The sequence below is a fragment of the Neoaquamicrobium sediminum genome (genome assembly GCF_040970315.1).
Lineage (GTDB): Bacteria > Pseudomonadota > Alphaproteobacteria > Rhizobiales > Rhizobiaceae > Aerobium > Aerobium sediminum.
The window spans coordinates 223,376-281,046 of sequence record NZ_JAZHFV010000004.1; the positions used below are offsets into that span (position 1 = coordinate 223,376).

51 protein-coding genes and 2 pseudogenes (1 of these 53 cut by a window edge) are annotated in these 57,671 nt (G+C 64.5%); 25 read left to right on the plus strand and 28 right to left on the minus strand.

Annotated elements, in window-relative coordinates; genetic code table 11:
• Positions 1-57 precede the first annotated feature (57 nt).
• The 21 genes and pseudogenes from V1479_RS14305 to V1479_RS14405 all read right to left on the minus strand — a co-directional run bounded on the left by V1479_RS14305 (position 58) and on the right by V1479_RS14405 (position 24,310).
• Positions 58-1,065, minus strand: coding sequence for a DNA cytosine methyltransferase (locus V1479_RS14305; protein ID WP_368803482.1), 1,008 nt, complete (start codon positions 1,063-1,065; stop codon positions 58-60).
• Between the two features lie 117 nt (positions 1,066-1,182).
• Positions 1,183-2,736 (minus strand): hypothetical protein, encoded by a 1,554-nt coding sequence (locus V1479_RS14310; protein WP_368803483.1) that lies wholly within the window; start codon positions 2,734-2,736, stop codon positions 1,183-1,185.
• Complete coding sequence (locus V1479_RS14315) at positions 2,733-3,185, minus strand: hypothetical protein (protein WP_368803484.1); 453 nt, start codon at positions 3,183-3,185, stop codon at positions 2,733-2,735. The genes V1479_RS14310 and V1479_RS14315 overlap by 4 nt, the downstream gene beginning before the upstream one ends.
• 400 nt (positions 3,186-3,585) lie before the next feature.
• Positions 3,586-4,611 (minus strand): IS110 family RNA-guided transposase, encoded by a 1,026-nt coding sequence (locus tag V1479_RS14320; protein WP_368803485.1) that lies wholly within the window; start codon positions 4,609-4,611, stop codon positions 3,586-3,588.
• 390 nt (positions 4,612-5,001) lie between these two features.
• Positions 5,002-6,021: an IS110 family RNA-guided transposase gene (locus V1479_RS14325; protein ID WP_368803486.1), complete on the minus strand. Its 1,020-nt coding sequence runs from the start codon at positions 6,019-6,021 to the stop codon at positions 5,002-5,004.
• 123 nt (positions 6,022-6,144) lie between these two features.
• Positions 6,145-6,851 (minus strand): annotated as a pseudogene (locus V1479_RS14330) (biotin/lipoyl-containing protein); the annotation flags it as partial.
• Between the two features lie 974 nt (positions 6,852-7,825).
• Positions 7,826-8,095, minus strand: a pseudogene (locus V1479_RS14335) (transposase); the annotation flags it as partial.
• 366 nt (positions 8,096-8,461) lie between these two features.
• Positions 8,462-9,598 carry an NADH:flavin oxidoreductase/NADH oxidase gene (locus tag V1479_RS14340; RefSeq protein WP_368803487.1) on the minus strand — a complete coding sequence of 379 codons (1,137 nt, stop codon included), beginning with the start codon at positions 9,596-9,598 and terminating at the stop codon, positions 8,462-8,464.
• 2 nt (positions 9,599-9,600) lie between these two features.
• Positions 9,601-10,992 carry an MmgE/PrpD family protein gene (locus V1479_RS14345; protein WP_368803488.1) on the minus strand — a complete coding sequence of 464 codons (1,392 nt, stop codon included), beginning with the start codon at positions 10,990-10,992 and terminating at the stop codon, positions 9,601-9,603.
• Complete coding sequence (locus tag V1479_RS14350; protein WP_368803489.1) at positions 10,989-12,218, minus strand: MFS transporter; 1,230 nt, start codon at positions 12,216-12,218, stop codon at positions 10,989-10,991. The genes V1479_RS14345 and V1479_RS14350 overlap by 4 nt, the downstream gene beginning before the upstream one ends.
• Positions 12,215-13,612, minus strand: coding sequence for an MmgE/PrpD family protein (locus V1479_RS14355; RefSeq protein WP_368803490.1), 1,398 nt, complete (start codon positions 13,610-13,612; stop codon positions 12,215-12,217). Before V1479_RS14355 ends, V1479_RS14350 begins: the two co-directional genes overlap by 4 nt.
• Positions 13,609-15,717: an acetate--CoA ligase family protein gene (locus tag V1479_RS14360; protein ID WP_368803492.1), complete on the minus strand. Its 2,109-nt coding sequence runs from the start codon at positions 15,715-15,717 to the stop codon at positions 13,609-13,611. The genes V1479_RS14355 and V1479_RS14360 overlap by 4 nt, the downstream gene beginning before the upstream one ends.
• Positions 15,714-16,883: an acyl-CoA dehydrogenase family protein gene (locus V1479_RS14365; protein WP_368803493.1), complete on the minus strand. Its 1,170-nt coding sequence runs from the start codon at positions 16,881-16,883 to the stop codon at positions 15,714-15,716. Before V1479_RS14365 ends, V1479_RS14360 begins: the two co-directional genes overlap by 4 nt.
• Positions 16,883-18,094, minus strand: a complete 1,212-nt coding sequence (locus V1479_RS14370; protein ID WP_368803494.1) for a CaiB/BaiF CoA transferase family protein — start codon at positions 18,092-18,094, stop codon at positions 16,883-16,885. Before V1479_RS14370 ends, V1479_RS14365 begins: the two co-directional genes overlap by 1 nt.
• Before the next feature lie 3 nt (positions 18,095-18,097).
• Complete coding sequence (locus V1479_RS14375) at positions 18,098-18,880, minus strand: enoyl-CoA hydratase/isomerase family protein (protein ID WP_368803496.1); 783 nt, start codon at positions 18,878-18,880, stop codon at positions 18,098-18,100.
• A complete protein-coding gene (locus V1479_RS14380; RefSeq protein ID WP_368803498.1) occupies positions 18,877-19,677 on the minus strand; it encodes an alpha/beta fold hydrolase in 801 nt (266 codons plus the stop codon). The genes V1479_RS14375 and V1479_RS14380 overlap by 4 nt, the downstream gene beginning before the upstream one ends.
• The gene (locus tag V1479_RS14385) at positions 19,667-20,407 is read right to left on the minus strand and encodes an ABC transporter ATP-binding protein (protein WP_368803499.1); all 741 of its coding nucleotides are present in this window, start codon (positions 20,405-20,407) and stop codon (positions 19,667-19,669) included. The genes V1479_RS14380 and V1479_RS14385 overlap by 11 nt, the downstream gene beginning before the upstream one ends.
• Complete coding sequence (locus V1479_RS14390) at positions 20,400-21,149, minus strand: ABC transporter ATP-binding protein (protein WP_368803501.1); 750 nt, start codon at positions 21,147-21,149, stop codon at positions 20,400-20,402. The genes V1479_RS14385 and V1479_RS14390 overlap by 8 nt, the downstream gene beginning before the upstream one ends.
• Positions 21,146-22,135 (minus strand): branched-chain amino acid ABC transporter permease, encoded by a 990-nt coding sequence (locus V1479_RS14395; RefSeq protein ID WP_368803502.1) that lies wholly within the window; start codon positions 22,133-22,135, stop codon positions 21,146-21,148. Before V1479_RS14395 ends, V1479_RS14390 begins: the two co-directional genes overlap by 4 nt.
• A 10-nt stretch (positions 22,136-22,145) precedes the next feature.
• Entirely contained in the window at positions 22,146-23,021 is an 876-nt protein-coding gene (locus tag V1479_RS14400; RefSeq protein WP_368803503.1) for a branched-chain amino acid ABC transporter permease, read from the minus strand.
• 68 nt (positions 23,022-23,089) lie between these two features.
• Positions 23,090-24,310 carry an ABC transporter substrate-binding protein gene (locus V1479_RS14405; protein WP_368803504.1) on the minus strand — a complete coding sequence of 407 codons (1,221 nt, stop codon included), beginning with the start codon at positions 24,308-24,310 and terminating at the stop codon, positions 23,090-23,092.
• 237 nt (positions 24,311-24,547) lie between these two features.
• Here V1479_RS14405 and V1479_RS14410 point away from each other — a divergent pair, with 237 nt between their 5' ends.
• The 10 genes from V1479_RS14410 (at position 24,548) to V1479_RS14455 (ending at position 34,129) form a co-directional block, all read left to right on the plus strand.
• Positions 24,548-25,336: an enoyl-CoA hydratase-related protein gene (locus tag V1479_RS14410; protein ID WP_368803506.1), complete on the plus strand. Its 789-nt coding sequence runs from the start codon at positions 24,548-24,550 to the stop codon at positions 25,334-25,336.
• Between the two features lie 21 nt (positions 25,337-25,357).
• A complete protein-coding gene (locus tag V1479_RS14415; protein ID WP_368803508.1) occupies positions 25,358-26,140 on the plus strand; it encodes an SDR family NAD(P)-dependent oxidoreductase in 783 nt (260 codons plus the stop codon).
• 14 nt (positions 26,141-26,154) lie between these two features.
• On the plus strand, positions 26,155-27,309 hold the full coding sequence (locus V1479_RS14420; protein WP_368803510.1) for an acyl-CoA dehydrogenase family protein: 1,155 nt from the start codon (positions 26,155-26,157) through the stop codon (positions 27,307-27,309).
• A gap of 145 nt (positions 27,310-27,454) precedes the next feature.
• On the plus strand, positions 27,455-28,207 hold the full coding sequence (locus tag V1479_RS14425; protein ID WP_368803512.1) for an IclR family transcriptional regulator: 753 nt from the start codon (positions 27,455-27,457) through the stop codon (positions 28,205-28,207).
• Positions 28,204-29,355: a CaiB/BaiF CoA transferase family protein gene (locus V1479_RS14430; protein WP_368803513.1), complete on the plus strand. Its 1,152-nt coding sequence runs from the start codon at positions 28,204-28,206 to the stop codon at positions 29,353-29,355. Before V1479_RS14425 ends, V1479_RS14430 begins: the two co-directional genes overlap by 4 nt.
• Complete coding sequence (locus V1479_RS14435) at positions 29,352-30,566, plus strand: CaiB/BaiF CoA transferase family protein (RefSeq protein WP_368803515.1); 1,215 nt, start codon at positions 29,352-29,354, stop codon at positions 30,564-30,566. Before V1479_RS14430 ends, V1479_RS14435 begins: the two co-directional genes overlap by 4 nt.
• Positions 30,563-31,759, plus strand: coding sequence for an acyl-CoA dehydrogenase family protein (locus V1479_RS14440; RefSeq protein ID WP_368803517.1), 1,197 nt, complete (start codon positions 30,563-30,565; stop codon positions 31,757-31,759). Before V1479_RS14435 ends, V1479_RS14440 begins: the two co-directional genes overlap by 4 nt.
• Position 31,760: 1 nt before the next feature.
• Positions 31,761-32,534, plus strand: coding sequence for an enoyl-CoA hydratase/isomerase family protein (locus tag V1479_RS14445; protein ID WP_368803519.1), 774 nt, complete (start codon positions 31,761-31,763; stop codon positions 32,532-32,534).
• Entirely contained in the window at positions 32,531-33,685 is a 1,155-nt protein-coding gene (locus V1479_RS14450; protein ID WP_368803520.1) for a thiolase family protein, read from the plus strand. The genes V1479_RS14445 and V1479_RS14450 overlap by 4 nt, the downstream gene beginning before the upstream one ends.
• A 12-nt stretch (positions 33,686-33,697) precedes the next feature.
• Positions 33,698-34,129, plus strand: a complete 432-nt coding sequence (locus tag V1479_RS14455) for a Zn-ribbon domain-containing OB-fold protein (RefSeq protein WP_368803521.1) — start codon at positions 33,698-33,700, stop codon at positions 34,127-34,129.
• Between the two features lie 35 nt (positions 34,130-34,164).
• Here the strand turns inward: V1479_RS14455 and V1479_RS14460 are convergent, their stop codons facing one another.
• From V1479_RS14460 to V1479_RS14475, 4 genes are all read right to left on the minus strand, one after another.
• Complete coding sequence (locus V1479_RS14460) at positions 34,165-34,596, minus strand: MaoC family dehydratase (RefSeq protein WP_368803522.1); 432 nt, start codon at positions 34,594-34,596, stop codon at positions 34,165-34,167.
• Positions 34,597-34,656: 60 nt separating this feature from the next.
• Positions 34,657-35,835 (minus strand): 2-methylaconitate cis-trans isomerase PrpF family protein, encoded by a 1,179-nt coding sequence (locus V1479_RS14465; RefSeq protein WP_368803523.1) that lies wholly within the window; start codon positions 35,833-35,835, stop codon positions 34,657-34,659.
• A complete protein-coding gene (locus tag V1479_RS14470; RefSeq protein ID WP_368803525.1) occupies positions 35,828-37,981 on the minus strand; it encodes a CaiB/BaiF CoA-transferase family protein in 2,154 nt (717 codons plus the stop codon). Before V1479_RS14470 ends, V1479_RS14465 begins: the two co-directional genes overlap by 8 nt.
• Before the next feature lie 569 nt (positions 37,982-38,550).
• Complete coding sequence (locus tag V1479_RS14475) at positions 38,551-38,679, minus strand: hypothetical protein (RefSeq protein ID WP_368803526.1); 129 nt, start codon at positions 38,677-38,679, stop codon at positions 38,551-38,553.
• A gap of 232 nt (positions 38,680-38,911) precedes the next feature.
• Here V1479_RS14475 and V1479_RS14480 point away from each other — a divergent pair, with 232 nt between their 5' ends.
• The 4 genes from V1479_RS14480 (at position 38,912) to V1479_RS14495 (ending at position 43,455) form a co-directional block, all read left to right on the plus strand.
• Positions 38,912-40,228 carry a tetratricopeptide repeat protein gene (locus V1479_RS14480; RefSeq protein WP_438620560.1) on the plus strand — a complete coding sequence of 439 codons (1,317 nt, stop codon included), beginning with the start codon at positions 38,912-38,914 and terminating at the stop codon, positions 40,226-40,228.
• Between the two features lie 103 nt (positions 40,229-40,331).
• The gene (xylB, locus tag V1479_RS14485) at positions 40,332-41,786 is read left to right on the plus strand and encodes a xylulokinase (RefSeq protein ID WP_368803529.1); all 1,455 of its coding nucleotides are present in this window, start codon (positions 40,332-40,334) and stop codon (positions 41,784-41,786) included.
• The gene (gene xylA, locus V1479_RS14490; RefSeq protein WP_368803531.1) at positions 41,783-43,093 is read left to right on the plus strand and encodes a xylose isomerase; all 1,311 of its coding nucleotides are present in this window, start codon (positions 41,783-41,785) and stop codon (positions 43,091-43,093) included. The genes xylB and xylA overlap by 4 nt, the downstream gene beginning before the upstream one ends.
• 122 nt (positions 43,094-43,215) lie before the next feature.
• Positions 43,216-43,455, plus strand: a complete 240-nt coding sequence (locus V1479_RS14495) for a hypothetical protein (RefSeq protein ID WP_368803533.1) — start codon at positions 43,216-43,218, stop codon at positions 43,453-43,455.
• Positions 43,456-43,475: 20 nt separating this feature from the next.
• Here the strand turns inward: V1479_RS14495 and V1479_RS14500 are convergent, their stop codons facing one another.
• Complete coding sequence (locus tag V1479_RS14500) at positions 43,476-43,928, minus strand: nuclear transport factor 2 family protein (RefSeq protein ID WP_368803534.1); 453 nt, start codon at positions 43,926-43,928, stop codon at positions 43,476-43,478.
• A gap of 102 nt (positions 43,929-44,030) precedes the next feature.
• The gene (locus V1479_RS14505) at positions 44,031-44,822 is read right to left on the minus strand and encodes an IclR family transcriptional regulator domain-containing protein (protein ID WP_368803535.1); all 792 of its coding nucleotides are present in this window, start codon (positions 44,820-44,822) and stop codon (positions 44,031-44,033) included.
• A 135-nt stretch (positions 44,823-44,957) separates the two neighbouring features.
• Here V1479_RS14505 and V1479_RS14510 point away from each other — a divergent pair, with 135 nt between their 5' ends.
• From V1479_RS14510 to V1479_RS14540, 7 genes are all read left to right on the plus strand, one after another.
• Positions 44,958-45,674: a 3-oxoacid CoA-transferase subunit A gene (locus V1479_RS14510; RefSeq protein ID WP_173194586.1), complete on the plus strand. Its 717-nt coding sequence runs from the start codon at positions 44,958-44,960 to the stop codon at positions 45,672-45,674.
• Positions 45,674-46,345, plus strand: a complete 672-nt coding sequence (locus V1479_RS14515) for a 3-oxoacid CoA-transferase subunit B (RefSeq protein WP_368803536.1) — start codon at positions 45,674-45,676, stop codon at positions 46,343-46,345. The genes V1479_RS14510 and V1479_RS14515 overlap by 1 nt, the downstream gene beginning before the upstream one ends.
• A gap of 1 nt (position 46,346) precedes the next feature.
• Positions 46,347-47,555, plus strand: coding sequence for a 3-oxoadipyl-CoA thiolase (gene pcaF / locus V1479_RS14520; RefSeq protein WP_368803537.1), 1,209 nt, complete (start codon positions 46,347-46,349; stop codon positions 47,553-47,555).
• A gap of 302 nt (positions 47,556-47,857) precedes the next feature.
• Entirely contained in the window at positions 47,858-49,444 is a 1,587-nt protein-coding gene (locus tag V1479_RS14525) for an ABC transporter substrate-binding protein (RefSeq protein WP_173194584.1), read from the plus strand.
• Between the two features lie 14 nt (positions 49,445-49,458).
• Complete coding sequence (locus tag V1479_RS14530; RefSeq protein ID WP_173194583.1) at positions 49,459-50,418, plus strand: ABC transporter permease; 960 nt, start codon at positions 49,459-49,461, stop codon at positions 50,416-50,418.
• A 12-nt stretch (positions 50,419-50,430) separates the two neighbouring features.
• Positions 50,431-51,255 (plus strand): ABC transporter permease, encoded by an 825-nt coding sequence (locus V1479_RS14535; RefSeq protein WP_368803538.1) that lies wholly within the window; start codon positions 50,431-50,433, stop codon positions 51,253-51,255.
• Entirely contained in the window at positions 51,255-52,916 is a 1,662-nt protein-coding gene (locus V1479_RS14540) for an ABC transporter ATP-binding protein (protein ID WP_368803539.1), read from the plus strand. Before V1479_RS14535 ends, V1479_RS14540 begins: the two co-directional genes overlap by 1 nt.
• Here V1479_RS14540 and V1479_RS14545 read toward each other — a convergent pair.
• A complete protein-coding gene (locus V1479_RS14545) occupies positions 52,913-53,890 on the minus strand; it encodes a GlxA family transcriptional regulator (RefSeq protein WP_438620531.1) in 978 nt (325 codons plus the stop codon). The genes V1479_RS14540 and V1479_RS14545 overlap by 4 nt on opposite strands.
• Positions 53,891-53,966: 76 nt before the next feature.
• On the opposite strand from V1479_RS14545, the gene bcoG reads away from it, so the two are divergent.
• The 4 genes in view from bcoG to V1479_RS14565 are tightly spaced (at most 28 nt apart) and all read left to right on the plus strand, a layout consistent with a single transcriptional unit that may run on beyond the window.
• Positions 53,967-54,884 carry a 3-dehydrocarnitine:acetyl-CoA trimethylamine transferase BcoG gene (bcoG, locus tag V1479_RS14550; protein ID WP_368803541.1) on the plus strand — a complete coding sequence of 306 codons (918 nt, stop codon included), beginning with the start codon at positions 53,967-53,969 and terminating at the stop codon, positions 54,882-54,884.
• 28 nt (positions 54,885-54,912) lie between these two features.
• Complete coding sequence (locus tag V1479_RS14555) at positions 54,913-55,989, plus strand: 3-hydroxyacyl-CoA dehydrogenase NAD-binding domain-containing protein (RefSeq protein WP_368803542.1); 1,077 nt, start codon at positions 54,913-54,915, stop codon at positions 55,987-55,989.
• 4 nt (positions 55,990-55,993) lie between these two features.
• Positions 55,994-57,157, plus strand: a complete 1,164-nt coding sequence (locus V1479_RS14560) for an acyl-CoA dehydrogenase family protein (protein ID WP_368803543.1) — start codon at positions 55,994-55,996, stop codon at positions 57,155-57,157.
• A 7-nt stretch (positions 57,158-57,164) separates the two neighbouring features.
• Positions 57,165-57,671, plus strand: partial view of a DUF2161 domain-containing phosphodiesterase gene (locus V1479_RS14565; protein WP_368803544.1) — the 5' portion only. The gene runs 228 nt beyond the window's last position; the window shows 507 of its 735 coding nt (coding positions 1-507); its start codon is at positions 57,165-57,167; its stop codon lies off the right edge, out of view.

The following is a 57,671-nucleotide window of genomic DNA, read 5'->3' on the forward strand; positions in this document are numbered from 1 at the left end:
CGCAAAAGGCCGGCGCTGCTCGCGCCGGCCTCTGATCGCGTACATGATGATTTTCCGTCAGGCGGCTGCCGCCATCTCCTGCGTCTGCGTCTGGGTCCGCGCCTTCTGGACTTCCGTCAGGATTGCGGCTGCGACTGGCACTGGCCAGGCGTTGCCGACGAGCTGGCAGATGCGCGGATAGCTCAGCGCCTTGCCCTTGAAAGTGATCCCGTCGAGCCAGTCGTCCGGGAACCCCTGCGCCCTTATCGCTTCCAGCGGAGTCGGACGCCGCACGATGAGACCGGCTTCCGGGTCGACCTGCACCACCAGGAAATGCAGATCCGCTCCAGTCATGCCTGGCTTGCAAAGCCCGGAGCCGCTCGCAACCAGCGTCCCTAGCCGCGGCGGATAGAGGACAAAAGTCCCTCCAGCAGGATCGGCGACAGCTTCTTGCCGTTCCGACTCGATGACTCCAGAACCCGCAGCGCCTGCTGCGGCGTGAGCCAGTACCGCTTCAGGTGAGATGCCGGCGCTTCCGCGATGCGCGAGAATCCACAACCGCTTTCGTCGCTGCGGGACGAAGTCGGCGGCGTCGATGACCCGGTCTGCAACAACGTAGCCTCCGGCCCGCAGACGGCGATGGAGAGTACGCCAGGCCTTGCCGCCTTCCGAACTTCTGTAGCCTTCGACGTTCTCGACAAGGATCCACTCCGGCTGGACTTTCTCGACGATGTCGCAAAACGGGTCCGTGAGGTCCCGGATGTCGCCGTTTCCCTTGCGCTTGCCGGCGATTGAGTGGGGCTGGCAGGGCAGGCCTGCGGTGAGGATGTCGATCTTGCCAAGGTAAAAACTCCAGTCGATGGCGGGATTGGTGATGTCGCCGAGGTTCGGCACGTTGGGAAATTTCTGGGCGAGAACCGCCGAGGCGAGCGGATTGATCTCCGCCACCGCGACCATCTCGCAGGCGATTCCGGCCAGCTGAAACGCCGCCTTGTCGCCCGCCATTCCCGTGCAGAAACTCAATGTCCGGAGCGGTGGTGGACCGCCTACCGTCCCTGCCGATGTTGTGTTGCCTGTAAACGTCACGCTGCTGAACTCCTGCGCTGTTGAACACAGGATCAGCGTGACCGCAGCCGCTGCGGAAACCGCCGTAACGACATCAGAATGTCAAACCACGGGGATCGACAGGGCCCGCCGGTCTGGTCAGGAAATGTCGGGAACCAGCACCTGGGCTGCGGCAACGATCTTCCGGATTGCCGTCTCGTTCTCGGCCATCCCCTCGGCTTTGACCTGAGGCATTCGCGGCAGGACGACCCGGGCACCGGTTGCGCGTGGCTCTGATGAAGCGTCCCTCTCATACTCGCCGCGCTGCCGCTTGTAAGTCAGCTCGCGTCGCCACAGCTGGAGGGCGCCGATCGCACACCGCAGCTCGTCCAGTTCCTTTCGGACTGCGGGGTCGCTGGAAGAATTCGGCTCAAGCTCGAACAGCGCGCGGCGATCAAGAACGCCAAGCACAATGTCGAGCTTGTGGATTACCGACCGCAGCGATGCGAGCACATCGACATGCTCGCGGTTGACCGAGACGTTTGCAACGTTTGCGACGTATGCGCTTTGCAGCCCTTCATCGGTTACTTGCCTGCGTATCCGCGATCCCCGTTTCGCCGCCTTATCTCCATCGTCATCCGCCTGATCGCCTCCGCCGAAGAACGCCATCATCGCCCGAACAATCTCCACCCCGGCAGCACGTTCCCGCCGTCCCATTCCCTTGCCTGGATCGGGCCAGACGATCTCAAGAACGGCGTCGATCAGTTTCCATCCGGCATGCGCCTCATGCCAGCGCCTGGCATCCCGCCGTGCAGATCGCGCATCGTTCTCCAGCCGATACTGGAGCTCGACCCGCTCCGCCAGGAGCCCGGCAAAGCCCGTCAGTGCGTCCGGGAAGAAGCGGGCGAACAGCCTAAGTAACGCACGACGCTCGCTCGAAGCGACATGGTCGAGTAACTCTTGGAAGATGAGACGCACAAGAGCGTCTGACAGGCCCTTAGCAGCCGCGTCTTCGAGGCAGGGAGGAGCGATCTCGCCAATGAAGGCGGCCTGCCCAGGAAGGTCAAGCCCGGCAAAGTGGCTGCCGAGCGCCGAGGACACGGATGTGTCCCCGGGACTGCCCACCGCGACTAGGCGGTCGGCAATGGATCCGATTCGGCGTGTCTTCCGTGCCGACGTGCCGGCGCCTTCCAGAACGATGGTCGCAAGCCCCGCAACGAACCCCGCCAGATCGCCCGGCGACGCATCGGGCGGAATTCGGTCGGCAAGGGTTTCGGCACGGCGCCGGTAAACCACGCCCGTTGACGGAATGCCGTCGTCCCCCAGTCGTGACAGTGTCTTGAACGTGGCAGCGAACGGCGCTTCCCCCTCGGGCAGGAGGCGTCGATGCTGTCCGCCGCCGCCGATGGACAGTTCAATGCTCGCGCCAGGGACTTCACCGAAGAAGGCGCCGAGTACGAATTCGTCCATGATCGTCAACTTGGCGTCGATCCTGGAGTCGGTTGCCAGTTCCAGCAGCACGCGTTTTACAGTGCCAGCAGTATGCGAACCCGCATCGAGCTTCCGGCAATGAAGGAAATCCACCATGGCCGCCGCCAGCTCATCGACGACATCACCGGGAAACAGCCCGAGAACCCGCAGCCAGGGTGCGATCTCATCACGAAGCTCCTGAAGATAATCGTCGGGAAGCGGGGCAGAGCGACCTGCCATCATGCCAGGGTCTGCCCCCGCAACGCAGATGCCCGCCGGATACGCTCGGCGACATCCCCCAACGCAGCAGGCTGGGTTACACCATGTGGCTGGGGTGCTGCTGTGGTCAGGCGCGGCGAAGTGGTTTTCGATACCCTCACACGCCGGCCGGAAGGTTGCCCGCTCGTCGCGGCCTCTTTCTTCTCGCTGTCGGATACCAGTGCCTCCCGTTCCGCACGCGACACCATCGCACGCAGGACGCTGTTGGCGAGCGGCTGCCCCGAGCCCGAACGCACGCCGGCGGCCGCAAGGAGGGAAGCGATCTGGCTCCAGCTCGCTCCTGATGCGCGCAGTTCCCGGAACAACGGAAGAAAATCGCGGATGGCCGGCTGCATCGCACGCCGCCCCAGCGGTCCATCGAGCGCAGCCGCGAACCGGCCAGCTTCTTTCAGCGCTGTCTTTTTCGTGATCATGCAATCAGGCTGTCACGCCGCCCTGCCGGCCGCAACAGCCCGAAACAATCCGCAACGATTCATCACTACCGAAGCGTTGCGTTTCGTCGCAATCCGTTGCCTGTTGTTTCATTCACACCTGTGCATCCCTGAACGATGCCTGCCAGGCAAGAGCTTTTTCGTCGTTTTGACTGGATGGTCGGTTGCGGTCATCCCTCCGGCCTCTTCACGCGGTTCGACAACCGCCGGCCCTAATGGCAAGTCCGCTGACCTGGTCCCAATAACAGTGACGCACGCGAGGTGCCTGCACAGGTTCGGGTTTTCCAGGTCGTCGGACACGCGACCCCTTAGCCATTACGTCGTTTCTGCTCCCGCCATTCCGTTGAAGTGGTTCGGTTCGACTATTCCCGGTTTACGGACACTACGAGACGCTCACCGCTCCACCTCTATATTCCTTGCCGCCGACCATGACGGCCCAGGCGATTCGAGCCAACTTGTTGGCCACCGCGACGATGACCACCCTCGGTGGCCGGCGCGCCAACAATCCATTGATCCACGTCGCAATCTCCGGCCTGTTCCTGGCATAGCGGATAAGCGCGGTCGCGCCCAGAACCAGAAGGCGTCGCAAATAGGCTTCCCCTTTCTTCGAGATCTTGCCCAGATGGACCTTGCCGCCGGTTCCCGACTGCCTTGGCGTAAGACCTACCCAGGCGGCAAAGTGCCGGCCGGATTCGAAGACTTTGGCGTCGGCCACCGTTGCTGCGATCGCCGTGGCGGTGATGGTGCCGACGCCCGGAATCGTCTCCAGCCGCTGGCTGACCTCGCTCGATCGGTGGCAGGCCAATATCGAGCGTTCGATGGAACCGACTTCCTGTTGCAACTCGCCGATCTGCCGTAGAAGTATCCCGGCACAAGACTTGGCCGTATCCGGCAAGACGGTCGACGGCGTGAAGTTGATCAGCTCGGCGAACTCCTTGATCTTCGACACGCCTTGCGGGACGACCAGACCGAATTCCGCCATCTGGCCACGCAGGGAGTTGATCAGCATGGTGCGTTGCCGCACCAACAGGTCGCGCGTCCGGTGCAGCATCAGGATCGATTGCTGGTCAGCGCTCTTGACGGCGACGAAGCGCATCGTCGGACGCGTCACCGCCTCGCAGATCGCTTCGGCATCCACCGCGTCGTTTTTGCCGCGCTTCACATAAGGCTTCACATAGGCTGCGGGCATCAGACGAATCTCGTGCCCGAGTGCTGCCAACTCCCGCCCCCAGTAATGCGCGCTTCCGCAAGCTTCGATGCCGATCAGGCACGGGGCAAGCTTACTGAAAAACGCAACCACCTCCGATCGGCGCAGCTTCTTGCGGACGACAACCCGCCCCATGGCATCCACGCCGTGCAGTTGGAAAACGTTCTTGGCCAGATCGAGGCCAATCGTCATAGCTTCCATGTTCATAAGGTGCCCCCAGTTGAATTTTGACGAGCGATATCTTCGCCCCGTCGACACATTCTGGAAAGTTGGGGGCAGGCATCGTTCACACCATCACTGTGGATGACACCCGCCTGGCAGGAATAACTCGGACATTACAGCACTTGGTCGTTGCGGTCATCTGTCCGGCCTCGCTAATGCGGATCATATGAGCCGCGGGCCTTAATGGCTGTCCGCCGATCAAGTCCCAATCACCGTTAGCGGATTCGAAGCCCGTGCACAGGTACGGGTTGTCTCGATCATCGGGCTGTCGACCGGATGCCATTATGTCGTTCGTCGCTCCCACCAATTCGAATGATCGTTTCGTTCGATATACTACAGGTCGCGGTTCATGGCCAAATCAGCCTCAGGCTATTCCGAATGACCTTTCCCGAACGCTCCGCCACGCCGCGTGATCGCCCAGACAATCCGCGCAAGCTTGTTCGCCACCGCGACTGTTACAACGCGCGCCGGTCGTCGCGCCAGAAGCGCATTCACCCATCCGGCGAATTCCGGCTTGTTGCGGGCATAACGGACCACCGCGGTGGCGCCCAGCATCAGCAGCCGTCGCAGATATGGTTCACCCTGTTTCGAGATGCGGCCGAGATGAACTTTGCCGCCGGTCCCGTTCTGCCTCGGAACAAGCCCGATCCAGGCCGCAAAGTGGCGGCCCGATCTGAACGCGCTCGCATCGGCGACCGTCGCCACCATAGCGGTGGCGGTGATCACGCCGACGCCCGGGACTGTCGCCAGCCTCCGGCTCATTTCGTTCGCCCGGTGACGCGCCATGATCACCCGTTCGAGTTCGCGGATCTTCACCTGCACGTCCGCAATCTGCCTCAGGATCAGCGCAGCGCATTCCCGTGCAGGCTCCGGCAGCACGGCGCCGGAAGCGTCTTCGGCAAGTGCTTGCAACTGCGCGAGACGCCAAACGCCCTGCGGTGCGACCAGACCGAATTCGGCGAGTTGTCCCCGCAGCGAATTGACGAGCATGGTGCGCTGGCGAACCAGAAGATCGCGGGTCCGGTGCAACATCAGCACCGCCTGCTGCTCGGTGCTCTTGATCGGCACGAACCGCATCGTCGGTCGCGTCACCGCCTCGCAGATTGCCTCCGCGTCGACTTCGTCGTTCTTGCCGCGCTTGATATACGGCTTGACGTAGGCCGCCGGCATCAGCCGCAGCTCATGGCCAAGCTCTGTCAACTCCCGTCCCCAATCGGGCGCCGTGCCGCACGCCTCTATGCCGACCAGGCATGCGGGGAGCTTTGCGAAGAATGGTTTCACCTGCGAGCGCCGAAGCTTCTTGCGGATGACGACCTCGCCCGCGGCATCAATGCCGTGGACCTGGAAAACGTGTTTGGCAAGATCGATGCCGATGGTGGTAGGATGCATCGTGGATGACTCCCCTCGTGTTGCCTCGGCAACGATTGTGGCACACTTTGATGCCGGAGAGCGGAGGTCATCCACACCATCACCCTGTTGGTGCATTTCGTTCTACAGGGCGCTTCGATCTCTTCAAGAAATTACGAGAAGAAGGTATTTCGCGTCGATCTGGTCGCCGGTGCGAACCAGCACCTCGGCGACGTTCCGGCGCGCTCGGCTTGCAGCGCGGTCTCCATCTTCATCGCTTCGATCGACAACAGTACGTCGCCGGCGCTGACCGCCTGACCGGCGGAAACCGCGACGGCGGATATGACGCCCAGCATCGGGGCGCCTACTTGGCGCTCGTTCCCCGGCTCCGCCTTGGGCCGCGCCTTGCCGCCACCCGCGCCGTGGGCTCGGTCGGGAACCTTGACCCTGCGCGGCTGCCCGTTGAGTTCGAAGAAGACGGTGACCATGCCCTTGTCGTCGGTCTCGCCGATGGCGAGGCAGCGGATCACCATGGTCTTGCCTCGCTCGAGATCGATAAAACTTCCTCCTCGGGCCGCATGCCGAAGAAATAGACCGCGGTCGGCAGGATGCTGACTGGCCCGTAGGTTTCCTGCGCCGCGGCAAAATCGGTAAACACCTTGGGTACATCAGCCAAGAGGCGACCTCGGCATCGCTCGGCTCGCGGCCCAGCGTTTCCTCCAGCTGCTTGCGGATCCCTGCCAAATCCGCTTCGGGGATCAGAACCGGGCCGCGCCGTGATCGGCTTCTCGCCCCTGGACCTTCTTCTGTAACGCTTGTGGCCACCCGTCCGGCGGCTGTCCGAGATCGCCGCGAAGCATCGAAATCACCGATGATCACATTGCCGCTGTCGCGCGTGCGGACCGGAACGCATTCGGTCCAGCCGGTGGCAATGTCGGTCAGCACCATCGTCTGCACGAAGTTCCCCGACGAAGACGTGCCCGAATGCGCCACAAAATCGACCTCGACATATCCGGGCGGAGGATCGTTCCAGTCGCCGAAGGTGCGCACCGGAACCGAGCGGCGAACCGTTGAACTCATTCCTGCCCGGCGGCGCTGGCCGCCGCGAGCGACAATGCGGACCTCGGTCAAAAGCCGATCCATCGTCGCCGGGCTTACCGACAGCAGCTCAGAGCGGAGCGCGTCATCCAGCCCAAGCCGACCGCGCCGCTCAAGCGCCGGCAACAAGACCGGTATCAACGGTCGTAGCCGTTTGGAGCATAGCCGCTCCGATGCCTCCCACAACACGATGAGCGCCTCGCGGACATCGCTGCCATAACGAAGGCTGTGGCTCTTGTTCCCGGATGGCTTCTTCTCGCGACGGCCCAGAAACCGGATCGCGTGTTGCGGTGATAGCCGGTGACCGCGACGAACTCATCCAGAATCCGGCCCTTGTCGTCTCGGCGCGCCATCCGATAGCGCTCAACGATCGCCGCTGTCAGCTCCGACCGTGTCGCCATGCTGAGCCCGCCATCCAACCCCCAAAACCGGAACAGCAATCCATGGCTATCCCAGTTGGAGCATCAACACTATCGGTAACATTTGCTTGAGGCAATGCGGGGGCACATTCTCATTTCGTCTGACATCTGATTGGGGGGCGTTGTGGTTAATTGCTCCTGCACTTTCTTCTGAACCGCGCGGCGAACCACCCGCTTCTCTTCACCGTAAGCGCCTAGGCTGCCGCATGATGGGTGGAGAGCGAGGCTTCTCAATCTGCTTCACGACCTGCGAACCTTTTAGGCAGGTTCGGGTCTCTCGACGAGATCACCTACCCACCGTCTCCACGAACGATCCGGAGATCGCTCTTTCAGCCGAAAGCTCTGTTGGCACGGCGTGCTCCATCGCTCCCTCCGTCGGTCGTGGGTTGCGTCGCCAGTGCGGCAGGCTGCTTTTCAAAGCGGAATTCAGTGGCGTCGCCCACATGCGTGCAGGATGACGGCCAGCGAGCGACCGCTACGCGGACCCGCGCCATGCCGCTACCTTGGCGCTTCGGCGTCAGCCCCAGATGCGCGCCCACCGCCTGGCTGGAGCCGAACCGCTCCGACCGGTCTATGGTCGCGTGGAAGGTGAGCGCGGTCTTCCAAACGGTCGATCAGGAGTGAGAACTCGCATTCTCGGCCACTTCGACCGCCACCCAGCGGCGCTCCTGAAGCTGAGAAATGCGTTGTTTCAGACTCGCGATACGCGGTTCGAATTCTGGCTTGTCGATAAGGCCCTCGGCACGGCTGTTGATCAGCCGACTGTGCCGTAGCGGCGTCCCGCGATATCGGCGCTGATGAGCCGCGACACTCTTGCCACGGTGGAAGATGTCAATCGTCCTGGCCGTCGCGTGGATACCTCGATCAATGCGTTGGCGAGCCGCTCAGCGACGCGGTTCGGCTACAGACCAAGCCTGTTAGGCGGTTTATCTATAGCTAGGCAGTTCCTGATGATCATCACAACCTCAAACAACGCTGCCGGTCCTTCCGGCTCCAGCGGCCAGCCGCCGTTGTTCGCGCAGAAACGGTGAGAGATAGCCGCGGACATATTGGGGAGGATAGGCGACGTTCTCGTCGAGGGTCGCCGCAGCAAGCCATGGCCAATGGGGATCGTGCAGCATGGCGCGGGCGAGCGCGATGAAATCGGCATCCCCGCGCGACAGAATCGCCTCGGCCGTATGCGGGTTGAAGATCATGCCCATCGCCATGGTGGGCAACCCGGACGCCTGCCGCAGCTGCGATGCGAAAGCAGTCTGGTAGCCTTCGGAAAGCGGAATGGATTGTCTCGGCGAAGTCCCGCCCGAAGATGCCGCGATATAGTCGCAGCCGCGCTTTGCCAGTTCGCCGGCGAAGACGGCCGCATCGCCGGCCTGCCAGCCGCCTTCGACCCAGTCGCACGCCGTTACCCTGACGCCCATGGGTCTGGCTGCCGGCCAGGCGGCACGCATGGCCTCGAACGTCTCCAGCGGGTAGCGCATGCGCCCTTCCATGCCCCCGCCATAACCGTCGTCGCGAAGATTGGACAGCGGAGAGAGGAAGCTGTGCAGGAGATAGCCGTGCGCGATATGGACCTCTATGAGGTCGAACCCCACGCGTTCGGCGCGCCGCACCGCCTCCACATGAGCTTCCAGCGTGGTCCGGAGATCTTCCTGGTCCATCGCCCGGGGCGGGGGCCAGCCATCGGCGAAGGGAAGCGCGCTCGGCGCCACCGTGGTCCAGGCGTTCTCCTCGACGGTCAGCGGACGGCCGCGATCGATCCAGGGAAGGCGCGCCGAGCCCTTCCTTCCGGAATGCGAAAGCTGGATACCGATCCTGGCGTCGGTTCGTTCCCGGACGAACGCAACGATCCGCGCCAGAGCTTCCTCGTGGGCATCGGCATAGAGGCCCAGACACCCCTGAGTAATGCGCCCGCGCGATTCCACGTGCGTCGCCTCCAGTATGACGAGCCCCGCCCCGGACAGGGCGAGGCTTCCATAGTGCACCAGATGCCAGTCGGTGGCGGTTCCGTCCACGGCACTATACTGACACATCGGCGACACGACGATCCGGTTGGCGAGATCGAGGTCCCGGAGCCTGGCAGGTGTAAACAGGAGCGCGGCCATGATCAGCCGGGATTTCGCTTGTCGGTCATGACGAGGTCTTCCACAGAACCGCGGCCGTCACGCCCGAGCCCGACAACCGCGTCATGGAGCCGATCGACGTCGAATTCCCGATCCACCGCAGCGATGAGGCCGCTCGCCTTGGCCTTGACGTCTTCGATTGACATCGGGCGTGCCGGCGTTCCGATGCTGTCCAGCACCGTGGCCGAGCGCGTCGTCCCGTCGGCGAAAGTCATGTCGACGGCCGTGCCAAAATGCTCTGGGAAATGACGCTCTATCTCCGCGTCGGCGCTGGCTTCGACCCTATCCGCCACGGCAAGGATGCCGGGATGATCGAGGCGATCCTCACGATAGGCATCGTAGCGCCTCGGGCCGAAGACAAGGGTGGCGCCAACCACGAAAGGCAGGCTGTACTGCGCCGCCATCACGGAGCTTGGCCGGCGAAGCATGTGCTGGTCCGGGATGGCTTGGGGCCCCCGCACGTGGATGCTGCGGATGCCGTCGACATCGGCAGCATAGCCGTCGGTGACCTCGCCCAGCCCGTCGATCAGCGAGTGGAACAGGCGGCAGCACGAATAGGGCTTGAGGCTGATCCGGTTGATCTCGAGCGGAGCGCCAGCGGCCTTTTCAAGCTTTTCCGCGGCGGGATGTCGTCCGTAGAGGCGGATATAGCCATACTTGCCGTCGAGCGCGCGCTGCGGCGCGCTGAGGCCCGCCGCGGCCAGCTCGGCTGCAAGCACGCCGTTCATCGCCGCGTAACCCGCATGACACCGCTTCACCATCGTGCCGGTGGGCTCGTCGGAAAACTGCATCGAGCCGCCGGTCAGGGAAAGCGTATGCCCCCACGCTGTAAGCATGCCCTCGGCTCCGAGCTCGTAGAGCCGCGCCGCCGCGGCGGCAGCGCCGAAGCCGCCGAGGATGGCCGTCGGATGAAAACCCGCTTCCATCCCTTCGGGCGCGTTTGCAGCCATGCCGATCCGCGCCATCGCCTCATAGCCGGCGACGATGGCGGCCAGCAGATCCTCGCCGCCGGCGCCCGACTGGGCAGCGGCGGCGAACGCCGCGCTGATCACCACGCCGCCCGGATGGCTGGTCGATGCGTCATGGGTGTCGTCGAGTTCGTAACCGTGAGCGGTCGCTCCGTTGACGAGGGCCGCGATATGGGCGCTGACACGCATGCGCGAGCCGAGGACACCCGCTCTTCCCGTCGCCTCGAAACGTCCGGCCCATTCGCGTAGCGCCCTCGCCCAAGGCAGGTCGCAGCCGCCGAAGGCGACGCCCATGTAGTCGAGGATCAGCTTCTGCGTCTGCTCGACGTCCTGCTCCGATAGATCGGCGTATCGCAGCGCGGTCAGCTCCTCGGCCAGGCTTCTCGATCGGTCTTTTGGACTCGTCATCGGCTTTCTCCTCCACAGGTTCGATTGCGGGCCCCAACCCTATGCAGCGCAAGCGCGCAACACAGGCACCCTGCCGCTGCGAAGGCGGCGATGAGCACTGCGGTATGGGTGTAGAGGCCGATCTGGCTGTGCGCGATCGCGAAGGCGCTCGGTCCGAGCAGCGCGCCGGCGAAGGTAAAGGCAAACGCTCCGCCGATCGCGCGGCCGCCCGATTCCGGAGGCGCCAGATGCACGGTCTCGCCAACGAACACGCCGTTCCAGCCGGCTCCGGCAACGCCGAGCAGACTCAGCACGAGATAGATGAAGGCGATCGCCCATGCACGGGTCATGAAGATGAGCGGCAGGATGCTCGCGAGCGCCAGGCAATAGGCGGTAAAGAGCACGCGCAAGCCCGCTCCGGTAAGATCGGCAAGCGCTCCCCACGCCAATCGGCCGAACACCGCCGCAAGCTGAAACACCGAAAGAGCTATGCCTGCGGCCACGAGGCCGAGTTGCACGTCCTCGACCAGAAGCGTGACGAGATAGGTCGTCAGCGTGAACTGCACCGCGGCGAAGAAGAAGGCCGACAGGGTTATCCAGCGCAGGATCGGGTGGCTCCACACGAGGGAGAGATCGCGAAAAGGGTTCTTTGTCAGCTGAACCGTGCGGTCGCGCCTTGCGTCGAAGCGGGGGGCGAGCGGCTGAACGAGAAACATCATGACGAGAGACAGGCAGGCGCAAACGACGAGCGCGGCGCGCCAGCCATATTCGAGCGTCACGGGCGGGCCCACCAGCCCCGCGACAATCCCGCCGAGCGGCACGGCGGTCTGCTTGATCGAGAACAACGTGCCCTTGTTGCGCGGCGTCGCGACGATATCGAGCATGTTGACGGACGGCGGGTTGATGAGGCCGTAGCCCATGCCGATGAGCAGCGACGCCACCACGAGCGCCATCAGATGAGGGGTGGTGGCCAGCACGAGCCCAATGACGCCGAGAAGAAGCCCCGACTGGGCGGTGCGGACCGGCCCCCACATGGTCGACAGTGATCCAGCGATCACCGACATGGCCATAGCGCCGAGATAGACGACGCTGACCTGATAGCCGATCAAGGCAGCCGGAACGGCGATGGAAGCTGCAATCTCCGGCGCGATCGCAGGCATGATGAACAGGCTGTTGGCCGCCAGGGTCTGCATGCCGGTGGTCGCGGCGAGCACGACCAGCATCAGGTAGACGGGCCGGGCCTTCATGCTCCCTCCGTCGCAGGTTCGAGGAGCGGAAGAAGTTCGTCGATGCGTGGCGTGAGGCGGATGTTCAGCAGCGCTTCGGCGGCGGCGCGGCTTCGCGCCTCGCCCAGCACCGGCGAGGCGAGATCCATGAACTTGGCCGCAACCGCCTCGTCGGAAAGAGGGTGCCGAGCGGAACCGCTGGGCTCGTCGACGAAGCGTTCGAACGCACGCCCGTCCTTGAGGATGACGGTGACGCGCGCAGACCTCAGCGACGGGTAGGTCGCCTGGCACTCCGCATCGACCGATACGCTTACCAGCCGGGCGAAGGCGTTGGTCTTCGGATCGGCCCGCGCTGCCGCGCCGAACGCCTCCACCGTCACCTTGCCGTGCCTCATCGCGGTGGCGACACAGAACTGATAGCTCAGTTGAGCCGAGGCCATGTCGTTCCACCCGCCCCTGGCATGCTTGGCGGCGATCTCGTAGGTGGCGGAGCGGACTTCTGCAATCGCTTCCGCCTCGACGGATTCCGAGGTCATCACATCCAGAACGGCATCGATTGCGGGATGGATGTGACGGCAGCAGGCGTAGGGCTTCATGTAGCAGCGCGTGACGTTCAGAGGCGTCGCACCCGCACGGGGCCATATTTCGTCGGCGAAAGACGCTGCAACAGGCTGTCCCGAATAGGCCTGGAAAAAGCCGTCCTGTCCCTCGATCACGCGGCGCGGGCCAGTCATGCCGCGCTCGGCCAGCAACGCAGCCATCAGCCCTTCGCGCGCTGCCAATCCTGCGTGGAGCCGCTTGATCTCGCCGCCGCCTTCGAGAAAGGCGAAAAGACCGGCGGCCGAACTCGCGGCAATGCCCATCGCCTGCTCTATCGTCGGCGCGTCCTGTCCGCGAAGCGAGCCGACGGCACATGCCGCCGCGAAAACGCCGACGATCGGGGTGTTGTGGAAACCTCGCTCTCGAGACGCGGGGTGAATGGCTTCGGCGAGCCGGGTCGAAACCTCATAGCCGACGGCAAGCGCCGTCATCAGCTTGCGCCCGTCGACATCGCTGCCGGCGGCAGCGGCGAGAAGCGCGGGAACGACGACGCAGCCGGGATGCACCGAGCCGGCGCGATAGCCATCGTCCACCTCGAGGCCGTGGGCGGCAGCGCCGCCGAGCCACGCCGCCGTTAGGCTGTCATAGCGCTCCCGCCGTCCTGGAACCGCAACGCGGCCGGAGCCGACAATGTCACGGGCGAAGCCGGCGGCGATCCGCGAAACATCGCTGGAGACGCCGGCCACACAGGCGCCGACCGTATCAAGGAGGTGTCGTGCGCAACTGCGCCTCTCGTCCTGCGACAGGTGCTCATACCGCAGGCCGGCGCTGAACGCGGCCAATTGCTGTGTCGGGCTGCCGGAAGCGACGCTCATGGCGCGGGATCTCCGATCACGACGAGCGCATCGAGAGCGACGACTCCCTCGCCTTCCGGCTTGACCAGGACGGGATTGATTTCGGCCTCGATCACCCGCGCGTTCTCGACGCATGCCAGACGCGACATCGACGCCACCACCGCTGCCAGCGCCTCGACGTCGCCAAGCGGCAACGAACGATAGCCTCGTATCGCCGCGAATGCGCGCACCTCGCCGATCATCTCCATCGCTTCCCGCCGGTCGACCGGGGCCGGCCTCAGCACGATGTCGCGGTAGATCTCGGCAAGCACGCCGCCGGCGCCGACCGTGACGATCGGTCCGACGGCGGGATCGACCCTGAAGCCGACGATGGCTTCCGCCAGGCCGGTTTCCTGCGCCTCGATCCTCACCGCGTCCAGAACCGCGTCGGGCCGTCGCTGCCTCACGCGCCGCACCATGGCGCTGCAGGCTTCCGCGAGCTCGGCCGCGCTTCGCGCGCCGATGACCACCCCACCGGCTTCCGTCTTGTGGGGTATGTCGGGTGAAACGATCTTTGCCACCGCGGGGTATGAGAGGCGGGCCGGGATGTCCTGCGCCACATAGGCGTCCCTTGCGGGGATCGTGACGCCTACAGGCGGTGGCGCGCCAAAGGCGTCGGCCACTTCCAGCGATGTCTCCAGGGGCAGCTGCCCCGCGCCGAACCCGGAAAGGTCTGGCATCGGGACCGCATCGCCCTTCCGGGCCCGCACCACCGGCGGGCGCCGCCGCAAGGCGGCCGACAACGCGTCCGCACAGGTCTCCGGAGACCGGAATGTCGCTACGCCGGCAGCCCTGAGCCTGCGATGCGACTCTTCGGCCTGAGGCGTTATGAACACGGCAAGCGGCTTGTCGATGCGGTGCGAGAGGTCGATGATCGGCTGCACGGCCCGATCGGGGCGAAACTCCGCCGAAGAACCCACCACGGCAACCACTGCGTCGCAATGGGATGAATCGAGGAGGGCTTCCAGGACCGCGCCATAGCGATCGGCCCGGGCGCCGGCGAGCGTGAGATCGATCAGGGGCGAATCCGAGATCGTGACGCCCCGCCCGGCGACGAGGTCGATGAAGGCCTGGTCCGGAGCGACCACATCGACGTCGCGCTCCGCGAGCGCATCCACCACGAGGCCGCCGCCGCCGCCCGTCGTGCTCATCACGGCGACGCGGCCGCCGCGCGCCGGCTTGCATCCGGTGACGAGCGCCGGCGCTTCCAGCAGCGTTTCGATCTGATCAACCCGAATGATGCCGATATCGGCGAGGAAGGCGTCGATGGCCGCGCCGTCGGAGGACAGCGCGCCCGTGTGCGACATCGCGAGCTTTTCTCCGACCGCGCTGCGCCCCAGCCTGAATGCGATGATCGGCTTGCCCTTCTCGTGGGCGCGTATCGCCATTGCACGCATGCAATCGGCATCGCGCACCGTCTCCAGGAAAAGGAGGATCGCGTCGGTGTCCTCGTCCTCCACGAGCATGGCGCCGATCTCGCCGACGCCCAGATCGGCCTCGTTGCCGACCGACACCATCTTGGAAAAGCCGATCGAGCGGCCGGCCGCCCGGGAAACCAGCGCTCCAAGCAGGCTTCCGCTTTGCGTTACCAGGGCCAGGCGGCCCTTCGGCAGCGCGGGTATCGAAAAGACCTCGTTGGCGGTGACGGCGACGCCGTCGACGAAGTTGACCATCCCGAGGCTGTTCGGTCCGACAAGGCGGACGCCGCCTCGACGCGCCTCGGCCAGCATCTCTTCCTGCAGTCGCTGACCTTGCTCTCCAACCTCGCTGAAGCCGGCGCTAAGGATGACGGCGACGCGGACGCCCGCGGACGCGCAATCGCGAATGGCTGCGGGAACCATGGGCGCAGGCACCATGATGAAGGCCTGATCGATCGATTCGCCGACAGCCGCCACGCTGGGGTGACAGGGAAGATCGCCGATCGTCTGCCTGTTCGGATTGATCGGAAAGACACGACCCGTATAGCCGTGCTGTGCCAGGTACTGCAACGGCAGCGACGTATGCTTGGAAGGGTCCGAAGACGCTCCCACGAGGGCTATGCTGCGGGGGGAAAAGAGGGCGCCCGCCACGCCGCCGTCCATTTTCATGCCCTGTTTTCCTCCACCCGCGGCAGACGCTGCGGGAAGCTCCTTTCGAAGACGTGTTCGGCAATGCGGTTGAGGAGTATCTCGACCGTTCCGCCCGCGATCATCCAGCCGCGGGTGCGTCGGAAGCAGTATTCGACAAGCGTTTCCTCGCTGTAGCCAAGGCCGCCGAGAATCTGCATCGCCTCATTGGCCGCCTCGAAGCCCGCGCGGTTGCACGCAACCTTGGCGATGGCCGTCTCCTCTGGCGAAGGCAGGCCGCGGTCGGCGTTCGCGGCCGCGCGATAAAGCAGCAACTGAGCCGCGTCGAGCTGGATCTTCATGTTGGCGAATTTCCATTGCAGGCCCTGGAATTCCGCGAGCTGACGGCCGAACTGCTTGCGCACCAGCGCATGCCCGCGCGCGATTTCGTATGCGTGCCGGCCCAGCGCCAGCGCGCGCGAACTGTTGCCCAGGCGCTCGACGTTGAACGCCGAGATCTGCTTCTTGAATCCCCCCGGGCCAAGCACGACGTCTTCCCCCGGAACCCGGACGTTCTCGAAATAGAGGCTGTTCCAGTCTTCTCCCGACAGGAAGCGCGAGCGCTTGCCGAAGCTGAAGCCTTCGGCCCCCCGCCTGACGATCACCGAGCCTATGCCGTCGATGCCGGGACCGAAGCGCACATAGACGAGAAACATCGTGGCGTGAACGCCGTGCGTGGTGAAGACCTTCGAACCGTTGACGAGATAGCCGTCGCCGTCCGGAGTGGCCGTGGTAGTGAGTTCAGTCACCGCCGAGCCCGCGTCGCCCTCGGTCATCGCGACCGAAATGACTTCTTCTCCGGTCAGCAGCGGCTTGAGAAAGCGCTCCTTCTGAGAAGGGCTGCCGAATTGGGAAAGGACGCGGATCGCGCCGAAGTTTCCGGCCTGGATCACATCCGCGCTGCGGGGGCAGACCGAGGCTATCTGTTCGATCGCGATGACGGCATCGGTCAGCGACCCGCCCTGGCCGCCGTCGGCCGGATCGATGGTTATCCCGAGCAGGCCGTTCCGGGCCAGGAGCCGGGCGACATCCCATGGATAGTCGTTGCTGTGGGCCCGCTCCAGCGCGCCGGCCGCGAGCTCCCTTTCCGCCAGGGACCGAACCTGATCCCTGAGGATGTTCTGTTCCTCGGAGAAATTGAAATCCATTACGATCCCGTTCTCGCGTCCTCGCCCCGCGACGGGGCGATGCGTCCGCGTTCGTTGTTGAGGCCGAGCTCGGCCAGGATTGCGTCGTTGTGCTCGCCCAGCGTGGGGGCTGCGCTGCGCTCCGGGCGGGCCAGCCCCGCCCGTGCAAGCGGGTTAGCAAGGACCGGCGTGCTCCCGGCGTCGTCCTGCGCGATGATGCCGCGCTGCCTGTTGTGCGGGTCGGAGACCGCCTCGTCGGCGGTGGCGACCGCCGCGACGGGCAGGCCGAGCGACCCCATGACGGCGTCGATTTCGGCGGCGGTTCTGGCGGCGCACCATGATGCTATCACCGAACGGAACTCATCGCCTCGCGCGCCATGGCTCGAATGGCGCTGTTCGGGACGTTCGACTTCGGAAGCAAGATCAGGCCGGCCGATCGCCTCGCAGAATGCCCGCCACAGGCGCGCCTCGAGAAGGCACATCGCCACGGTGCGGCCGTCGACGGTCGGATAGATGGCATAGCGGGGATTGGCGCCCCAAACCTCGATCCTCGGCTCTCCCGGAAAGCCCGCCGCGCGGGCGAGGCCCGGCCCGAGCGCGATCGCGCCCATCGCAACCAGGCTGTCCGCCATGGAGATGTCGAGATGACGCCCCTCTCCGCTTGCGTCTCGTTGGCGCAGCGCGGCCAGAACGGCGATCGTCGCCATGGACGCGGCAGAATAGTCGCCCGCCTGGAAATGCGGCAGCGAGCCCGGCTGCGGCGAGAGGATGCCGCTGGTTGCCTGAATGATGAGATCATGCCCTGGCACGCTGGAACGGGGCCCGTCCTGACCATAGCCGGAGATGGAGCAGTAGATGACGTCCGGTCGCAAGGCGCGGGCATCCTGATAGCCCACTCCAAGCCGGTCGGCGGTGCCGACGCTGAACGATTCAAAGACGATGTCGCTGAGTTCGAACAGCCGGCGGATGACCGCCTTGGACCGCTCAGCGCGGAGGTCGAGAGCCAGAGAGCGTTTGCCGCCATTCACTGAACGGAAATAGACGCTGGTGTCGCCGGCCATGGGCGGATTGTGGCGGCTGGGATCGCCGCCTTCCACATGCTCGACCTTGATGACGTCCGCGCCCATGTCCGCAAGCATCTGCGTCGCCCACGGACCGGGGAGAAGCCGGCTGAAATCCAGCACCCGCACGCCATCGAGCGGCAGACCCGCATCCGAAACCCGACCCGTCATGACCTAGCGTCCCCGGAAGCTGGCCGGCCGCTTTTCCAGGAAGGCGCCGATCCCCTCGAGCCGGTCCTCCGTGCCGTAGATCGTCGTGACGAGGAAGGTCTCGAACTCGATGGACGAGGCGAGGTCCATCTGCATGCCGCGGTGAACCGCCCGCTTGACGAAGGCGAGGGAAAGAGGCGCGCGCTGCTCGTAGACCTTCACCATGGCCTTGGCCTCGGCCAGGGCCCCGCCCTTCGGCGTCAGACGATTGATCAGCCCGATCCGAAAGGCCTCCGCGGCGTCGATGGGCTCGGCCGCGAACATAATCTCGAGCGCGCGGGCGGGCCCTACGATGCGGGGCAGCCGCTGCGTGCCGCCTGCACCTGCGACCGTGCCGATCTTGGACGACGTGATCGCGAAGCTGGAGCCCTCCGCGGCGACCCTCAGATCGCAGGCGAGCGCGAGTTCGAGGCCACCCGTCATGCAGAACCCCTCGATGGCGGCGATGACCGGCTTGTGCAACGTCTCGAGCGCCTCGTTGAGCGCGTGCCATTTGTTGAAGTAGGCCACGCCGTCAGCCGCACCCTTGATTGCCCGGGCCTCGTTGAGATCGGCGCCGGCGGAAAAATAGGCGTCGCCGCCGGTTAGGATGACGGCGCGGACATTGTCGTCGGCCTCGGCCTCGCGGCAGGCAGCGATGATTTCCGACATTGCCTGCGTACTGACCGCGTTGCGGCGTTCCGGGCGATTGAACATTATGATCACGGCGGCCGCATCCCGTTCGACGCGTATGGTCTGATAGCTCATCGGCGAAGCTCCCTGGTATGGAAATCTGAAATCAGCGCGTTTACCGCCTCGGCAGCCTCGAACTGCGTCCAGTGCCCCGCGCCGGGCACGATATCGATGCGAATGTCGGGCCGGACCGAGCGACACTGCTCCGCGCGAGCGGCTACGGACGGATAAGCGATCCGGTCGTTCTCGCCCCAGATGATCTGGACCGGAGCCGTCGTCCGCGCGAGGTCGGGCGGCGTCGAGAAACGGAAGCTCACGCAGCGGCTGTCGAACCGCGAACCGCGGATGTTGGCGAGCTGAATGTCCACTGCGTCATCGGACGGGTCAGGGGTTTTCGCCATCATCCAGACGCCGAGATTGTGGGCGACCACCTTCCTTATCTCGTCCTCGGTCGCCGCGCCACGCGGCATGGGTTCCAGCTTGATGGACCGTCCGACCGGCTCCCCGAAGCCGCCGGGCCCGATGAGCGTGACGCGTTTTACCCTTTCGCCCAGCCGGCGGGCCGTCGCCGAGGCAACGGCTCCGCCGAAGCTGAATCCCACGAGATGAAGTTCCCCGGGGACTGCGGCCGCTTGGGAGGCGATCCAGTCGAGATAGTCGTCCGGCGACATGCCTTCCGGTACATCCGGCGACAACCCGTAGCCGGGCAGATCGAATGCCAGCACCCGGAAATGCGCAGCAAGCGCCGGCACGTTGCGCGCAAAATGCCGGTGCGAACCGGTGCCGCCATGAAAAAGCAGCATCGGCGGGCCATCGCCGCGCGTTTCGCGAAACAGGTCCATCAGCGCCGGAGCGATGGCCTCAAGCGGCATCGGAACCCTCCTCGATCTCCTTGCCGAGGTACGATTCGATGACAAGCGGATTCGAGATGACCTCTTGAGGCGATCCGTCGACGATTTTCTCGCCGAAGTTCAACACCATCACCCGTTGCGAAAGCTGCATGATGACATGGACGAGATGCTCGATCATGCAGATCGTCACGCCGTCGGCATGGATATGTCTCAGCACGACGATCAGCTCATCGATCTCGCCGCGCGTAAGCCCCGCCATCACCTCGTCGAGCAGCAGGAGCTGCGGTCCGGTCGCGAGTGCGCGCGCGAGTTCGAGCTTCTTCTTGTTGCCGATCGTAAGCGCCGATGCCGGCAGATCGCGCAGCTCCCACAGACCGGTAAGCTCGAGCGGACGCTGGGCAAGACGCCGACCTTCCGCGACGCTGTGCCGTTCCGGCCGCGCAAACAGAGCCCCGGTGGCCACATTGTCCAGCACGGTCATCTCGGCGAATGGCCGCACTACCTGGAAGGTGCGGCCGATGCCCATGCGACACATCCGGTAAGGCGGCGTGCCGTTGATCTCCCGTCCCCTGAAGGAAATCGTTCCCTCCGTGGGCGTGAGATATCCCGTAATGAGATTGAGCAGCGTTGTCTTGCCGGCTCCATTGGGGCCGATGATCCCCAGGAACTCCTTCTCCTCGACGAATTGATTGAGATTATTGACAGCGAACAGACCGCCAAAACGCTTCGTCAATCCCTTGATCTCAAGCATCGCCACGCTCCCCTTGACGGGTCTTGGTATCGCTTCCGATGAAGGCCTCGCGGACAAGCTGCGATTCACGCAATTCGGAGGTCGGCGCCGCGTAGACGATCGTTCCGTGCGAGATGACATAGCCCCGGTCCGCCACGCTGAGCGCGGCTCGCGTGTTCTGCTCGACAAGCAGGATCGTCGTCTTGGACTTGGCGACCTCCCTGATCGCCGCGAAGACGAGCTGCACGATCTTGGGCGCGAGACCCAGCGACGGCTCGTCCAGCAGCAGCAACTTCGGGCCCGCCATCAGCGCACGGCCGATGGCGAGCATCTGCTGTTCGCCGCCCGACATCAGCCCCGCCTTCTGGGAACGGCGCTCGACGAGGCGCGGGAAGAGGGAATAGACCTCCTCCAGCCTGGCCGCCCGCCTTTCGCGGGCGCGGGTGTTGTACGAACCGAGGACGAGGTTCTCCTCGACTGTCAGGTTCGGAAACACCTTGCGGCCCTCCGGGGAAAGGGCGAGGCCGGCCTCGACCCTTTCATGGGTGGACATCGCCAGCAGATCCTTGCCGGCGAATACCGCCGTGCCGGCCATGGCCGGGATGAGGCCAGTGAGCACCGACATGGTCGTCGTCTTTCCCGCGCCGTTGGAGCCGAGCAGGCAGACGACCTCCCCTTCCGCCACATCGATGCTGATGTCCGAGAGAGCGATCGCACCGCCATATCCGGCTTTCAGGTTGCGGATGGATAACAGCGCGCTCATCCTTTCACCTCCGCCCGCCCGGCGGCGGATTCCAGTGCGGCCTCCCGGCGCTTGCGCGTGGCCGAACGATTGAGGACGCTGCGCACGGCGCCCCAGATTCCCGCCGGCATGAACAGGATGCCCACGATCAGGACCAGGCCGTAGATCAGCTGGCTGAAGCCTTCCTGCTGGCCGAAGAGGATGCGGGAGGCTTCGGCGAGACCGACGATCGCAAAGGAACCGATGATCGGCCCGACCAGCGTATGCACGCCGCCGAGGATGGGAGCGATCTGCGACAGGATGGTGAAATGCAGGGTGAACGCGACCTCGGGATCGAGATAGCCGCCATACCATGCATTTATGCCGCCGGCGCAGGAGGCCATGGCCCCGGAGATGGCCAGCAGCACCATCCGGTAGGTGTATGGCCGGATGCCGAGCATCTGGGCGGCCGGCTCGTTGTTGCGCATCGCCCGGCATGCGAAGTGAAAGCGCGAGCGCGACAGAACGACGGAGATGACCACCGCGATCACGGCACCGACGCATCCGACCATATAGAGCGAGGTCGTCGACGGCCGCAGCGCCTGGTTAAGGAAGAGACCAACGGCACCGTTGGTTATTTCCGGCATCATGAAGGCCGATATCCGCAGGCCTTCAGAGAGCGCCAGGGTCGAGATCGCGAAGAAGATTCCGCGCAGCCGGCCGGTGGCAACCGCGAGAAAGAGACCGAGCAGGCTGCCGAAGACCATGGAGACGATCAGGCTGAGATAGATCGGCAGGCCCCAGGCGTTGGCGCTGAGTATCGCCGCATAGCTTCCAACGCCCCAGAAGGCGGAGTGGCCGAGAGAGATCAGGCCGGCATTCGCCATGAGGTTCCAGCTGATCGCGAGCATCATCAGCGTCGAGATACGGAACATCCAGTCGCCGACCTGAGGTCCGCTGAGGAGCGTCACGCCGAGGAAGACGATTGCGGAAATGGCGACGAGCGAGGTCTGGTTGATTGCGGTCATCGTCGCCACCTCACTCTTCGACCGCTTGGCCGAGGATTCCCCGCGGCCGCACGATCAGGATGACGAACAGCACCGCGAAGGCGACGCCCTCGGCCCAGCCGATGCCGCCCGGCACGTAGTAGGCGACCCAGGTTTCGGCGAATGCGAGCACGAAGGCGCCGATCACCGATCCCATGATCGAGCCAAGCCCTCCCAGGATGATGATAGCGAACCCCTTCACCAGCATGTGGAAGCCCATGAAGGGAGAGATGGCGCCGATGAAGCTCATCAGGACGCCGGTCGCGGCGCCCAGGGCAGCACTGATGCCGAACGTCAGGCCGTAGATGGCGTTGACGTTGATGCCCATAAGCCTGGCCGCATCGCCATTCTCCGCCAGGGCGCGGCTGGCGCGGCCGAGCTCGGTGCGCTTGAGCCAGAAGAAGAGCCCGCCGACGAGGATCACCGCCATGGCGAACGCGATCGCGCGCGATACCGAGATGACGATGTCGCCGAACATGATCGACGAGAAGGCATAGGGCGGATTGGCCGACCGCTCGTCGCCGGTCCATGCGATAAGCGCCACATTCTGAAGAACCAGCCCGATACCGAAGGTCAGGAGAATCTGGTTGATGTGCGGCGCGTCGAGCACCCGCCGGATGGCGACGCGAAAGATCAGAAACCCGACGACGAGGCCGGCGACCATGACCAGCGGCAGGGCGAGCAGCGGGTCCATTCCTGAAACATGCAGCGCCCAGAAAGACGCGTAGGCGCCGAGCATGATGGCTTCACCATGCGCGAAATTGATGACGCGAATGATGCCGAAGCTCAGCGACAACCCTATTACCATGAGGGTATAGAGGCCACCGAGCAGCATCGCGTCGACGAAAAACTGCCCAAGAAAATCCATTGTTCGCTCCGCGAGTTGGAGGGCGAGGGATGCGCGCGAAGGCCGCGCGCATCGGTCGTCTGACCGCGTCAGCGAGTAACGGCCGTTATGTCTCCCGAGGCTGTCTCGAGCGGCCAGAGGACGACGTTCTTGCCGCCCTGCCGCTGGAAGACCACCATGTCGACGAAGGCCTGCTGCTTGGTGCCGAATCCGGTCGACTCGAACTTGCCCCTTCCGTTCACGGTGGGGATGTCGAGCGAGCGCAGTTCCTCGGCCGCCTTCGCCTTGTCGCCGCCGGCCTTGTCGAGAGCGACGAGCAGCATTCCCATGGCCGCGTAGTGGCCGATGTCGAGGAAATCGGGCTCCATGTTGTACTTGGTTTTGAATGCCTCGGCCCAGGCCACCGTTTCAGGGAAAAGCTCCGGGTAGTCGGGATTGGCCGGATGGTTCACGCCGGGCAGATAGGTCGTTACGCCCATCCATCCTTCCTGGGCCTCGCCAACGGCTTCCTGCCATTCGTCGAGCTGGGTGTAGGCCGTGCCGACCAGGTACGGGACGTCCAGCTTACGGGTGTGGATCTGCTTGGCGAGCGTGATGGCGTCCGTCGTCTGGACGAGGCCGATCAGAATGTCGGGCTTGACGCGCGCGATCTTGGTCAGCACTGGATTCATGTCCGGCGTATTGGTGCGAATGACCTCTTCCGCGACGATCTCGAACCCGGCGTCCTTGTAGAATTGCTGGACGTAGGGGAGATGGGTGCGGCCGTAATTGTCATCGGAATAGATGACCGCGATCTTCTTGCCCTCGCCGAGGTAGTGCTGCAGCGCCTCCGCTTCGGACGTGTGGTAGTGGTAGGCGTAGGGATAGGTATGGAAGAATGCGTCTTCCCCGCCCGCGATCTCCTCGAGCTGGGTGCTCGATGAGCCGTTGACGATCCAGATGGGCTTGCCCTGCTGCCACGGCGGGACCGAGGCCGCCACGATCGGGCTGGCCACCGGGCCGATCATGAAATCGACCTTCTCGACCGAAACCAGCTCGTTGATCGCCGAAACAGTGGCCTGGGCTTCCGATTGCACGTCGCGGAAGAGAAGCTGGATATCATTGTCGCCGACTTTCGTGCCGAACCGCTCCAATGCCATTTCGACGCCGCGACGTCCGGAGGCCCCATAGGCGACAAAACGCCCGCTGAGCTCCATCGGAACGCCGATCTTGATGGTTTCCGCGCCGGCCGGCGCGATTCCCGCGAACATCGCGACCGAGACTGCCAGCGCCGCCAGCCGAGTTGCGGTCTTGTTGCGTCCTGCACTCATCATTCCCTCCCGGTTTTTATCATCCTGCGTCGACGGCCTGCCATTGGCGGCTCCTCCCGTCATCTTCGAATGCACTGTTGGTCGCGGGCACCATCCCTGCGACGAACGCAGAACAGGTCCGCGTTTTGAGAGCATATAAAATGAAACTGGGTCCGTCTAGTGAAATTTTTGTTTGACAAGACGAGGACCCCGGTCCTAGCCTTTGCACAAAGCTGACACGGCAGGAGGATCGACCGGATGGCGTACGATGACATTCTGTATGAGGCGGCCGAGGGCATCGCCACCATCACGATCAATCGCCCCGAGGTTCGAAACGCGGTCCGGCCGAAGACGTATGAAGAGCTTACCGACGCCATGCGCAAAGCCGCCGAGGACGCGACGATCGGCGTCGTCGTGCTGACGGGCGCAGGCGACAAGGCCTTCTGCTCCGGCGGAGACGTCAGCGATCAGTCGAAGCGGACCCCGCATGTCGGCCGCGCCCATATGCGCCGGCTCTACAACCTGTCCTCCATCATGCGCATGATGGACAAGCCGATCATCGCCAAGGTCCGCGGTTTCTGCGTCGGCGGCGGCAACGAGATCAATCTTTTCTGCGATCTGACAGTCGCCAGCGAGGACGCCAAGTTCGGCCAGGTCGGCCCCCGGGTCGGCAGCATCCCGATCTGGGGCGCCTGTCAGCTCCTGGCCCGCTATGTCGGCGAGCGCAAGGCGCGGGAGATGCTCTATACGTGCCGCCTCTACACGGCGCGCGAAGCGCTGGAGATGGGGCTGATAAACGACGTCTGCTCCGCCGACGACCTCGACGCCAAGGTCGACGAGCTCTGCCAGACCATACTGGACAAGAGCCCGCAGAGCATCCGCATCGCCAAGATCGCGCTCAACACCGGCTCCGACCAGGAATTCTACGGTTCGTACTTCCCGACATCCGAGCTCCTCGCCTCGATCTACGGCAATGAGGAGAACATGGAAGGCATCAGCGCCTTCCTCGGCAAGCGTCCGACCGACTTCCGCAAGTTCCGGCGTTGAGAATCGGGAAGGAGTGCTGACATGGAGATGGGACTCGAGGGGAAGGTCGCGCTGGTCACAGGCGGCGCCCGCGGCATCGGCTTTGCCGCCGCAAGGATGATGGCCGCGGAAGGAGCGAAGCTGGTTCTTGTCGACATCGATGGCGATGCCGCCCGCAAGGCCGCGGAGGAGCTGTCGGCAACGACCCCGGCGCTGGGCGTCGCCGCCGATATATCGAACCGGGACGACGTGAAGCGGATGGTGGAATCCGCGGTCGCGCAATTCGGCGGCATCGACATTTTCGTCAACAGCGCGGCCGTTCTCGACGACAAGCTGTTCCTGGATTCCAACGTCGAGGACTGGCAGCGGATGCTCAATGTCTGCCTCTACGGACCAATGACATGCCTGAAGGCGATCCTGCCCGGCATGGTCGAGCGCGGTTACGGCCGGGTCGTATGCCTTGCATCGGATTCGGCGCGCATCGGGCAGGCGCGGCTCTCCTACTACGCGGCCGCCAAAGCGGGCGTGATCGCCCTCATTAAATCGGTTGCGCAGGAAGTCGGCACCTCGGGCGTGACGCTCAATGTGGTCTCGCCCGGGGCGACCAACACGCCGCTGAGGATCGCGCGCGAGAACAGCCTCCTTGCCCAGATGGGGGAGGAGAAATACGCCCGGCGCCAAAAATCGGTTCTCAAGATGTATCCGACCGGCCGCATCGGCGAGCCCGACGACATCGGGTCGGCCATCCTTTTCCTCGCCAGCGACCGCGCATCCTGGATTACCGGCCAGGTTCTGAGCGTCAATGGCGGCTTTGCGATGCCCTGAGGAGTCGACCGACGATGGATTTCACCCTGTCCGAAGAGCAGCGCATCCTCCAGGACTCTGCCCGAAGCATGGTTGCGAAGGAACTGCAGCCGATCCTCGCCCGCAACGATCCCGACCGCCCGCTTCCCAAGCAGGAGATGCTTGCGGTCTATGCCGTCTTCGCCCGCGAGGGGCTGACCGCGCCGCGCCTTCCGATGGAGGATGGCGGCAGCGGCATGAAGATGCTCGACTACGGCCTCGTGTTCGAGCAGTTGCCTCCGCCTCTGGCCATATCGCTCCTGTCGCACGAGTGCACCGTCGCCCGCATCCATGCCGACAGCGACCCGGCGCAGCGGGAGCGCTTCCTCCCGGATCTTCTGGCAGGGCGCAAAATCTGCTGCACGGGGACGACGGAGCCCGACACCGGCTCGGATCCCCGCGGCGTCCGCACCCGTGTCGTCGAAGAAGACGGCGCGCTCGTCATCAACGGCCGGAAGATGTGGATAACCAACGGCACGGCCAGCGATATGATGGTCGCGACCTGTTCCGCCGGCGAGGAAAAGCGTGGCGCCGTCATGCGGCGGGTGGTCGTGGATCGCGCGGCATCGCCCTACGAGGCCATCGAGATCCGCAGCCTCGGCCTGCGGCAAGGACACCTTTCCGAGATCCTGTTCGAGAATTGCCGGGTGCCCCGGGAGAACGCCCTCGGCGAAGGGGGTGACGCGGCGCGCATCCTGACGCTCACATGGAACGGCAACCGGCCGCTCGTGGGGTTGGCTGCCGTTCACCTCGCCCAGAAAGCGCTTGATGCAGCGATAGGATATGCGGGGGTGCGCCGGCAGTTCGGCCGCGCGATCGGCCAGCATCAGCTTATCCAGGAGCGGCTGGTCGACATCGCTGCCGACGTGATGGCCAGCCGGCTGCTTTGCTACCAGGCGCTCGACATCATCGACCGGGGCGGGCGGGCGAACGGCTCGTCGGCAATGGCCAAGCGGTACGCGACCAACGCGTGCGAGCGCGCCGTGTCGCTCGCCATGCACGTCCACGGCGCGATGGGCATCAGCTGCGAAGCGGGCCTCGAGCAGCTTTATCGCGACGTCAGGATGCTGCCAATCCCCGACGGCACCAACGAAATCCTGACGCTGATCGCGGGGCGCGAGCTTACCGGCCTCGACGCAATCCGGAACTAGGCGGGCGCAAGGGAGGATACTGGCATTGTTGCACCCAACCTACTATGGCGATGCGGAAATGGCCGCGTTTCTCGCGCACGGGGCATCGCCCCGTCGCGTACGCTGCCGGAGTTCTGCCGTCATAGAAGACTTTGGGAGATAGTTCATGATCAGAGCCGTCGGGCGCGCGCTGGCAATCTTCGATGCATTTGACGAGGCGCATCTGAGCCTCTCCTTGCAGGAGATCGGCGCTCGCATCAACATGCCTAAAGCGACCACCTTCCGTCTGGTTCACACGCTCGAACGGGCGGGGTTCCTGGTGAGACTCGACAACCAGCAATACTGCCTTTCGCTGAAGGTGGTCCGGCTCGCCGGCCTGGTCAAGGGAACGATCGGCATCCGCGAAGTCGCGCGACCGGCCATGATCGAGGTGGCCCGGGAAACCGGGGAAACCGTGACAATCAATGCGCTCACCGGCCATCAGCGTCTTTGCATCGACGTGATCGATACGCCCTCGCCGCTCATGACCATCGTGCGGGCGGGAGAGCAGCTCCCGCTGCTTCATGGCGCGACGGGAAAGGCGCTTCTCGCCTATCGGGCCGCCGACGAGATCACGAAGATCATTGCAGCGACCCCGGGCGGGGACCACGTGGACAGGGCCGAGCTCGACGCCGAGCTGGAACAGGTCCGCAGGCTGGGATACGCGCTTACCAGCGGCCAGCGCGTTCCCGGCATCACCGCGATCGCGGTTCCGCTTCGCGATATGCGCGAGGAAGTCGTCTACTCGCTGGCGCTCACCGGCCCCAGCGTCCGCATGGACGAGAACCGGGAGCGCTTCGCCGAAATCATGCTGAATGCCGGCGCCGAGATATCGAGCCGCCTCGGCAGCATCGAGGCGTCGAGAGCGCTTACGCTATGACGGGCGGCGGCGCGCTTGCGGGATTGAGGATACTTGAGGTCGGCTCCGCAGCCGCCTATGCCGGCAAACTTTTCCGGGATCATGGTGCGGAGGTCTTCCTTATCGAGCCTCCCGAGGGTTCCGACCTGCGCTTCCGCCCGCCCTTCATCGAGAATGCGAACGCACCCGAGCGCAGCCTGTCCTTCATGTATCTCGCGGCCGGCAAGAAGAGCATCGTGATCGATCTCCAAGACGCTGCCGAACGCAACCGTTTCCGCGAGCTCGTCGCGAATGCCGACATCGTGCTGGACGACCGGCTGCGGAGCTGGTGGGATGAGAGGGACCTCGGATATGACAGCCTCAGAGAGCTCAACAGCCGGCTGGTCTGGTGCTCCGTAACCCCCTTCGGCCAAACCGGTCCTTATGCTGACCGGGCGAGTTGCGAACTCGTCGCCATGGCAGCCGGAGGGATGACCTGGCTGACCGGCTATGCAGACACGCCCGTCACGTGCAGGGGCGGAATTGCGGAGCGCAGCGCAGCGCTCTACGCGGCGGTGGCTTCGCTCGCCGTCGCCCTTGGCCCGGACTGCGCGCGTGGGCGCTACATCGACGTGTCCGTGCAGGAAGTCGTCGCGCTCGGCACCGAGACCGGCCCCCAGTTCCACGACCTGCAGGGAATCCTGCGCCGGCGCAATCCGGATTTCCAGAAGCAGGCCGGCATCGGGGTCTATCCGTGCCTCGACGGCTGGGTGATGGTGTATGCCGCCGAAGCCGGCGTAGGAACAGGCTGGACGCGCCTGATCGAGTGGATGGTATCGGAAGGGATCGATGAAGCCCGCCCGATGCTTTCGAGCGAATGGGCGACGAACGAGCACAAGCAATCCCCTGCCGCGCGAAAGCAGTTCGCGGAAGCCTTTGCCTGTTTCGCATCACGCCGGCCCAAGCAGGAAATGTTCGTCGAGGGACAGCGGCGGCGCATTGCCTTCGCTCCGGTCAACGGGCCGGAAGAAGTGCTCGACGACCCTCATCTGCAGGAAACCGGCTTCTTCCGCAAGATCGACCTTCCGGATGGCAGGCAAATTCGCGTGCCGGGCGCAGCCTTCCGGATGTCGCGGACACCGGCGCAGGCGGGACGAAGCGCTCCAGTCCTGAACGGAACCGGCCAATGAGCGACGATCGGCCGCTCGCGGGAGTGAGAATCCTCGATCTTACCTGGGTCGGCGCCGGCCCCTTCTGCACCAAAGTGCTTGCGGATTTCGGCGCCGAGGTGGTGAAGGTGGAGTCGGCGCGGCGCCCCGACCAGTTGCGCAAGGCGGAACCGCTGGTCGGTTCGCGCAGCATCGAGGAAAGCGGCTACTTTGCCAACCGCAACGCCGGAAAGCTGAGCGTTTCCGTGGACCTCAAGCATCCTCAGGCGCGTGGCGTCGTGCTGGCGATGGCCGCTCGCAGCGACGTCGTCATCAACTCCTTCTCGTTCGGTGTGATGGAGCGGCTCGGCCTCGAATACGAGGATATGAAATCCGCAAGGCCGGACATCATCTGCCTGTCTATGCCTCTGGCAGGGAGGGACGGGCCATATCGCGACTTCGTAGGATACGGCATGAACATCGCCGCTCTCGTAGGGTTGATGGCGATGGGCGCTCTTCCCGCGCGATGGCCGGTCGGGACCGGGACGAATTTTCCCGATCATCTGCCCAACCCGCTCCACGCGGCCTTCGCGATTCTCGCCGCTTTGGCCTACCGACGGCGCACCGGCCTCGGCCAGGAGATTGTCCTGTCCCAGATCGAGAGCACCCTTGCGCCGTTCGCCGACGACATCCTGGAGTGGGGCGCGAACGGAAACGTCCCCTCGGGCGCCCATGACGATCCGCAGGCCGCGCCCCACGGCCTGTTTCCCTGCCGGGGCGAGGATCGTTGGATAGCGCTGAGCGTAACGGGCAATGCGGCGTTCGAGCGCTTCAGCCGGGTGATCGAGCGCCCGGAGCTCGCGACAGACCCGCGTTTTGCCGACCATCCGATCCGCCGCGCGCGGGCGGCCGAGCTCGACGCGATCGTCTCGCAATGGTCGCGACGGCACGAGCCGCGCGCCGCGGTCGAGCTGCTGCAGGCGGCGGGCATCGCCGCGGGCGTGGTGCAGAACGCCGCCGACCTGGTGGACCATGACCCGCATCTCGCCGCGCGAGGCTTCTGGCAACGGCTCGATCATCCAGTGATGGGCAAGACCCTCTATCACGGCGTGCCCGCCCGCATCGAAGGCATCGACAGCGGCTACCGTTCGTCCGCTCCGCTGCTCGGTCAACACAATGATGAGTTGCCCCGCCTGTCCGGCCTTTCGCGGGAACGGATCGCGGCACTCAAGAACGAGGGGGGCCTGCGTTGACGGCGACCGCGACTTTCGAGCTGCCGGAAGACCTCGCCATGGTGCGGGACAGCGTGCGCAGGTTTGCGATCGAGCACCTGCGACCGCTGGAGCGGATGGTGCTCGAACGGGAAGCCGCGCGCGGTTTCGGCGACGAGCCGCTGGTCCCCCGTGACGTCGAGCTGCAGCTCAACGCGCACGCCAGGGAGATCGGGCTCTATGGGGTCGACGTACCCGAGGAATATGGCGGTCAGGATCTCGGCGCTCTCGCCAAATGCATCGTCATCGAGGAGCTGAAGCAGAGCATAACGCCCTATGTCGCGCCGCCGGACAGTCCCAATCTGCATCTGTTGAAGGCGCTCTGCCGCGGCGATCAGATCGATCGATATCTCCTTCCCTATGCGCGCGGGGAGAAGAAGGCCTGCCTGGCGCTGACCGAAGCGGGCGCGGGATCAGACGCCGGCGCCATCAGGATGCCGGCGCGACGCCGCAACGGGAAATGGGTCCTGTTCGGTTCGAAGATATTCATCTCCAACGCCCGCTCGGCCGATTTCATCATCGCGATTGCCGTCACCGATCCCGCCAAGGGCGCGCATGGCGGCATGACGGCGTTTCTGGTCGACAAGGGAACGCCCGGCCTGTCGGTGCCGACCAACTACGCCATGATTGGGGAATATTGCCCCTATGAGGTGGTGTTCGACGACGTCGAGCTCGACGACGGGCAGGTGCTCGGCGACGTGGGCGAGGCTTTCGCCCCCCTTCAGCAGCGGCTTGCGGTCCGCCGCATGGAGATATCGGCGCGCTGCCTCGGGCTGGCGCGGCGATGCATCGAGATGATGATCGAGCAGGCCCAGAGCCGCTCCACCTTCGGCCGCCCGCTCGCGGACCGGCAGACGGCGCAGTGGTGGATCGCCGACAGCTATCAGGAAATGGAGATGGTGCGCCTCATCACCTGGCGGCTCGCCAACCGGGTGGATCGCGGCGAGGCGAATCTCCGCTCCGAGGCCTCGATGGTCAAGGTCCAGGGAACCGAGATGATCGCGCGCGTGGTCGACAGGGCGATCCAGCTCCATGGCGGCATGGGCGTCTCGAAGGAACTGCCGCTCGAATACATCTACCGGGCGACCAGGGTCTATCGCATCGTGGAGGGGCCGAGCGAAGTGCATCGGTGGATCATAGCGCGCGACCTTCTGCGCAACGGCGTCAGGTCTTGAGATGACGATCCGCAGCGAACGCCACGGGCCTGTCACCGTGATCACGATAGACCGGCCGGAAGCCCGCAACGCGCTCGACGTGGCATCGGTTCGGGCCCTCGACGAGGCTTTCGCCACCTTCGAAGCCGACGACGCCAGCACGGTGGCCGTCCTGACCGGAGCCGGCGAGCGGGCGTTCTGCGCGGGCGCGGACCTGCGTGGCGGCGCGATGGTCGAGGACACACCCGCGCGTGCCGTGTTTGCCGGCACGGATAGAAGCCTGGTGGTCGATCCCGGCGTGACCAAGCCGATCATCGCCGCCGTCAACGGCTTTGCGCTGGGCGGCGGGCTGGAACTGGCGCTTCTGTGCGATATTCGCATCGCCAGCTCGTCCGCGCAGTTCGGCCTTACGGAGGTCGCGGTCGGCTCGATGCCGGGCAGCGGCGGCACGCAGCGCCTGCCGCGCTTCGTCGGCCCCGGGATTGCGATGCATCTGGCACTGACGGGCGAGCGGATCGACGCGGCGGAAGCGCTGCGGATCGGCCTGGTGACGCGGCTTTGCGAACCCGCAAGCCTCATGGACGAAGCGATGGCCATCGCTCTTCGCATCGACGCCAACGCGCCCCTTTCCGTGCGCGCTGTCAAGAAGGCGATCAGGTCCGGCCTCGACATGTCGTTGGCGGAAGGGCTCGCCTTCGAGCGCGCGCTCTTCAATATCCTTCGCGACAGCGAGGACCGGCAAGAAGGGCGTCTGGCCTTCCGGGAGAAGCGCAAGCCGGCATGGAGGGGACGATGACATCCGGGATGTCCATGAGCGGCCGCGCCGCGATCGCAGGCGTCGGAGCGACGGCGCAGGGCAAGCTTCCGGGCAGGACGGCGCTCGACCTCGGCATCGAGGCTTTCCGGCATGCCTTGGACGATGCGGGGCTTCGCAAGGAGGACGTCGACGGGCTGCTGACGATGCCCGGAACCACGTCTCCCGAGGGGAGCCTCCACTATCTGCGCTTCGGGGAAGCGGTCGGCATCAACCCTCGCTTCACCGCCAGCCTGACGATGGGAGGCGGGACGGCCGGCGCGCTGGTGCAGATGGCAGCCCTGGCGGTGGCGTCCGGAATGGCGAGCGTCGTCGCCTGCGTCTTCGGCGATACTGCGAAGACCGGCGGTGTCCGCTTCGACAGGGCAAGCGGCGGCGAAGTGCCTTGGTCTCACTGGGGCATGATGGGCGCGGCGGCCAACAGCGCGGTGGCGGCCGACCGGCACATGCACGCCTACGGCACGACGAGCCTCCAGCTCGCCGAGGTCGCGGTCACCTGCCGCTACCATGCCTCGCTCAATCCGAACGCGGTCATGCGCGAGCCGATAACCGTGGAGCAGCATCAGGAGTCGCGCTGGATCGTGCGGCCGCTGCGGCTGCTCGATTGCTGCCTGATATCGGACGGCGGCGTATGCGTCATCGTCACGTCCGTCGAGCGCGCCCGCGACATGGCGAAGAAGCCCGTCGCCATCGCCGGCATGGGGCAGACCTACACGGCCCAGACGCTCGAAGCGGAGAAATGGTGGTACGTCCCGCATCAGAAGCAGGCCCTAGCGGACGCATTCCGCATGGCCGGGTGCGGGCCGCGGGACATCGACGTCGCGCAACTCTACGACAACTTCACCATCTCCGTCCTGCTCTGGCTCGAACATGCCGGCTTTTGCGCGGAGGGCGAAGGCGGCGCGTTCGTGGAGGGCGGACGGATCAGGCTCGGCGGGGAACTGCCGGTCAACACGGCCGGCGGGAACCTTTCCGAAAGCTATATGGAGGGATGGCTCCATGTCGTGGAGGGCGTCCGTCAGATGCGCGGCGAATGCGGGCCGCGTCAGGTCAAGGATGCCGAAACCTGCCTCGTCACGGGCCGGGGCATGGCGCTCAATTGCTCCAATGCCATGGTCCTGCGGACGGTTTGAGGGAGATCGACGATGAATGGCCAGTCTGCCGTTCCGGCAAAACCCGTACCGGCGATCACGCCGCTCAACGAACCGTTCTGGTGCGCCGCGGCGGAGGGCAAGCTATGCCTGCAACGGTGCCTCGATTGCGGGCATGTCCGGTTCCCACTGGGACCGGTCTGCACGGAATGCCTGTCGGAGCGGACGGAATGGGCCGAGATGTCGGGACGCGGACGGGTGCTGTGCCATCTCGTCTTCCACCAAGTCTATCATCCCGCGTGGCGGGCCGATGTGCCCTATAGCGTGATCCAGGTCCAGCTCGACGAAGGGCCGCGGCTGTTCTCGAATGTCGATGATCCCACCCATGCGGACATCGGGACGGATCTCGTCGGCAGGCGCGTCGAGGCGGTCTTCGAAACCGTTGCCGACGGCATAGGCCTGCATCGTTTCCGGGTCGTCGACTGAGGCGGGAAGGAACCTCCCCGCCTCTGCCGTGCCGGTCACAGCGCCTTTTCGATCGCTTCCCCGACCAGGACCAACTCGCCGCGCTGGTTCCGGGCCTCGACCTCGAAGCGTATCCGCCGCTTCTCGTCGTCCTTCGCGGCGAGGCGCACCACCGTCGTCACCGTATCCCCGACGACGACGGCCTTCAGATATTTCGCCGATGTCGACAACAAGGCGGTGCGCACCCGGAACCGCTCGCAGAACTGCACGATGGGCCTGGACATCAGCGCCGACGTCATGACGCCGTGCGCCACACGATCCGGATAGGGCGTGTTGGCCCGCGCCCAGTCTCCGTCCATGTGAAGCGGATTGAAGCTCCGGATCGCATGGGCAAAGGCATCGATCGATGCCCCGTCGATGAGCTGGCTGCTCGATTCCGTGTCGCCGACGGCGAGGGATTCGTAGGTTCCCGTCCAGTCGTCAGTCATCGGATCGTCCGTGGAGGAATCCCGCCGCCGGCAGCCCCGGCAGCGGGTTCTTCCATCCGCTCAATAGGCGTCGGAGGCGGGTACATACACATATCCGTCCATGATGCGGCGTGCAGTCCGGCCGAAGCCCAGAGCGTCGATCTCCATGCCTTCCTCGTTGTTGGACGGCCGCGTCTCCACACGCACATGCATGATGCCCAGCGGATGGCCGATGGAGAGCGTCTTCTTTTCCGCCGCGCCGTCGGCGAGCGCCTGGTTCACGATGGAGTCCGGTATTCGCGATGCGCTCGCGATGCACATCGAGCCGGTCCCGGCCATGCTCTCGTGGCAGCGGTTCATGAAGATCAACCGTGCACGCAGATCCATGCCGTTGGCCGATGCTTTCGTGCCGGCCATCGTCACATAGTCGGTGGGCTTCGCGACGAACACAACAAAAGGCAGGAATGGCGACTCCTCGTCAACCCGCCTCCAGTCCGAGCAATACCCGATACGTTCCGCCGCCTTGCCTCGTATCTCGCGAAACCGCTGGACGAGTTCCTCGTCCGGATTGATGGTCTCGGGCAATTCGTCGCCTTTGAGCCCGACGTCCGCGGCGCGACAGAAGACGATCGTGTTGGCGACGTCGCATATCGTCACCTCGAGCTCGCTGCCGTTCTCCAGCTTCAGCACATCGGTACGATTGCCGGTAGGCAGGATCTTTCCCGTCTTAGCCCCGGCGGTCATGCGGTAGTCGAGGAATATCTCGGCGCCCGTACCCGGCACGCCGGCGATGGCAAAGTCGCCCTGGACACGCGCCCGTCCATTACGCGTGGGAACCCGGGCGACGATGATCTTGCTCGTGTTGGTGTTGTGAATGCGGATCTCGGTTTCGGTTTCGCCGGGCCGTACGAGACCGGCATCGAGGGCGAACGGGCCGACACCGGCGGAAATGTTGCCGCAGTTGCCCGTGTAGTCGATGACGTCCTTGTCCAGTTCGGCCTGGGCGAATGTGTAGTCGATATCGGCACCAGGCACACTGGACGGACCCACGATCGCGATTTTCGAGGTGACGAGATGCGTTCCGCCAAGCCCGTCGATCTGCATGACGTCGGGAGTGCCCATGATCCGCTTGAGCAGGCTGTCGCGTGCGGGTCCGGGAGGAGGCAGATCGTGTTCGTGCAGATAGACGCCCTTGCTCGTTCCGCCGCGCATCAGGGTGCATCGGATGGCGATCTGTTCAGGTTCGAGGTAGCTAGCCAACGGATTGTCTCCTCCCGGTTGTGCCGTGCTCGGGCTCGCGACCTCCTACGGCGATTTCCTCTGCTCTCGCACGGCCCTCGCCAAGCGCGCCGATCGGCTGGGCAGCCGTCGGGGCCGTTGCGGAGAGCCTTATCGGGCTGCCGAGCAGCGGCCATTCCAGCCCATCGCGCATTCGGCTCACGACCGTGCCGGTGCTGCTGGTTTCGGGGTCCTCAGCCACCTCGGCAACGGATCTCACCGCAACGGCGAGAATTCCGGCAGCCCGAAGGCGCATACTCGCATCAACACGGTCGAGATGGCCGAGGCCGGAAAGCGCCGCCTCTACATCGTCCCGCCCGGCGTCCGCCGCGATGTAGCCGTCGGAAACGGGAAAGATCGTGCAGGTATCGCGGTCCTCTCCATTCCAGGCGGTCTGCGTCAGCCAGACGGCTGCGTCCTGCATGGCGAGGTCGATGCTCTGGCCGAGGCCGGAACGTTCTCGTTCGGCGATCATCGCGAGGATGGCGTAGAGCGCGAGAATGCCGCCGGTGATGTCGCCGGCCGAGATGCCGAGCTTCACCGGAGTGTCCTCCACCCGCGTCAAATCCATCAGACCGGACATGGCCTGCACGACGGTATCGAAGGCCGGGCGCCCCGGATGGCGTGAATCCGCACCGAAGCCGGATATGCCGCAATAGACAAGCCGCGGGTTCAATTCCTCGAGCCGGGAAGGCGAAAAGCCGAGCCTTGTCAGGGAACCCGGCTTCATATTCTCCACGAGAACGTCCGCCTTGCGGACAAGCGCGGTGAACAGCTCCCTGTCGGCCGGGTCGCGCAGATCGAGGCTGACGCTGCGCTTGCCGCTGTTGCTCATGGCGAAGAAGTAGCCGGTCCCCGCCTGATGCGGCGGCCAGGCGCGGGACGCTTCCCCGGTCAGCGGCTCGATCTTGAGCACTTCGGCACCGAGCGATGACAACTGGCGCGCCGCGAGCGGCGCGGTCGTGTACTGGCCGATCTCAAGGACCAGCAGGCCTTCGCAGGGAGGGCGCGGTGTCGCTGACCCGGGCGACGGTATCTCGCGGCGTGCTTCGACGTGCCCGGCATCGGCGTTGCCGCGCGGCGGGGCGGCTTCCGGTTCGATGCCAGGCGTGCGCGAGGCCTTCAGCGGCGTTCCCGCCACCAGTACGCTGCGTCCGGTTGCGGGGTCCTGAACCCGGCGCGCCATCCGGCGATGGACGATGTTCGCATCGGTTTCGAAATGCGAGACCGGGATGATCGGGCCCGATGCAATGTCCCCCGCCGAAAAGGCGCTGATACATTCATCCACCGAGTGGCTGCCGGTCCATTGGTTGACCACGGCATCGACCTCATCCACCCGGTCGACGCGGTCGACCAGCTTGACCAAGGGTCCTTCGCGGGCAAGCTCGGGGCGCCCCATGAGATCGCACAGCTTTATCCAGTGCTCGTCCTTGGCCGAGCAGAGCAGGAGCCAGCCGTCCCGGGCGTGATAGGCGTTCCAAGGCGCGGCCATGGGATGCCGGTTTCCGGCGCGCTGGGTTTTCTTGCCTCCGTAGTGAAGCGGAAGGAAGGTAGCCAACGAATTGATGCCGCATTCATGGATCGACACGTCGAGCCGCTGGACGACGCCGTCGCGATCTCGGACGCGCAGCGCCGCCAGCACGCCCGCCGCGGCGTAGATTCCGGCGTGGAACTCCAGCACCGGGACGTCGCTCGGCGTAGGCGGGGCATCCGACGGCCCCGTGATGTCGGCAACGCCGCTATAGGCCTGGAGAATCTTTTCCGGCCAACCCCGCCTCTGCGCCGGCGCATCCGGGCCGAAGCTCGTGATGTCGCAGACGATCTGATCGGCGCACGGCCTTGCCGCCAGTTCCGCGAGTGCCGGGCGGTCCAGATCGGAGGAAAGCAGGAGCACACCCGCCGCCTGGAGGACGCGGTCGATCTCGCCGGCATCGGCAAAGGACGACAGGCTGCGCTTGCCGGCCAAAAGGGTCGGCCGGCTCTTCCATTTGTTGCGGTCTCCCGCCTCTTCCGGCTCGACCACGATCACCGTGGCGCCGGCCTGCGCCAGCAGCAGCCCGCATGCCGACACCGCCAGACGTTCTCCGATCTCCACTACAATCATTCCGTCAAGCGCGGAATGGCCCATACGCTACCCTCACACAGTCTAGTTTCATCTAGCGAAACTGGGTTCGTTTTTTCACCCTACAATGAGAGGACGCCTTTGTCCAGCGCCTACAAACCGTCTGATAACCATGCCGATTCATTGTGAAACTGGCGGAGCGAATCAGAGCATCCAGCCGGACCGAGGACGATCAGTGCCAATGATGACCCGTGTGGTCATGCCGGTCTGGATTGCACCCGGGTTCAATGTTGGTGACAGTCAATCAGAACGCAATTTCAATGACGTAGGAGTTCACACATTCGCCTCTGGCGGCGTACCAGATTTTCCATCTCCGAAGTTTAAGTGATAGCCCGTTCGCGCTGCGCGAGTGTGTGCCTTCTGCAACTGTCGTGGCGATCAGGCAAGGCAGCCTCAGTCGAGCGTTGCAGCTTGCACAATCTCGCCACTTTCCCGCCGCAGATACGGCGGTGGGGCGGGATTGCAGTTCAGGTAATGCAGATGAAGCTGTGGTTCACGACTCCCATTTGTGCCGCGATGCTCGCGACAGCGACTACCGGCTGTGTGCGGACATCCGACGGTAGTATCCAGCCGGGCTACGCACCGACGATCGGCCGGGCCGGGCCGGTGCCGGTCGTCATGTTCGAGCCGGTTCGGCACCAGCCAAGCGATACGCTGCGATACAGGCCGGCGCCTTCGCCTGAACCGCCGCCGGAAGCGTTCAATCCGCCGCCCGTTTATCGGGCCGCACGGCGGACGACGACGTCGTCGATGGCACAGGTTGAACCATTGGACTCCACGGTGAGCTGCGGACCGATGGCAACCGGGACCGGTCGCGTCAGGGTCGAGTGCCGCTAGCTGCGGCGTGACCCAGCCGACGCTCCGGAACCTACTTGGTCGCTACCGGGATGTTCGGCTAGTGTGCCTGGCCAATCAGCCGGAGTGCATGCCTTGCCGATCACGGATAATCTCGGCCTTTCCCTCAGCGGAGCGAGCGCCGCCAGCCTAGAACCGTATCACGAGGCGCTGCGCGGGCTTCAGTGCTTCATCGGCGATCCGATCGCAGCGCTCGACCGGGCGCTGTCGAGCGATCCGGATTTTGTCATGGCGCATGTGCTGAAGGGTTATCTCTACGGCCTGTCGACCGAGCGGGCCGCCCAGCCGATCACGCAAGGCTGTTTCGAGGCCGCGCGCGCATTGCCGGCGACCGGGCGGGAGCGGCGCCATGTGGCCGCGCTCGGCGAGCTGTCGGCAGGGCGCTGGCATCAGGCCTCGGCTATGCTCGAGGACCTGACGATCGACGAACCGCGTGACGCGCTGGCGCTTCAGGCAGGACACCAGATCGACTTCTTCACCGGCAACGCGCGCATGCTGCGCGACCGCATAGCGCGCGCCCTGCCCGTCTGGGACGAGACGATGCCCGGCTATCACGCCATGCTTGGCATGCATGCGTTCGGGCTGGAGGAAACAGCCGACTATGCAAGGGCCGAAGCGCAGGGACGCCGTGCGGTGGAGCTGGAGCCGCGCGACGGCTGGGCGCAGCATGCGGTGGCGCATGTGATGGAAATGCAGTGCCGGCAGCGCGACGGCATCGCCTGGATGCGGACCAACACCGACAACTGGACGAAAGACAGCTTTCTGCAGGTGCACAACTGGTGGCACCTCGCGCTCTACCATTTCGAGCTGGGCGAGGCCGACGAGGTCCTATCGCTCTATGACGGCCCGATCTTCGGCGCGCAATCGACCATCGCGCTGAACATGGTCGACGCGTCAGCGCTTTTGTGGCGGCTGCATCTCGGCGACGTCGATGTCGGCAATCGCTGGGCCGTAGTGGCTGCCAACTGGGAGCCGCATGCGGGTTCCGCCAACTACGCTTTCAACGACGCCCACGCGATGATGGCCTTTGTCGGCGCCAACCGGTCCGACCTCGCCCGGCGCCTGCTGGCGGCCCAGGATGCCGCGATCGGAGAGGAGGGTGACAATGCCGCCTTTACCCGCGATGTCGGGCAGCCGGTGACGCGCGCCATGTTTGCTTTCGGCGAAGGCGACTATGGCGAGACGGTGCGCCTGCTCAAGCCCATACGCGGTATCGCCCATCGCTTCGGCGGCAGCCATGCCCAGCGCGACGTGATCGACCTGACGCTGATCGAGGCGGCGTTTCGAGCCGGTAACCAGGCGCTTTCGGCAGCGCTCGCGGCAGAGCGCCGTGACGCCCGGCCCGATAGCCCGTTGTCGCAGCTCTTCGCCCGCCGCGCAGGGCTGGTCGCGGCCTGATCGCATCCGCTTCCGATTTTTTGCGGATTGCGAAATAAATCGGTTCCGCGCTATGGTGCCACTCGGCGGACCATGAAGAAGTCCACCGGGGAGGACCATTCCAATGTATCTCGGGCTCGACCTCGGCACGTCCGGCGTCAAGGCACTTCTGATAGACGGCGATCAGACGGTCATCGCTTCGGCCACTGCCGCGCTCGACGTATCGCGCCCGCATGACGGCTGGTCGGAACAGGAACCCGCCGACTGGATCCGCGCGACGGAAGAGGCGGTGGGCAGGCTGAAGGCCTCGCATCCGGCAGACCTTGCAGCGACCAGAGGCATCGGACTTTCCGGACAGATGCATGGGGCGACGCTGCTAGATGCAGCAGGTGCCGTGTTGCGCCCCTGCATCCTGTGGAACGACACGCGCAGCCATCAACAGGCCGCGCGGCTCGATGCAGATCCCCGCTTTCGTGCGATCACCGGCAACATCGTCTTTCCGGGGTTTACGGCACCCAAGCTCGCCTGGGTGAAGGACAACGAACCGGATGTGTTTGCCCGGGTCGCCAAGGTGCTTCTGCCCAAGGACTATCTGAGACTGTGGCTGACCGGCGAGTTCATCTCCGAGATGTCGGATTCGGCCGGAACCTCATGGCTGGTCGTTGGCGCGCGCGCGTGGTCGGCCGACCTGCTAGCCGCCACCGATCTCGATGAAAGCCATATGCCGGCGCTCGTGGAGGGCACGGATCCGGCCGGAACGCTGAAGGCCTCGCTTGCTGCGCGCTGGGGCATGGGCGGCAATGTGGTCGTCGCGGGCGGGGCAGGTGACAATGCGGCCTCGGCCTGTGGCATGGGCGCGGTGCGCGGCGACCAGGCATTCGTGTCGCTCGGCACGTCGGGTGTGCTGTTCGCAGCCAATGCGCGCTATCTGCCGAACCCGGAAAGCGCCGTACATGCGTTCTGCCACGCACTGCCGGAAACCTGGCACCAGATGGGCGTCATCCTGTCGGCGACAGATTCGCTGAACTGGCTGGAGGACATCACCGGCCGCAGCGCAAAGGAGCTGACCGACGAACTCGGCGAGCAGTTGCATGCGCCCAGCGGTGTCACCTTCCTGCCCTATCTTTCGGGCGAGCGCACGCCGCACAACGACGCCACGATCCGTGGCGCCTTTTCCGGTCTCTCGCATCAATCCGGTCGGGCAGTGTTGACGCAGGCTGTGGTGGAAGGTGTGGCCTTCGCGTTTCGCGACAGCCTCGAAGCGCTCCACGCCGCGGGCACCGATGTTTCGCGGGTGACTGCGATCGGCGGCGGCTCGCGCTCGCGTTACTGGCTCAAGGCAATCGCGACTGCGCTTGGTATCCCCGTCGACATTCCCGCCGACGGCGATTTCGGCGCTGCATTCGGCGCGGCCCGGCTCGGGCTGATCGCGGCGGAGAAGGCGGACCCGCTCTCGGTCTGCGTGCCGCCCGCGACGGCCGAGACCATCGAGCCGGAGGACGGGCTGTCGCAGGCCTACGAGGATGCGTATCGGCGCTACCGCGCGCTTTATCCTGCAATCAGAGGAGTTTCATCGTGAGCACCGGATTTTTCGGCGACATCGCCAGGGTGAAATATGAGGGGCCGGAATCCACCAACCCTCTCGCCTACCGCCATTACGATCCCGACGAAATGGTGCTCGGCAAGCGCATGGAAGATCATCTGCGCTTCGCCGTCGCCTACTGGCACTCCTTCACCTGGCCGGGTGGTGATCCGTTCGGTGGTCAGACCTTCGAGCGCCCTTGGTTCGGCGACACGATGGAACTCGCGAAGCATAAGGCCGACGTTGCTTTCGAGATGTTCTCGGCTCTCGGCACGCCCTATTACTGCTTCCATGATGCCGACGTGCGCCCGGAAGGCGATACGCTCAAGGAGAGCATCGCGCGGCTCGACGAGATTGCCGACTACTTTGCCGGCAAGATGGAGAAGACCGGCACCAAGCTGCTTTGGGGTACGGCGAACCTTTTCTCCAACCGCCGCTACATGGCGGGTGCGGCGACCAACCCCGACCCCGACGTCTTCGCCTACGCCGCCGCAACCGTGAAGAGCTGCATCGACGTGACCAAGCGGCTCGGCGGCGAAAACTATGTGCTGTGGGGCGGGCGCGAGGGCTACGAAACGCTGCTGAACACCGACTTGAGCCGCGAGCTCGACCAGATGGGACGATTCCTGTCGATGGTGGTCGACTACAAGCACCGCATCGGTTTCAAGGGCGCGATCCTGATCGAACCGAAGCCGCAGGAGCCGACCAAGCACCAGTATGATTTCGATGTCGCGACGGTCTATGGCTTCCTGAAGCGGTACGGGCTGGAGAACGAAGTCAAGGTCAACATCGAGCAGGGCCATGCGATCCTCGCCGGCCACTCCTTCGAGCACGAGCTGGCGCTTGCCAATGCGCTCGGCATCTTCGGCTCGATCGACATGAACCGCAACGACTACCAGTCCGGCTGGGACACCGACCAGTTTCCCAACAATGTGCCGGAGATGGCGCTGGCCTACTACCAGATACTGCTTGCCGGCGGGTTCACGACGGGCGGCACCAATTTCGATGCCAAGCTGCGCCGCCAGTCGCTCGACCCGGAAGACCTGCTGGTCGCCCATATCGGCGGCATCGACTGCTGCGCGCGCGGGCTCAAGGCGGCGGCGCGGATGATCGAGGACAAGGCGCTGTCCGGGCCGCTGGCCGAGCGCTACGCGGGTTGGGATGAGGCAGAGGCGGAGGCGATGCTGTCGAGCAAGCGCACGCTGGAGGATATCTCGGCGCGCGTGCTGTCCGAAGGAATCGAGCCGCAGCCGCGTTCCGGGCGGCAGGAGTGGCTGGAAAACGTGGTCAACCGCTACGTCTGACGGGCTGCTGGAAGCGCTATTTACCAAATTGTCGGAGCCGGGAAGAAACGTCTCCAAACGGCCCCGACATTGCCTTTTTCGTGTCTTCGTTCCGTCATGGGCGGCGCGGTATTTTCGCGCCCATGGAACGCACCGAAGCACATAGCGCCGGAAACGGTCGCGAAGACGCCCTTGTCGAGGCGCTGGTCGCCCCCGGCGGCTCGTTCGTCGACGCGTTGCTTGCGCTCGCCGATGAGGCGGCTAACGGCAACGAGCCGGACAGGGTGCGGCGCGCCATGAGCGGTGGCTTCCAGGCAGCACTCGCGCACAAGATGCGGGTGACCATAGCTGGTCGAGACAGCGCCACGCGCGACGCGGCGTAAGCCGAAATACTCTCTAAGACCTAGAGCCGTATCATCGGTGTGGGCGACACGCTTGACTTGCTTGCGGCCGCCAAGCGGTTGCGGTCGGCATCTGGCGCCGCCATCAGCCGCATCGGCGTCGTGTCGGCAAAGACGTGCTCCTCGCGGATCCTGCCGTCCTCCAACAGGAAACGGTCCATGCCGCGCCATTCGATCGGTGTGTCGGCAATTGTCTGGGTTACGCGCCATTCCACATAGACGAGTGATCCCCGCGCTGCCCAATCGAGCAGGTGCCAGGCAAGGTCCGGCGCGATACGAATTTGTGCCGCGACGAGCTTCGGCAGCTCGTTGGGTGATACGGGTCGGTCGACTACTGGCGTGAACAGCAGGCCGTCGGGGTGCCAGAGCTCTCGCATCGCTTCGCCGTCGCGCTTTGCCCACGCTGCCTCGAAACTGCGAACGAAGATTTCTGCCTCATCGGGGGTCATCGTCATTCCTTGCCGTCCGGAAACCGCTGAAGGGTTGGCACGGGGGCGGTCTCGGCACCACCCGTAATCGCTGCGGGCCCCGTTTCTCCTGACAGGACCGGTCGCGACTTATTCGACGACGAAGAAGTCCTCGATGCGGGAGGCCGCTTCGCGCAGGTGCGGCAGGAAGGTGCGTTCCATCTCCTCCATGGGCGTGCGGGCGGACTGCGTCGAGACGTTGATGGCAGCGACGACGCGGCCGGACCGGTCGCGGATCGGCACGGCGATGGATCGCAGGCCGATTTCCAGTTCCTCATCGATCGCGGCGTATCCGTCTTCGCCCGCCTGTCGGATAAGCCGCGCAAGTTCTGCGCGGTCTGTCACGGTCTTGGGTGTATTGGCGCGGATCGCCGCCTTGCCGAGGAAGGCATCGAGTTCCGTCGCCGACAGGCCCGAAAGCAGGATGCGGCCCATCGACGTGCAATGGGCGGGCAGACGCGTGCCGACATGAAGGCCGACCGAAACGATGCGCCTGCCGGCGACACGCGCGACGTAGACGACATCTTCATCCACCAAAATGGCGGCCGAGCAGGATTCGTTCAGCGCGTGCGAAACGGCGCGCATGTACGGTTCGGCGAAGGTCCACAGGGACGAGCCGGAGAGCCAGCTCCGCGCAACCGAGATCAGGCGCGGCGAAAGCACGAATTTTCGACCGTCCTGGATGGCGTATCCGGTAGCCACCATGGTCAGCAGGAACCGGCGCGCGCCGGCACGCGTCAATTCGGCCCGTTCCGCCATCTCGGTCAACGTCAGGCCTGCAGGGTGGGCAGCGAGTATCTCCATCACGCCCAGACCGCGCGCGAAGGACCCGACGATGTCGCGCCCCGCTTCCCGTTCGATTGACTTACCATCGTGCTTCATCTATCGATGTATCGCATAAAGAACATTTGTTCGCAACGCGAACTTTGTTGGAGGCAGGCGGTGCTTCCGGGATCTGGCGGGAACCTTGGTGACCGTATCCAGGGGAGCGGCGCCCGACGAAGGGCAGGATCAGGTATGAACAAGATTAGTCCGAGCATCGACGATGCTCTGGCCGGGATAGAAGACGGCATGGCCGTCATGATCGGCGGCTTCGGCGGTGCCGGCGCGCCGATCGAACTCATTCACGCGCTGGTGGATATCTACAAGAAGACCGGCTCGCCGGGCTCGCTCACCGTGATCAACAACAATGCGGGTAACGGCGCTGTCGGCATCGCGGCGATGATTTATGCCGGCATGGTAGCCAAGATGGTCTGTTCGTTTCCGCGCTCGTCCGATCCCAAGGCCTTCACGGACAAATATCTGGCCGGAGAGATCGGGCTCGAACTGGTGCCGCAGGGCACGCTGGCGGAGCGCATTCGCGCGGGTGGTGCCGGCATTCCCGCCTTCTACACGCCGTCGAGCTTCGGCACCGACGTCGCCGAAGGCAAGCCGGTGGCCGAATTCGAAGGGCGCAGCTATGTCCAAGAACGCTGGCTGAAAGCCGACGTGGCCCTCATCAAGGCGGAACTGGCCGACCGCAAGGGCAACCTGACCTACCGCAAGGCCGCGCGCAATTTCTCTCCGCTGATGGCGATGGCGGCGAAGACGACGATCGTGCAGGCAAGCCGCATCGTCGAGCCGGGCGAAATTGACCCCGAGCACATCGTCACACCGGGAATTTTCGTTAACCGCGTTGTCGAGGTGGCAAATCCCCAACAGGAAGAGGCCATGCTGCGCGAGGGAGCGAACTGATGACGACAAAGCTTTCCAACGCCCAGATCGCATGGAGGGCGGCGCAGGACCTGCCCGACGGCGCCTATGTCAATCTCGGCATCGGCTTTCCGGAGATGATCGCCAAGTTCAAGCCAAAGGGGCGCGAGGTCATCTATCACACCGAAAACGGCGTGCTCGATTTTGGCGAAGCGCCTCCGGCCGGTCAGGAAGACTGGGACCTCATCAATGCCGGCAAGAAGGCGATTACGCTCAACGACGGCGCATCGTTCTTCCACCACGCCGACTCGTTTGCGATGGTGCGCGGCGGCCATCTCGATGTGGCCGTGCTTGGCGCCTACGAGATTTCCGAGAACGGCGACCTCGCCAACTGGAGCACGGGACCCGGCTCGGTACCAGCCGTGGGCGGCGCGATGGACCTCGTCCACGGCGCCAAGCAGGTGTGGGTCGTCACCGACCATGTGACCAAGAAGGGCGCGCCCAAGCTGCTCAAGAAATGCCGCCTGCCGCTGACCGGTGTTGCCTGCGTGACGACGGTCTATACCAGCCTTGCCGTCGTAGACATCAGGAATGGCCGCTTCGTATTGCGCGAAAAGCTGCCAGGCATGAGCCTCGATGAACTTCAGGCCTTGACCGAGGCGGACCTGTCGGTCGAAGGCACTGTCAAAGATCTTGTCGTTCCGGAGGTGTGAGATGAGCGAAGCCTATATCTGCGATTATGTGCGTACTCCGATCGGCCGTTTCGGCGGGTCGCTTTCGTCGGTGCGCACCGACGATCTCGGCGCGGTGCCTCTCCGTGCGCTGATGGAGCGCAATGCCGGCATCGACTGGGAAGCCGTCGACGACGTGATCTATGGCTGCGCCAATCAGGCCGGCGAGGACAATCGCAACGTTGCAAGGATGGCGCTGCTGCTAGCGGGCCTGCCTCAAGCTGTGCCCGGCTCGACGGTCAACCGGCTTTGCGGATCCGGCATGGACGCGCTGACGATCTGCGCTCGTGCCATCAAAGCGGGCGAGGCGGAACTGATGATCGCCGGTGGCGTAGAATCGATGAGCCGCGCGCCCTTTGTCATGCCCAAGGCGGACACGGCATTTTCGCGCAACGCCGAAATCTACGACACCACGATCGGCTGGCGCTTCGTCAATCCGCTGATGAAGAAACAGTATGGCGTCGATTCCATGCCCGAGACGGGCGAGAACGTCGCCGAACAGTTTGGTGTCTCGCGGGCGGATCAGGACGCATTCGCCGTGCGCAGCCAGGAAAAGGCGGTGGCCGCGCAGGCCAACGGCCGGCTCGCGAAGGAGATCGTGCCTGTGACGATCCCGCAGCGCAAAGGTGACCCGGTGGTGGTGGATAAGGATGAGCATCCGCGTGCCGGCACCACGGTGGAGGCGCTGGCCAAGCTTGGGACGCCTTTCAAGAAAGAGGGCGGCACGGTGACGGCCGGCAATGCATCGGGCGTCAATGACGGGGCAGCGGCGCTGATCGTCGCCTCCGAGGCCGCCATTCGTAAGTATGGGCTTACGCCGATTGCGCGCGTGCTGGGGGGCGCGACCGCCGGTGTGGAGCCTCGCATCATGGGTATCGGCCCGGCGCCGGCGACCAAGAAGCTGTGCGCCCGCCTCGGCATCAAGCCGTCCGGTTTCGACGTGATCGAACTCAACGAAGCCTTCGCCTCCCAAGGCATAGCCGTGCTGCGCGACCTCGGTATTTCCGAGGACGCGCAGCACGTGAATCCGAACGGCGGGGCGATTGCGCTGGGCCATCCGCTCGGCATGTCGGGCGCGCGCATATCGGGTACGGCTGCGCTCGAGCTCGTAGAGCGCGGCGGGAAACTTGCGCTGGCAACGATGTGCATCGGTGTCGGACAGGGCATTGCCGTAGCTCTGGAAAAAGCCTGATAAACGAGCAGTTTAGCCGCTGAATTTGTTGGGGTCGTCGCGTTTCGCGGCGGCCCTTTTCATATCTTTTGGTGCCTTGCGGTTGACCCCGGCAACCAATCCGCGCGATCCAACAGCCCGGTATCGATTCGGTTGATGCCCACACATCATTGTGACAGTCATGGCGCAACAATTGCGCCAAGTAATGTCGCAGATTGTCTTGTCGGATGTCGTGACTTGCCCTCATTATGGCGAAAGCTGGGCACGAGCAGTGATGCCCGGATATCAGAACGACACCCCCAGAGGAGCGAGGACCATAATACATGTCAAATGAACTCGACTATTTGAGCCGCAGGGTTGCCGCCGGCAAGCTGAGCCGTCGTGACTTCCTCGGGCGTGCTGCCGCACTGGGCGTGAGCTCCGCCTTCGCCGGCTCGCTGCTTTCCAGCGCCGCGCATGCGCAGGAGCCGGTTCGTGGCGGTGTGCTCAAGGCGGGCATGCAGGGTGGCGAATCCACCAACAGCCTCGATCCCGCGTCCTGGCAGAGCCAGGTGCCCTACAAGTTCGGCCGCCAGTGGGGCGAGCAGATGGTGCAGCTATCGCCCGACGGCACCGTCGAGCCCTGCATCGCCGAGGAATGGGGGGCGTCCGATGACGCGAAGCAGTGGACCTTCAAGATCAGGCAGGGGGTCGAGTTCCACAACGGCAAGACGGTTACCGCGGAAGACGTCGTCGCCACGCTCGAGCGGCATTCCAACGAGGACTCGCAGTCCGGCGCGCTCGGCATCATGCGCGGCATCGAGGACGTCCGCGCGAGCGGCAACGAGGTCATCATCACGCTCAAGGAAGGCAATGCCGACCTTCCGTACATGCTTGACGACTACCATCTGATGATCCAGCCGAACGGCGGCAAGGACAATCCGACAGAAGGCGTCGGCACGGGTCCCTACAAGGTGGCCGTGAACGAGCCGGGCGTGCGCCATGTCGGCGAGAAGTTCGCCAACTACTGGCGCGAGGATCGCGGTTTTGCGGATCAGATCGAGATTATCGTCATCAACGATGCCACGGCCCGCACCTCGGCGCTTCAGGGCGGCCAGGTGCACATGATCAACCGCGTCGAGCCGCGCATCGTCAGCATGATCAGCCGGGTGCCCGGCGTGGAAATCCGCAACGTGGCGGGCAAGGGGCACTACGTGTTCATCGCCCACTGCAACACCGCGCCGTTCGACAACAATGACCTGCGGCTGGCGCTGAAATACGCCATCAACCGCGAGGAGATGGTCGAGAAGATTCTGCATGGCTACGGCTCGATCGGTAACGACACGCCGATCAACTCGTCCTATCCGCTGTTCTCCGACGATATCGAGCAGCGCACCTACGATCCGGACAAGGCGAAGTTCCACTTCGAGAAGTCGGGTCACGAGGGTCCCGTCCTGCTGCGGACCTCGGACGTCGCGTTCCCGGGCGCAGTCGACGCGGCGCAGCTCTACCAGCAGAGCGCTGCGGCCGCCGGCATCACCATCGACATCCGCCGCGAGCCGGGTGACGGCTACTGGTCCGAAGTTTGGAACGTCCAGCCGTTCTCGGCATCCTACTGGGGCGGCCGGCCGACGCAGGACCAGATGTTCACGACCGCCTATCTGTCGACCGCCGACTGGAACGACACCCGCTTCTTCCGCGACGATTTCGACAAGATGCTGTTCACGGCGCGCTCGGAACTCGACGAAGCCAAGCGCAAGGCGATCTACCGCGACATGAACGTCATGCTCAATGCAGAGGGCGGCGTGATCGTGCCGATGTTCAACGACTTCATTGACGCGACGTCCGAAAAGGTCGGCGGCTGGGTCAATGACGGCAACCAGGAAATGATGGGTGGTTATGCACTTTCCAAGTGCTGGCTGATGGCCTGACCGGGGGCAGGCACATGGGGTCACCCATTCTCAAACTCATTGCCCAGCGCATCGCGCTGGGCATCCTTCTCCTCTTGGCAGTTTCCGTCCTGATCTTTGCCGGAACGCAGATCCTGCCGGGCGATGTGGCGCAGGCCATTCTCGGCCAGTCAGCCACGCCGGAAGCGCTCGCCAACCTGCGCGAAGAGCTCGGGCTGAACCAGCCGGCAATCGTGCGCTATTTCCAGTGGCTGGGTGGTGTGGTGACCGGCGACTTCGGTACGGCCATGACCAGTCGCCAGGATATCGCCACGGCGATCGGTGGACGGCTGTGGAACACGCTGTTCCTTGCCTTCTGGGCTGCGGCCGTTTCGGTGCCGCTGGCCATCATTCTCGGCCTGCTCGCGGTGCGGTATCGCAACGGGCCTGTCGACAAGGCGATCTCCGGCTTTGCGCTGGCTTCGACCTCGCTGCCGGAATTCTTCGTCGGCTACCTGCTGGTCTTCTTCTTCGCGGTGAAGCTGCAGTGGTTTCCTGGCATTTCGACCGTCTATGATGGCATGCCCTTCCTGGAAAGGATGAAAGCAATCGCGCTTCCGGCAACCGCGCTTACCCTCGTCGTTCTCGCGCACATGATGCGCATGACGCGTGCGGCGATCCTCAACGTCATGCAGTCGGCCTATATCGAAACGGCGGAACTGAAGGGGCTGTCGCAGCTCGACATCATTCGTCGCCACGCATTCCCGAACGCGATCGCGCCGATTGTGAACGTGGTGATGCTCAATCTGGCGTTTCTCGTCGTCGGCGTCGTCGTGATCGAAGTGATCTTCGTCTATCCGGGCATGGGTCAATATCTGGTCGATCACGTCACCAAGCGCGACGTGCCGGTGGTTCAGGCCGTCGGGCTGATCTTCGCGGCCGTCTATATCGGGCTCAACATCATCGCCGACATCGCGGCCATCGTGGCCAATCCGCGCCTGCGGCATCCGAAGTGAGCGGGGGCGGACATGTTTGATCTCAAAAATATCACGCCGAGCGCATGGGTCGGCCTCATAGTCACCGGCCTCTTCGTCTTCTCGGCGATTTTCGCGCCGTGGATCGCGCCTTACGGCAAGGCGCAGATCGTCGGCGGCGTGTGGGAGCCGATGTCGTCGCAATACTGGCTCGGCACCGACAATCTCGGTCGCGACCTGCTTTCGCGGATGATCTACGGCGCGCGCACCACGGTGTTCATTGCGGCCATGGCGACAGCGCTGTCGTTTTCGCTGGGTGCCATCCTCGGTTTTGCGGCGGCAGTGACAGGCGGCTGGTTCGATACGATCATGTCGCGTCTGGTGGATCTTCTGATGGCGATCCCCACGCTGATCTTCGGTCTCGTCGTGCTTTCGGTGCTGCCGTCGACGGTTCTGACACTGATCCTCGTCATGGGCATTCTCGACTCTACACGCGTCTACCGCCTGTCGCGCGCCGTTGCCGTCGACATCAACGTGATGGACTACGTCGAGGCAGCGAAGCTGCGCGGCGAGGGCATGGGCTGGATCATCTTCCGGGAGATCCTGCCGAATGCGCTCTCGCCGCTGGTCTCCGAACTCGGCTTGCGCTTCATCTACGCGGTGCTGTTCCTGTCGGCGTTGTCCTTCCTCGGTCTCGGCGTTCAGCCGCCGGAAGCCGACTGGGGCGGCATGGTGAAGGAAAACAAGGAGGGCATCGTGTTCGGCATTCCCGCCGCGCTGATCCCGGCGGCTGCGATCGCCGCGCTCGCCATCTCCGTCAACCTCGTCGCCGACTGGGTGCTCAACCGCACGACGAGCCTCAAGGGAGGCCGTGGATAATGGCCAAGGCAGCGGTGAAGAAACAGCACGACGGCAAGCTTCTCGAAATTCGCGATCTGAAGATCGAGGCGACCGTCTATCCGCCCGGCGAGGATCCCAAGGACGTGACCATCGTGCACGGCGTCTCCCTGACGCTGGAGCGTGGCAAGGTACTGGGGCTGATCGGCGAGTCCGGTGCTGGCAAGTCGACCATCGGGCTGTCGTCCATGGCCTATGGCCGCGGCGGCGTGCGGATCACGGGTGGCGAGGTCGTGCTCAATGGGCGCGACATCCTCAAGGCCGGCAAAGGCGGCATCCGCAAGATACGCGGGCGCGAGGTCTGCTATGTGGCGCAGTCCGCCGCAGCCGCGTTCAATCCGGCGCACAAGCTGATGGACCAGGTGGTCGAGGCGACCGTGGAACATGGGACGGCGACGCGGGCGGAGGCCGAGAAGCGCGCCCGTGCGCTGTTCCGGAAGCTCAGCCTGCCCGACCCGGACAATATCGGCAATCGCTATCCGCACCAGGTTTCCGGCGGCCAGCTCCAGCGCGTGATGACCGCCATGGCGCTGTGTTCGGAACCCGATCTCATCGTCTTCGACGAACCGACGACCGCGCTTGACGTGACGACGCAGATCGACGTTCTGGCAGCGATCAAGGACGCGATCCGCGATACCGGCGTGGCGGCGCTCTATATCACGCACGATCTTGCCGTGGTTGCGCAGGTCGCCGACCAGATCATGGTGCTGCGCCACGGCAAGCTGGTCGAATGGGGCGATACGCGCCAGATCATCAAGGAGCCGCGGCAGGAATATACCAACAAGCTGGTGTCGGTGCACGAGATCGAACATCAGGAGAAGACGCCGAGCGCCAGCCCGGTACTTTCGGTGCAGAACGTGACGGCGAGCTATGGCGGCGGGATGGACGTTCTCAAGAACGTTTCGGTCGACATCCACCCCGGCCAGACGCTGGCGGTGGTCGGCGAGTCCGGCTCCGGCAAGTCGACGCTGGCGCGTGCCATCACCGGGCTGCTGCCTCCGAAGAACGGGTCGATCACGTTCAACGGGCGCACGCTTTCCAACGCGCTGCGCGAGCGCACCCGCGACGACCTGCGCGAACTCCAGATGATCTACCAGATGGCGGACGTGGCGATGAACCCGCGCCAGACCGTGGCGACGATCATCGGCAGGCCACTGGAATTCTACTTCAACATGCGGGGCAGGGAGCGAGACGCGGCGGTGGCCGAACTGCTCGACAAGATCGAGATGGGCAAGGGGTTCGCCGACCGCTATCCGGCCGAACTGTCGGGCGGGCAGAAGCAGCGTGTCTGCATCGCCCGCGCGCTCGCCGCCAAGCCGAAGCTGATCATCTGCGACGAGGTGACCAGCGCGCTCGACCCGCTGGTGGCGCACGGCATCTTGCGGCTGTTGCTCGACCTGCAGGCCGAGGAGGACGTCGCGTACCTGTTCATCACTCACGATCTGGCGACGGTGAAGTCGATCGCCGATTCCATCGCGGTGATGTATCGCGGTGAGGTCGTGCGCTACGGCTCGAAGAGCGAGGTGCTGGCACCGCCGTTCGACGATTATACCGACCTCCTGCTCTCCTCGGTGCCCGAGATGGAAATCGGCTGGCTGGAGAAGGCGATCGGCGGCCGGCGTATGGCGAGCGCGGGCAACTAGCCTGCGCGCATGCGACTCGGTGCCTTGCCGAAGGCTGCCGAAAACGCGCGGCTGAATGCGGCCGCGCTCGAGAAGCCGGTTCGCGCGGCAATGTCGGTCATGGGCTCGGATGTATCGAGCACGAGGCGCCGGGCCGCGTTGAGGCGCAGCCGCAGATAGTAGGCGCCAGGCGTCTCGCCGACAGCGGTTGCGAAAACCTTCTCCAGCGTTCGCGCTGTGACGCCTGCGCGCCTAGCTATGGCTGCCACGGTCAACGGACGCTCGACATGGGCCTCCATCAGCCGTATCGCCTGCGCCAGCCGCGGATCGTAGCCGTCTAGGCGGCCCAGCGAAACCAGCGGCTGCGCGTCGGTCGCAGCGCGGGCCTGATCGTAGATGAAGACGCTTGCCACATCGAGCGCCACCGCCATGCCGAGGCGCGTGCGGATGAGATGCAGCATCAGGTCGAAAACGGGCGAGGCGCCGCCGGCGGTGAAGACGGGACCGTCGATGACGTAGCGGTCGGGCCGCACATCGCATTCGGGAAAAGCGACCGCGAAATCTTCCAGGTCTTCCCAATGCGTGGTGGCGGCGCGACCCTGCAGCAGGCCGGCGCGACCGAGCAGCCATGTGCCTGCCTCAACCCCGCCGATTGCACGCGCGGCGCCTGCGGCGCGTCGGAGGGCGGCCACGAGCGTGGAGCTGGCCTGAAAGCGGGCACCGAAACCCCCGATGACCACGATAACATCAGAATTGGCGGCAGGGTCTAAACGGCCTTCGACGGCGACCGGCAAGCCGGCGGTGGTGACCGGCGCTCCGCCATCGGCCGAGACGATCGACCAGTCGAACAGCCTCGCGCCCGCGATGCGGTTGGCTGCGCGAAGCGGGTCGATGGCGGATGCGAGGCACATGATCGACGAACCCGTAAAGATCAGGAACGTCAGTTTCAGCGGGCGCGTGTCCGGTTGAAAGATCGTTTGCGGTTCGTTTTTCATCAATCTTACTTCGTAAATTGTGAAGCGGTTCGATGCAAGTCGGGCATTCTGTGGAGAAACGAAAAGGGAGGCTCAAATGCCGCTGGCAATGAACCGCGACGTCTTCATTACCTGCGCCGTGACCGGCTCGGGTGGCACGCAGGACCGCAGTCCGCATGTGCCGCGATCGCCGAAGCAGATTGCCGATGCTGCAATCGATGCCGCGAAGGCGGGTGCCGCAATCGTGCACTGCCACGTACGCGATCCCGAGACCGGCGCTCCGCGGCGCGACATCGCGCTCTACCGCGAGGTGACGGAGCGCATCCGGGACGCCGAGGTCGATGTCGTTCTCAACCTCACCGCCGGCATGGGTGGCGACATGGTTTTCGGCTCGACAGAGCAGCCGCTGCCGCTAAAGCCGGGCGGTACAGACATGGCCGGCGCTTCGGAGCGCGTGGAACATGTGCGCCAGTGCCTGCCTGAAATCTGCACGCTTGATTGCGGCACGATGAACTTCGCCGAAGCGGACTATGTGATGACGAACACGCCCGGCATGCTGCGCGCCATGGGCGGCATGATGACGGAGATGGGCGTCAAGCCAGAGATCGAGGCGTTCGACACGGGCCACCTCTGGTTCGCCAAGCAGCTTGTCGAGGAAGGCGTGCTCGAGCCCGATGCGCTGGTGCAGCTTTGCATGGGTGTGCCGTGGGGCGCGCCGGACGACCTCAACACCTTCATGGCTATGGTGAACAACGTTCCGAAGGAATGGACCTTCTCGGCATTTGCGCTCGGCCGTCACCAGATGGCCTATGTAGCCGCCGCCGTGCTGGCCGGCGGCAATGTGCGCGTGGGGCTTGAGGACAATCTCTGGCTCGACAAGGGCGTGCTTGCGACCAATGCGCAGCTTGTAGAGCGTGCCGTGACCATCGTCGAGACTATGGGCGCACGGGTGATCGGACCTCAGGAAGTGCGGGAGAAGCTGAACCTCACCAAGCGGGCGCCGGTTGCCGCCTGATGGTTCGTTGGATGCTCGGAGCGATGAAATGACCATCAACAAGGCAGCATGTATCGGCGGCGGTGTGATCGGCGCGGGCTGGGTGGCCCGGCTGGCGCTCAATGGCATCGACGTCGCCATCTACGATCCCGATCCGGAAGCCGACCGCAAAGTGGGCGAGGTGTTGAAAGGCGCGCGCCGGGCTTACAGGAAGATGCTGCCCGACGGGCTTCCGAAGGAAGGCAGGATCACCTACGCCAAGACGATCGCGGAGGCGGTCGCCGATGCCGATCTGGTGCAGGAAAGCGTGCCGGAGCGGCTGGAGCTGAAACACAGGGTGCTGGCCGAAATCGACGCGCATGCGCCGTCATCGGCGATTGTCGGGTCGTCCACCTCGGGCATCAAGCCGACCGATATGGCGGTTGCGATGAAGCAGCACCCCGAGCGGCTGGTCGTAGCGCACCCGTTCAATCCGGTCTATCTGCTGCCGCTGGTCGAGATTGTCGGCGGCGAGCAGACCTGGCCGGAGGCCATCGAGCTCGCGCGCGAACACTATGCCGGGATCGGCATGAAGCCGGTGGTCATCCGCAAGGAGATCGAGGCCTTTGTTGGCGACCGGCTGCTGGAGGCGATGTGGCGCGAGGCGCTCTGGCTCATCAAGGACGGCATCTGCACCGTCGAGGAGCTGGACGACATCATGCGTTATTCGTTCGGGCTCCGCTGGGCGCAGATGGGCATGTTCCAGGTCTATCGCATCGCCGGCGGCGAGGCCGGCATGCGCCACTTCATGGCACAGTTCGGACCGTGCCTCTCCTGGCCGTGGACGAAGCTGATGGATGTGCCGGAATTCAACGACGAGTTGGTCGACCTGATTGCAACTCAGTCGGACGATCAGTCAGACCACTGGTCGATCCGCGAGCTCGAAAAGATTCGCGATGATAATCTAGTCGCGATCATGGAAGCGCTCGGCAAGCAGAACAAGGGCAAGGGCTGGGGCGCCGGCGAACTGCACAACGACTATACGAAGAAGCTGTCGAAGCTGGCGCGCAAGCCGAAGGCTTCGAAGGCGGCCGAGAAGGCCCGGGCCACGAAGCCCAAAAAGGCCGACAAGGCGAAGAAGAAGTGAAGCCATGAATTTCGACCTCACCGAGGAACAACGCGCGATCGTCGAGACGACGCGCGCCTTCGTGGAAAACGAGCTCTATCCGCATGAAGCCGAGGTTGAGCGCACCGGCGTGCTGCGGCGCGATCTGATCGAGGAGATCAAGGAAAAGGCCATTGCTGCCGGCCTCTACGCCGCGAACATGCCTGAGGAGGTCGGCGGTGCCGGGCTCGACACGCTGACATGGCTGCTCTACGAGAAGGAGCTGGGCCGGGCCAACTATGCGCTGCACTGGACCTGCGTGGCGCGGCCGTCGAACATCCTGCTCGCCGGCACGCCCGAGCAGCGGGAAAAATACCTCTATCCATGCTTGCGCGGCGAGACCTGGGACTGTCTCGCCATGACGGAGCCCGGCGCGGGTTCCGACCTGCGGGGCATGAAGGCCACGGCCCGGCAGGATGGCGACGACTGGGTGCTCAACGGCACCAAGCATTTCATCTCCCATGCCGACATCGCCGGCTTTGCCATCGTGTTCATGGCGACCGGCGAGGAAGACACGCCTCGCGGCAAGCGCAAGAAGATCACGGCGTTCTTCGTCGACAAGGGCACGCCCGGCTTCACCGTGCGGGACGGCTACCGCAACGTCTCGCATCGCGGCTATACCAATGCGGTGCTTGAGTTCGATGACTGCCGGCTGCCCGCGACCCAGGTGCTCGGTGAGGTGCACAAGGGTTTCGAGGTCGCGAATTCATGGCTTGGCGCAACGCGATTGCAGGTGGCGGCGACCTGTCTCGGCCGCGCCGAGCGTGCGCTTGGTCACGCCATCGACTATGCAGCGCAGCGCCAGCAATTCGGCCAGCAGATCGGCAAGTTCCAGGGCGTCTCCTTCAAGCTCGCCGACATGGCGATGGAGCTGAAGGCGGCGAACCTGCTGACCTTCGAGGCAGGCTGGAAATACGATGCAGGTACCGTGACCGATCAGGACATGGCCATGGCCAAGCTGAAGGCCACGGAGATGCTGGCATTCGTCGCCGACGAGGCGATTCAGATTCATGGCGGCATGGGCCTTATGGACGAGCTGCCACTGGAGCGCATCTGGCGCGATGCGCGTGTTGAACGTATCTGGGAAGGTACGAGCGAAATCCAGCGGCACATCATTTCGCGGGCGCTGCTGCGCGAAGCGGGAGGATAAAGACGGAATGGCCCGAGGCGGCATCAGGGAGAGCGACCTTTATCTGCCCGTCAAGCGCCTGCTCGAAGGGCAGGGCTATACGGTGAAGGGGGAGGTCGGAGCCGCCGATGTGGTCGCCATGCGCGACGGTGAGGAACCGGTCGTCGTCGAGCTCAAGGCGGGATTCTCCCTTTCGCTGTTCCATCAGGCGATTGAGCGGCAGGCGATTACGGATGTCGTCTATATCGCCGTACCGCGCGGGTCCGGACGCCCGTTTCTGAAGGCGTTAGCGGATAACCGGAAACTGTGCCGCCGGCTGGGGCTGGGCCTTATCACCGTGCGTCTGCAGGATGAGTTCGTCGAGGTCCATTGCGATCCCGAACCTTACAGGCCGCGCCAGTCGAAACCACGCAAGGCGCGCCTGCTGCGGGAGTTCGCGCGGCTCGTTGGTGACCCCAACACCGGCGGTATGACACGTCGCAATCTCGTGACCGCCTACCGGCAGGAGGCGCTGTTGTGCCTCGCGTTGCTCGAT

Coding starts and splice junctions, on each gene's coding strand:
- V1479_RS14360 (WP_368803492.1), bottom strand. CDS start 15,717: ATGAAAATGGACGGCGGCGTGGCGGGCGCCCTCTTTTCCCCCCGCAGC.
- V1479_RS14315 (WP_368803484.1), bottom strand. CDS start 3,185: ATGATCACGAAAAAGACAGCGCTGAAAGAAGCTGGCCGGTTCGCGGCT.
- V1479_RS14385 (WP_368803499.1), bottom strand. CDS start 20,407: ATGCTTGAGATCAAGGGATTGACGAAGCGTTTTGGCGGTCTGTTCGCT.
- pcaF (WP_368803537.1), top strand. CDS start 46,347: ATGAGCGAAGCCTATATCTGCGATTATGTGCGTACTCCGATCGGCCGT.
- V1479_RS14515 (WP_368803536.1), top strand. CDS start 45,674: ATGACGACAAAGCTTTCCAACGCCCAGATCGCATGGAGGGCGGCGCAG.
- bcoG (WP_368803541.1), top strand. CDS start 53,967: ATGCCGCTGGCAATGAACCGCGACGTCTTCATTACCTGCGCCGTGACC.
- V1479_RS14340 (WP_368803487.1), bottom strand. CDS start 9,598: ATGGCCGCGCTCCTGTTTACACCTGCCAGGCTCCGGGACCTCGATCTC.
- V1479_RS14415 (WP_368803508.1), top strand. CDS start 25,358: ATGGAGATGGGACTCGAGGGGAAGGTCGCGCTGGTCACAGGCGGCGCC.
- V1479_RS14445 (WP_368803519.1), top strand. CDS start 31,761: ATGACGATCCGCAGCGAACGCCACGGGCCTGTCACCGTGATCACGATA.
- V1479_RS14405 (WP_368803504.1), bottom strand. CDS start 24,310: ATGAGTGCAGGACGCAACAAGACCGCAACTCGGCTGGCGGCGCTGGCA.
- V1479_RS14545 (WP_438620531.1), bottom strand. CDS start 53,890: ATGAAAAACGAACCGCAAACGATCTTTCAACCGGACACGCGCCCGCTG.
- V1479_RS14530 (WP_173194583.1), top strand. CDS start 49,459: ATGGGGTCACCCATTCTCAAACTCATTGCCCAGCGCATCGCGCTGGGC.
- V1479_RS14400 (WP_368803503.1), bottom strand. CDS start 23,021: ATGGATTTTCTTGGGCAGTTTTTCGTCGACGCGATGCTGCTCGGTGGC.
- V1479_RS14390 (WP_368803501.1), bottom strand. CDS start 21,149: ATGAGCGCGCTGTTATCCATCCGCAACCTGAAAGCCGGATATGGCGGT.
- V1479_RS14540 (WP_368803539.1), top strand. CDS start 51,255: ATGGCCAAGGCAGCGGTGAAGAAACAGCACGACGGCAAGCTTCTCGAA.
- V1479_RS14495 (WP_368803533.1), top strand. CDS start 43,216: ATGGAACGCACCGAAGCACATAGCGCCGGAAACGGTCGCGAAGACGCC.
- xylB (WP_368803529.1), top strand. CDS start 40,332: ATGTATCTCGGGCTCGACCTCGGCACGTCCGGCGTCAAGGCACTTCTG.
- V1479_RS14350 (WP_368803489.1), bottom strand. CDS start 12,218: ATGAAGGCCCGGCCCGTCTACCTGATGCTGGTCGTGCTCGCCGCGACC.
- V1479_RS14395 (WP_368803502.1), bottom strand. CDS start 22,135: ATGACCGCAATCAACCAGACCTCGCTCGTCGCCATTTCCGCAATCGTC.
- V1479_RS14460 (WP_368803522.1), bottom strand. CDS start 34,596: ATGACTGACGACTGGACGGGAACCTACGAATCCCTCGCCGTCGGCGAC.
- V1479_RS14505 (WP_368803535.1), bottom strand. CDS start 44,822: ATGAAGCACGATGGTAAGTCAATCGAACGGGAAGCGGGGCGCGACATC.
- V1479_RS14535 (WP_368803538.1), top strand. CDS start 50,431: ATGTTTGATCTCAAAAATATCACGCCGAGCGCATGGGTCGGCCTCATA.
- V1479_RS14560 (WP_368803543.1), top strand. CDS start 55,994: ATGAATTTCGACCTCACCGAGGAACAACGCGCGATCGTCGAGACGACG.
- V1479_RS14365 (WP_368803493.1), bottom strand. CDS start 16,883: ATGGATTTCAATTTCTCCGAGGAACAGAACATCCTCAGGGATCAGGTT.
- V1479_RS14370 (WP_368803494.1), bottom strand. CDS start 18,094: ATGACGGGTCGGGTTTCGGATGCGGGTCTGCCGCTCGATGGCGTGCGG.
- V1479_RS14455 (WP_368803521.1), top strand. CDS start 33,698: ATGAATGGCCAGTCTGCCGTTCCGGCAAAACCCGTACCGGCGATCACG.
- V1479_RS14555 (WP_368803542.1), top strand. CDS start 54,913: ATGACCATCAACAAGGCAGCATGTATCGGCGGCGGTGTGATCGGCGCG.
- V1479_RS14500 (WP_368803534.1), bottom strand. CDS start 43,928: ATGACGATGACCCCCGATGAGGCAGAAATCTTCGTTCGCAGTTTCGAG.
- V1479_RS14320 (WP_368803485.1), bottom strand. CDS start 4,611: ATGGAAGCTATGACGATTGGCCTCGATCTGGCCAAGAACGTTTTCCAA.
- V1479_RS14375 (WP_368803496.1), bottom strand. CDS start 18,880: ATGAGCTATCAGACCATACGCGTCGAACGGGATGCGGCCGCCGTGATC.
- V1479_RS14310 (WP_368803483.1), bottom strand. CDS start 2,736: ATGATGGCAGGTCGCTCTGCCCCGCTTCCCGACGATTATCTTCAGGAG.
- V1479_RS14435 (WP_368803515.1), top strand. CDS start 29,352: ATGAGCGACGATCGGCCGCTCGCGGGAGTGAGAATCCTCGATCTTACC.
- V1479_RS14420 (WP_368803510.1), top strand. CDS start 26,155: ATGGATTTCACCCTGTCCGAAGAGCAGCGCATCCTCCAGGACTCTGCC.
- V1479_RS14325 (WP_368803486.1), bottom strand. CDS start 6,021: ATGCATCCTACCACCATCGGCATCGATCTTGCCAAACACGTTTTCCAG.
- V1479_RS14510 (WP_173194586.1), top strand. CDS start 44,958: ATGAACAAGATTAGTCCGAGCATCGACGATGCTCTGGCCGGGATAGAA.
- V1479_RS14410 (WP_368803506.1), top strand. CDS start 24,548: ATGGCGTACGATGACATTCTGTATGAGGCGGCCGAGGGCATCGCCACC.
- V1479_RS14430 (WP_368803513.1), top strand. CDS start 28,204: ATGACGGGCGGCGGCGCGCTTGCGGGATTGAGGATACTTGAGGTCGGC.
- V1479_RS14425 (WP_368803512.1), top strand. CDS start 27,455: ATGATCAGAGCCGTCGGGCGCGCGCTGGCAATCTTCGATGCATTTGAC.
- V1479_RS14380 (WP_368803498.1), bottom strand. CDS start 19,677: ATGCCGCTTGAGGCCATCGCTCCGGCGCTGATGGACCTGTTTCGCGAA.
- V1479_RS14525 (WP_173194584.1), top strand. CDS start 47,858: ATGTCAAATGAACTCGACTATTTGAGCCGCAGGGTTGCCGCCGGCAAG.
- V1479_RS14470 (WP_368803525.1), bottom strand. CDS start 37,981: ATGGGCCATTCCGCGCTTGACGGAATGATTGTAGTGGAGATCGGAGAA.
- V1479_RS14450 (WP_368803520.1), top strand. CDS start 32,531: ATGACATCCGGGATGTCCATGAGCGGCCGCGCCGCGATCGCAGGCGTC.
- V1479_RS14355 (WP_368803490.1), bottom strand. CDS start 13,612: ATGAGCGTCGCTTCCGGCAGCCCGACACAGCAATTGGCCGCGTTCAGC.
- V1479_RS14345 (WP_368803488.1), bottom strand. CDS start 10,992: ATGACGAGTCCAAAAGACCGATCGAGAAGCCTGGCCGAGGAGCTGACC.